This window comes from Pseudomonas rhizoryzae, from assembly GCF_005250615.1.
Taxonomy (GTDB): domain Bacteria; phylum Pseudomonadota; class Gammaproteobacteria; order Pseudomonadales; family Pseudomonadaceae; genus Chryseomonas; species Chryseomonas rhizoryzae.
The window spans coordinates 1-56831 of sequence record NZ_SULM01000003.1; the positions used below are offsets into that span (position 1 = coordinate 1).

Here is a 56831-nt window from a genome sequence, read left to right on the forward strand (position 1 = left end):
CTGTTGGAGCCGTTGGCGGACTGCACGGCCAGGTCGCGGATACGCTGCAGGATGTTGGTGGACTGCTGCATGGCGCCTTCAGCGGTCTGCGACAGGGAGATACCGTCGTTGGCGTTGCGGGTCGCCTGGTTCAAACCGTTGATCTGGTTGGTCAGACGGTTGGAAATCTGCAGGCCGGCGGCATCGTCCTTGGCGCTGTTGATACGGCTACCGGTGGACAGACGCTGCATGGAAGTGGCCAGGGAGCTGGACGCGTTCTGCAGGTTACGCTGGGTGTTCAGAGACGGGATGTTGGTATTGACGGTAAGGGCCATGGTGGCGTCCTCCAGTAGAACCTTGTGTGCCTGAGCATGCGAGCGGGGCCTGCTTGCTCAGGCACCCCTGTAATTCGCATTCAAGAGGTTTATCGGTGCTTATCGTCAAACCTTTAGAGTTTTTAGCGAATTTTCTTCGCTAGAAGCTTGACAGCAAGCAACATACCGATTCGTGCAAAAGGGTTATCGACAGACGTAGCGATTTATTTAGCCCTACCGAAAGGATTTAGCGGGCGACTGACGCAGCGCTCTACGGCGGTCATCGTTTAACGCCTTGGCAAAATAAAAAGCGCCCGCTAAGGGGCGCCTATGAGCTAGCTGGGCAGTAATAACGCCAGGGCGACGTACTGCCTAAAGTCAGTCAGGTAGCCAGGCGGCTCGCCACGCCAGCAGGTTCTCACCCTCCAGCATCCACTGGCCGAGCACCTGCTGACGCAGGAGATCGCCTTGCCGCGCCGTGGCGTCGAGATCCGCCAGCTGTCCTCCGATGGCGTCGCACCAATCCTTGAACCTGTTGCGTACCCGAATGACCGGCAGATCACCCTGGTAGGGTTCCAGGTCAGAACAGATCACCGGAAAGCCACAGGCACCGTACTCGAGCAATCGCAGATTGGTCTTGCAGCGGTTGAAGAGGTTGTCTTCCAGGGGGGCTATGGCCAAGTCCAAGTTAAGGCTAGCGAGCTTCGCCGGGTAGCGTTCGATGGGAACACCCGCATGGAACTCGTGAACGAAAGGCCTGAGCCGCTCCGGGCACATGCCGAAGAAAACCCATTCCACCTCGTCGGCTAGCGCCATTACGACGTCCGCCACCAGTTCTAGATCGCCGGTATGGCTGATGCCGCCGCCCCAACCGACCCTCGGCTTGCGGCCCTGGCGCCGCTGGCTCTGACGTCCGGCCCACCAACGCGGTGGAAGGAAGTTCGGCACCACGCGGATATCCTCGTTCATGCCCGCCAACGCCGCACCTAGGGCCGGTGTGGAGACCACCAGTCGATGGCAGAGGGATACAGACTGGCGCAGCGCCTTGAGGATGTCTTTTGGAATGGAGGCGCGATAGATACTCTTGAGCGGTAGGTTGGGAAGGTAATCGTCCAGCTCGGACACCATGAACGTGCGCGACAGCGTACGTAGACGCTGCAAACTTTCCCGTTGGTCATCGGTGAGCTGGCGTTGAAGCACGAGCGTTTCGACATCGAAGCGCTCCAGCTCCAGCGGATCGGGATGCTGGTTACACACCTGTCCTTCGACCAGACCGGCCTCGCGAAGAGCGACCAGCGGCTGACGAATCCGATAGTGACCACAGCCTGCCTCGTCGGCGGGACAGACGAAGATCTGCGGCAATGCCGGGTCCTGCACACGACGTCCGCCATATCCGAAGGTAAACCCCGTGCCCTCCAATGACAGATGACGGTTATAGCTGGGATCCTTGGCCAGCAGCGGCAGCCAGCGCCGCTGCATTTCATCGCGCTCCGCATCGAGTCTGGCCTGGCGATCGGCTTCTTCGAGCGCCAGAACGGCGAGTTCGACCCCTTCGCGCCTAATCAGGCTATGGGGCGTCCAGACGTTCAGCCAACCGGCTGCGCGCAATCTCAAACAAAGGTCGACCTCACCATGGAAGGAGGTGAGTTGTGCCTCATCCAGTCCACCTACCGCCAGGTAGGCCTCACGCCGCAGCAACAGGCAAGCCTTGCCCAAGGCACTGTAGTTCTGAGTGACCTGCAGGCGATTGAGATAGCCGGTACTGGGAGCGGGTTCACCGGCGAAGACCCGTCCCGCGACCTGATCGAGTCCCAGCACGAGACCTGCCTGTTCGACCGTCTCGTGCCGATCAAGAATCTTGCCGCCGACGGCGCCCACCTCGGGTCGTTGGGCCTGGTTGACCAATTCGTCGAGCCACTCCGGCTGGATGATTTCCGCATCCTGGGCGAGCAGCAGCAGATAGGGGCTTTCGATCGCCTGGGCCACGGCGTTGACCAGGGCCGAGTAATTGAACGGACCGGCAAAGCGCCAGACCTTAACCTCTTCGCTCTGCAGCTCCTCGATTCCCTGCAACCACTGTTGCGTTGCCGCATCCTGGCTTTCGCAATCCACCAGCAGGATCTCGTAGCAGGGGTAGCGGGTCTGGGCCAGTAGGCTATCCAACAGACGCTGAATGGCGTCCAGATGATCGCGCACCGCCACGACAATGGAGACCTTGGGGCGCTCCGGATGACCGTAGTCGATACGATAGCGGCCCGGCAGCGTCAACTGTACCTCGGCCTGGAAGCCTCGTGCCTGCAGGTGCCGCTCCAGCGCCACCTGTTCATGGGGATTGAACTGCAGCGACGGCGCCGCGGCCGTCAGCAGTACCTCGTCGAGATGTTCCAGGCCGACCAGGCCTTCCTGCTCCACCAAGCGCAGGATCAGATCCAGTTCAGCGGCCCCGACGAATACCGGATCGAAGCCACCTGCGGCGAGGAATATCTCGCGCTTGAAGAACCAGCGCTGACTCAGGCTCAGCGGAAAGCCGAGCAGCAGATCCAAATTGAAATCGGGTTTGAAACAGGCGCCCCGGACACCGCTCGCCGAGCGCTGGAACTCATCGGCGTAAAGGGCTCGACAGTCTGGCCGCGTCGCCAATGTCCGGGCCACCGCGAGCAGGCCGCCAGGGGTGAACTCGACGCCGGCATCCACCAATTGCAGCCAATCCGCCGAAGCGGCGGCAGCCCAGGTATTGATCGCGGACAGCTGCTCGGCTTCGGGTACGCACAGCCATTCCACGGTGGCATGCGCTGGCGCCGCCAGGGCACTCACCACCAGGGTCAGGCGGTACGGATAGAGATTGGCCTCGAGACTGGCCAGAGTCGCCTGTAACGCCGGCATCCCTGCCCCTCGATCCAGCACCAGGGTCGCCAGGCGCGGCGGCCGAGGTTGTTGACGATCGAGATCCTCGAGAATCCGCGCCAATACCCTACCCCGTGGCGTACCGGACTCCAGCCAGGTTTCCAACCGGTCACCCATCACCAGCCGCTGCGGCTCCGCGAGCGCCAGGCGCTGCATCAGCTGCGCCACCTGACTCGTCGAATCCACCGGCAAGCCCGCGACGAAGGCGGTGCCGCGCGCTAGCATGGTTTGTCGGTGGGCTTCATCGAACAGCAGGCGGCGAATGGCGTTGACCAGGTCGTTGGCGGCTACGGTATCCACCCCCTGAGCGGGAACCAAACCAGGACCGTAGAAGAAGCCGGTCTCGGTCATGAGATTGAGCACTGGCGTTCCTACCAGCAGAGCCTCCACCTGTAGACCCGACTCCACCGCCACCACGACGTCGGCAGCGAGCAGGAACGGCAACGGATCACCGTCGGCATACCTGAAGGCATCTTGTGCCAGGGCATAGTCGGCGGCCAGCGCTTGCACCTGTTCGATACCGAAGCGGCCCTGGGGACGGCGCCCCTTGATGATGACCTGAACCTCATGGCCCAACTCACGAATCGTTTGCAGATAGGCGCGCAGCACCTGCTCGTCCAGGCTCAACTCGGGCGGCAGCCAGTGCTCGGACACCAGGGTGGTGCCCAGGACCACGAGCGGACGATCCGGCTGCAAGCCCAATTCCAGGCAGAGGCTGGCCCGCATCCTGGCGCGCTCGCCGCGCTGTTCGAGCAGTTGGTCGAATTGAGGTAGGCCGAGCACATGCAGGCGCTCGGCGGCGAAGCCCGCATCACCGTAGAGCTGCCGGCTATCCTCCGACCAGACCACCATCTGCTCGGAGTTCTGCTGGTCATGCACCGTGTAGGGGTAGCACAAGGTCGGATTGTGCTCCAGGTGCAGCGAGGGAATGCCCCGGGCCTTGGCCCAGGCCACGCAGGTCTTGGAGGCGAACATCCAGTCTTCGTTGACGGCAACCAGCTCGATCTCGTAGCTGGCGGCCAGTCGATCCAGGGCTTCGACCAGCGCAAAGGCGGTCGGCAAGGTGGCGGCGGTGACATCCCAGAGAGGCTCGGCCAGCTGCTGCCAAGAACCGCCGGCAGCATCGAGCTCGCGCTGCATGCCCTGCTCCACTGCACTGGAAAATGCCGCGGGTATCCGCTTCTCGAATTCCTCTCTAGCCGCCGCGAGACCACCCTCGAGCAAGGAGTCGAGCACCAGCAGCTCGCTGCCGTGGCATTTCAGGAGGTCTTCCAGCTCGGGAACGACGAAGCCCCGGAAGGTAATCACTACCCGCGGACCAGCGGCGTTGAGATAGCGCTCCAGCAGCGGCAGGTTCTTGGGCCAGAATTGGGTGATCAAGGCGCGGGTTGGCTTAGACATGGGACTCATTCGGCCAGGAAAGCATTGAAGAGAGCGTTCAACAGCTGCGGAACGGCCTGGTAATCCACGATCGCGCCGAGGTCGACGCCCTTGTAGTGGCAGGCCGCTCTGACATCCGGTTGCCGCTGCCACGCCTGCAAGCACTGGAGAACGCTGAAATCCGCATGGTACTTGCGATGCCAGCGGGTAAAGTCAGACCAATAGGCCGCGCCGAGCAGAGGCGTCAGATCGGGTAGGCTGGCCAGTGACGTGGGCTGCGGTCCCTCCCGGAAGAACCAGAGGATGAACAGGAAAAAGCGATTGCGGGGTGCTTGCAGATGCGGGCGCAGCCCCGCGATCAGCTCCGCCTGAGTCAGCGCGGGCTGCCCCGGTAGCGTCTCGAGAAAGGCCAGGAAATCGGCGAATTCCGGATCGGTCTGGCGATAGCCAAGCCACCGCCGCCACAGTGAGGGCCAGTAACCGCAGGACTGGGTAGGCTCGAACGCCTCGAACCCAGGAGGCAGCAAAGGCCGCCAGACGGGCCTGGACTGCATGGAGGAAGGAAGAACGAAGCCGACCATAGACTACCTGCGTGACGACTGTCCGGCGCCCAAGGCGATGCCGTACAGAAAGTTGACGGATCCGGTCGCGGAGCAAGATTCACACCAGCAGCTTGAATCCCGCCTGCTGGGCCAATTGCTGAACCCTGTCGGGAAAGCGAAAGCCCTGCATGAAGAGATAGCCCGAGCGCCCGCGAATGAAATCGAGATAGGACCGCGCATGGCCGTTGTTGCGAGAGGCCATGAAGAAGACCCCGTACTTGTCATGGGTCTTGGGCACCGGCACGGTGGGCCAGCAGGCCTTGTGATCCAGGCGGGTATTGAAGATCACCAGGTCGCCCGCCTCGCTCGGTACCCGATAGCCTTGCTGGCTTTCGTCGTACCAGCGCATGTCGACCTGATGGGAGCCGGGGATGACTTCGACGCCGCCACCGTATTCAGGGGAGTTGGTCTGAAAGTACCAGGCGATCTGGACGATGTCGCAGTCCGGCTCCCAGTGGAAGCTGTGTCCGGCCTTCTGCTGGGAGTCGGTGTCCTTGTGCCAGGTGCCATAGCCACGCCGATGCATGGCCGATTCCGGCAACAGGATAAAATCCTCGCCCAGGAGGATCTGCAGGACGGCGACCATCTGCGACTCGAACAGCCTCTGCCAGACCACCGGATAGCGATTGAAGACATCGATCCGGATGTCCCCCAGGCGGGGATGCTCGTAGATATCCCCCTCGTAGCGCGGCTGATGATCGAACAGGGCGCCCATCTCGTTGCGCAGGCCGGAAATCTCCTCGCGCGGCAACAATTCCTTGATCAGGGCGAAACCGTTGCGCTGGTAACTCTGCCGCAGGGAGCAGGCGAAGTCTTCGTACTCAGACATGGCGAACGATCTCCTCGGGCATGGGCTTGCGCGCCATCACCCACATGTGGGACGACATTCCCGAGCGGGCCAGGAAGTCCTGGAAGGCCTCGCCCACCTCGGCTCTACGGGTGAACAACACCTCGTGCAGGAAGGGGTCCAGCTGCTTTTCCGCCGCCCTGGCGGCCAGTCCCTTGGCGACCAACTCCACATCCAGGCGACCGGGGGTGAAGCAGTCCAGCACCTGTAGTCCGCAACGCTGCAACAGCTGTGGCAGGGACCTCGTGTTGAAGTAGTTGAGGTGTTCGTGGTCGACGCAGGGACTGTCGCGCCCGAGCTGCTGGACGTCGAAACCCTCGCCATTGGGACAGGTCAGGATGAGCGCGCCGCCTGGCCGCAGGAGCTGGCACAGGCTGTCGATCACCCGTCGCGGGGCGAACAGGTGCTCTATCACTTCGAAGGCAACGATCAGATCGAAACGGCGCGCGGTGGTCGCCGCATAATCTTCGACGCGCTGCTCCACCACTTCGAATCCCTGCTGCCGGCAAATCTCCGCGAGGGCAGGCGTCGGCTCGATGCCGACCACCTTGTCCCAGAGGCCGCGCGTCACCATCTCTTGGCAGAAGGAGCCATAGCCCGCCCCTACCTCCAGGAGTTCGCCGAACGGCAGCGCCGTGCGCCGGCACAACTCCAGGGAGCGCTCCACCCGAGGCACTATGACCGAGGCATGACGCGCCTTGGCCGAGGCCGGATAGATATGCTCGGCCCAGTAGGCGTAGTTCTGGCTCTGCCGATAGAAGTCGCCGAGCAATTGCTCGCTCGGGCGCGGATTGACGTAGAAGGTAGCGCAGGCCCGGCAATCGACGTAGCGAAAGCCGTTCTTCTCGAACTTGAAGCGCTCGTCGCGGCTACCGCAGGCCGGACAGGCCGCCTCGACGAACTCGTCGGCGCGGGCCAACAAGAGCGCTATGTCGTGCAACAGGGCCTGGCGCTGCCCATCGAGCAGCGCGGCGGGACGGATGTCGTCTTCTTTCATGGCTACGCCCCTCAACGCCGGTATTTCTGCTGCTGGTCCAGCGGCAGGTGAACGGGGCCGTAGGCGCTGGGCTCACCCCAGAGATTGTCCTTCCACCACTGGCCATCTTCGATCCACCAGACCCGCGGCGAGCGGAAGGTATCGGCGGTCTGCCAGAACTCGTCTTCGCTGAGCCCTACGTAGTCCAGCCAGTGCTGTAGATCGCTGGAGACCACGTGGTCCATGCGGCGGACGATCTCCACGCCTTCCTCGCGGCTCAGATAACCCGCCCGGATGTCCTTGGAGGCATGGTCCGACGCCCGGCCGTAGCCGAACTTGATGAACTTGAGCAGATCGTGGACGCCGTTCTCGTAGCGGTCGTCCAGGTTGGACATCTGCCGGTAGGTGCGCTCGAACGGCTTGTCCGCCATCTTCCAGCCGTACTCCTGTTGTACCAGCCGGGTGTGCTGATTGGGGTCCCAGGGGAAGAAGTTGCCGATATAAATCCCGCGTACCCCGGTCTTGAGGATGTCGGCATCGCTGGGGTAGCGCGCCCAGAGCAGGTCCTTCTCGCGCAGCGGTTCCCGGGGATCGCCGAGCATGTCGTGCCATTCGAAGCCGCGCAGGGCGTGCTCGTGGCGGACCCGGGCGCTGAATTCCACGTAATCGTCCGGATCGAACATGCCGGAGATGTCCCAGGCCGTCTCGCCCCAGATGATCAAGGGGATGTCGAACTTCACCGCCACCTGGATCGGATAGGTCATGATCCCACAGTGGGCATGCCAGTTCATGTCGCCCATCTTGCGGAAGCACAGGCGATTCAGACGCTTGAGCACCTCGACGCTAGGGCCGAACACCTGGTGGTCGGCATCGAACACCTGGCGCATGCGGTCGCGGTTGTAGTCGCCCTCCGGCAGGTAGTTGTTGCCGTGGTAGGTGACCAGCAGCGGCTTGAGGCCGTATTGGCTGGCGATGACGTGGGCCTGGTAGTAGCTGTCCTTGCCGCCGCTGACCGGGATGATGCAGTCGTAGTTGTCGTTGCGCTTGCCTGCCCCGGTCTCCTCCAGCACCCGCTCGAAGCGCTTGCGGCGTTCATCCCAGAAGTTCGCCGGCAGTTGCGCGAATTGCTCCGCCACCTGGCAGGCCGAGCAGACCAGGTCGTCGTCAAGCGTCAGGTTGACACTGGCCTGGGGATAGACACAGCGGCTGCAGTACCTCATGGAAGCCTCCTAGCGGCTCAGTAACTGGGGGCTGCGCACGTTCAGCCCACGCTCGAACAGGTATTGCCGCGCCAAATAGACGCTCTGATCGAGATGATGAAAGATGTTCGCCGCCGCTACCGCGTCGACGTCGGTCTGCTCCAGCGCCTCGGCCAGATGCGCCCACTCGCCCACCCCGCCCAGGGCGATCACGGGAATGCGTGCGACCTGACAAACCCGGTTCAACAGTTCGAGATCGTAGCCCTGGCGCGCCCCGTCGCGTTCGACGACGTTGATCAGCAGCTCACCCGCGCCACGCGCCTGGACCTCCCCCACCCAGTCCACCACGTCGCGGCCGCTATCACGCCGGCCGCCCTCGGCCAGTACGCGATAGCGGCCATCCTGCAAGGTCACGTCCACCGACACCACCACGCACTGGGCGCCATGTTCGCGACTGGCGGCCTCGATCAGTCCGGGATCGTCCAGCGCGGCGGTGTTGAGACTGATCTTGTCGGCGCCGATGGCCAGGCGACGGGCGATGTCGTCGAGCGAACGAATCCGACCGCCGAGGGTGACGGGCATCTGCGCCTGACGGGCGATCTCGCCGACGATGGCTTCGAAGTCCTGTAGATTGCGATGGCCGAGGTCATCACGCCCCAAGTCGTAGTGGGCCTCGCGGCTGATATCGAGGTAGATCAGCTCGTCGGCGGCCCAGTCGCTCAGCCGTTGGACGGCGGTGGCCGGATTACCCAGCACCGGGTGGCGGGTGAAGCCCTTGCTCTGCACCAGCTGGCCGTTCTTGAGCAGCAGGACGGGAATCAGGCGTTTTTTCTTCATGCCAGCTCCAGGAAATTCCGCAGCAGCCGGCGTCCGGGCCCCTGGCTCTTTTCGGGATGGAACTGGACACCCAGGACATTGCCGCGCCCGATCATGGCGGCGAAGCGCTGGCCGTAGTCCACGCTCGCCAGCACGTCGGCCGGCTCGGTCGTCTGGAAACCATAGCTGTGCACGAAGTAGAAATCCGGGTGATCGTCCAGTCCCTGCAGCAGCGGATGCTCGCGCTCCGGACGGACGTCGTTCCAGCCGACATGGGGCAGCGGCAGATCGCCACTGGCGAGCCGTTCCACGGTTCCGGGGATCCAGCCGAGGCCGCGGTGGCGACCGAATTCCAGGCCCTCCTCGGCGAGCAGTTGCATGCCGACGCAGATGCCGAGGAAGGGCCTGCCCTCCTCCAGCACCAGGCGCCTGAGCAGCGGCAGGGGTAGCGTCGCTTCCACCTTGGCCATGGCCGCCCCGAAGGCCCCTACGCCTGGCAGCACCAGGTGGCTGGCAGCGGCGATCACGTCAGGGTCGTTGGAAAGCTGGGTCGGCGCCAGGCTGCTGAACAGGTTGACCACCGAGCGGACGTTGCCCGCGCCGTAATCCAGCACGCAGACGCGGGTCACTGCCCCGCCTCCTGGACATGGTGCCAGGCCAGCGCCTGTCCGCGCCGCAGCGGCTCACGCGCGGTACCGCGCAGGACCCGTTCGAGGTGCTTGGGCGCAAGCCCCAGGCCAGGCCGAATGGCGCGGACGTTGGCCTCGCTGAAGGCTTCGCCCGCGGCCATGTCCCGGACCACATAGAGCGAGCGTCGGAAGACCAGCGACTTGCGCTCCTCGGGCGTCGGTCCGTAATGCACCTGTCCCAGCGCCTGCCAAGCCCGCTCGGTCTCCAGGACGAGGGCCTTGAGTTCGTCGGGCTCCAGCGAAAAACTCGCATCCACCCCGCCTTCCGCCCGAGACAGGGTGAAGTGCTTCTCGACCACGCTCGCGCCCAGCGCGACCGCCGCCACTGCGGCCCCCACCCCCGGCGTGTGATCGCTGAGTCCGATTTCGCACCCGAACAACTCCCGCATGTGGGGGATGCTGCGCAGGTGGGTGTTGGCCGGACTGGCGGGATAGGTACTGGTGCACTTGAGCAGAACCAGATCGCGACACCCGGCCGAGCGTGCGGCGTCCACGCATTCCTCCAGCTCAGCGAGGCTGGCCATGCCGGTGGAGATGATCAGCGGTTTGCCGGTCGCGGCGACGCGCCGGATCAGCGGCAGATCGACGTTCTCGAAGCTGGCGATCTTGTAGGCCGGAACGCCGAGGGACTCGAGGAAGTCGACCGACGAGGCATCGAATGGCGTGGAGAAGACCTCCAGGCCTCGCTCACGGGCACGCTGGAAGATGGGCTCGTGCCATTCCCAGGGCGTATGGGCCTCGCCGTACAGCCGATAGAGCGAGGTGCCGGCCCAGAGGCTGGCGGGATCGCCGATATGAAACTCGCCCTCGTCCAGATCCAGGGTCATGGTATCGGGGGTATAGGTCTGCAGCTTGAGGGCATGGGCCCCGGCGTCAGCGGCGGCCTCGACCAGCGCCAGCGCCCGCTCCAGGGATTGGTTGTGGTTGCCGCTCATTTCGGCGATCACCAAGGGCGGAGCGTCGCGTCCCACCAGGCGGCGACCGATGTGGAAGGTACTCATGACGGATTTCTCGGCAGGGAAAGCTGAAGATGATGATCTCGCAGCAGGAAGCCGGCGCGTTGGAACAGGCGCAAGGACGCCCCGTTGCCTGGACGCACCCGCGCCTGCAGGCTGTGCAAGTCGCTCCAGTGACGCGATACCGCGCGTTCGCCGAGGCGCAGGAGGTGTTCACCCCAGCCCTGGCCAAGCCGTTCGGGTAGCAGATAGAGCGAAACGTCGGCGCTCGCGTCGGCCTGGCGATCAAAGCGCAGCACGCCCACCGGGCCATCCAGGGTCTCGGCGATCAGCAGCAACCTGCGCTCGGGTTGGGCCAGCACCTGCTGGAGCCAGCCTTGATGCTGCGTCCAGCCGATGGGATCGGTATTGACGGAGGCCTGCCGTACCCGTTCGGCATTGCGGCCACGCCAGAGCAACTGCGCATCGTCGAGGCTAGCCGGGCGCAGACGCAGCTCCGGTCCGAGCAGCGCCGCCACTACGCGTGCGGTGCCTCGACCATCCACCAGCGCTCTGCCGTGAGCCACGAGGCTACGCCTGAGGCCCAGGCTCGCCTGCAGCGTCTGCACGGCGGCGCGATAGTCCGCAACGCTCACCTGCGCCGCGTCCCCCAGATACAGGTGCGCGCCGGCCACGGCCAGGGCTTCGGCATTGGCGCGCTGGTTGGGCGCCAGGGCCACGCAAAGGCTGGGCACGCCCACACTCGCCCGCTCCCAGGCCGTGCCACCGCCGGCGCCTATGGCGAGGTCCGCCTCCCGCAGCAGGCCGGCGAAGTCATTTACCTGTCGCCGGAGCCGCCAGGTGGGTTGCTCGCGGCAGCGCGCCTCCAGCAAGGCCCAATGCGGATTGGCCTGGCCGGCGACGACATCCACCTGAAGGTCGGAAAACTCGCTCAAGGCGGTCAACACCTTGAACGTCTCTCCCGCGGCATCCACGCCGCCGAAGCTCACCAGCACACGCCGGATCGAATCCTGGAGCGCGGGACGAGGATCCGCGAAGGCTGGCCGCAACAGGGCGAATCGCGGACCCGCGAGCACGCTGGTCTCGTCCGGCAGTGGAAGCAGCCGCGCCGCGGCGGTCAGATTCTGGTCCAGCAACACCTCGACGGCATGCCGGCGGTTATCCAGGTCGTCGATGGCCAGGACGCGCTGCGCCCGCGGCCGTACCGCGACCTCCCATTCGTGACCGAGTCCGTAGTGGTCCACCAGGCACCAGGCGAAGGTCAAGCCCTCGGGTAGTGCCCTCCAGAGCGCCGCGATATCGTCCTGCCAGGGTAGCGCCGCTTCACAAGCCTCGCGCGTGTCCGCCAGTGGCAGGGCATGCACCTCATGACCACGATCGGCAATCAACGTCAGCAGATCACCCGGGCCGGAGCGGCAGGCGAAATGCACCTGGCAACCGGCCGCCACCAGGGCATCCGCCAGGGTCAGGCAGCGCATCACATGCCCCGAGCCGATCGTGGTCGAGGCATCGCACCTGATCAGGATACGCATGGGCGTCCCGTACCGGCCAGGAACGCCCCGTAGAGCGCTTCCGCGCGCTGCCAGTCCTCCGGTGTATCGATGTCCTGCACCCGATGGCGTGGCAGGCGTACTGGCAGCGAATGCGGCGCGTGCAGGGGAGCACCCTGCCCCCAGGCGGCGACACGCCCCCAATAGAACTGCCCGGCGTCGTGGAAGGCCGGTTCCAGATCCTGGGAGCGGGTTTCGTAGAATTGCGGATAGAGCGATTCGACCCCGCCATCCGGTCTCAGACGCAAGGCCCGCTGCACCGGCGCGGCATAGTCGGTGACGCTGAAGGCGTAGGCCTTGTCGGGCTGAGCCGCGAGCAGCTCCAGCCCGCGGGTCAGATCCGCCGCCGTGACGAAGGGCGCAGTGGCGTACAGGCAGCAGGCGTAGGCGAAGACCTCGCCCTGCTCGCGCAGGAAAGCCACCGCGTGCTGAATCACCTCGACGGTACCGGTATGGTCATCGGCCAGCGCAGCAGGCCGCAGGAAGGGCACTTCGGCGCCGTAGTCCCGGGCCACCGCGGCGATTTCGGCGTCGTCGGTGCTGACCACCACCCGAGCGAACAACCCGCTGTCCAGAGCGGCCTGGATGGAGTGGGCGAGCATGGGCCGACCGTGGAATGGCTTGATGTTCTTGCGCGGGATACGCTTGCTGCCGCCGCGGGCCGGAATGATGGCGACGGCGCTCACGGCTGTTTCTCCAACAGGAACCAGGTGAGGTCATCGGCTGGGAACAGAGGGTCGCGGTGATAGACGAAGCCGTAGTCGAGCAGGCGCAGATCGGCATGGCGATCGAGCAATTCACCGGCGAAATCGCGCTTGAACAGCCGCTCGGCATGACCGCGGTAGCTCACTTCCACCGGCGTTGGATTGTAGTATTCGGCCACCAGGATGAAGCGCCGGCTGGCCTGATGGAGCTTGTCGTAGGCAGCGGCCAGCGTCTCGGGCGGCAAATGGATGAGCACGCCCTTGGTGAAGGCCAGGTCGAAACACTGCGTCAGCGGATAGTCGAACAACGAGCCTTCCCAGACCTCGGCCACGCCCAGCTCACGCGCCAGGGCACAAGCCTTGGCGTTGAGCTCCACGCCCTGCAGCTGGGCAGCGGGCAACAGGGCTCGCAAGGCCTGCAGGTTGAGGCCGCGATTGGTACCCAGTTCGAGCACGCTGTCCAGGCCGCCCGCGCGGGCCAAGGCGCGACCGAAGAAGGCCAGGTTGCTGGCCACGGCCGCGGCGCCGGCATTTCGGTCGGCGTAGGCATCGCCGAACTCGCCTTGCCAGAAGCGCTCCTGTGCGGTCATTTCTCGCATCGGGGTTTCTCCTCTAGTCCAACAGGGCAGCCAGGGTCTGTACCACCCTAGCCTGCTGCTCGTCGCCCAAGTCGGCATACAGCGGCAGGCTCAGGGCCTGGGCGTAGTAGCGCTCGGCTTCGGGGAAGGCACCAGGCATGAAGCCCAGGTTGCGGTAGTAGGGCTGCAGATGCACCGGAATGTAGTGCAGATTGACGCCTATGCCCGCGGCGCGCATCCCGACGAAGACCTGATCACGCCGGCCCTCGTCCACCCGAATGGGAAACAGATGCCAGGCCGACTGGGCCTGAGCTTGATCACCGATGAAACCGACCGGCACGTCCGCTAGGAGATCGCGGTAGCGCTCGACCAGGCCTCGTCTGCGCTCGATGAAGACTTCCAGCCGCTCGAGCTGGGACACGCCAAGCGCGGCCTGGATGTCGGTCATGCGGTAATTGAAGCCCAGTTCCAGTTGCTCGTAGTACCAGGCGCCCTGCCCCGGCTCGTGCATCAACGCCGGATCCCGCGTGATGCCGTGGCTACGCAACCGCCGCAGGCGCTCCGCCAGCGCGGCGTCGTTGGTGGTGAGCAGACCGCCTTCGCCAGTCGTGACGATCTTGACCGGATGGAAGCTGAACACGGTGATGTCGGCCTGCTCGCCGCAACCGACCGGTCGGCCGGCATAGCGCGCGCCGATGGCATGGGAGGCGTCCTCGATCACCTTGAAGCCATAGCGACGCGCAAGGGCCTGGACAGCGCCCATGTCGCAGCTCTGGCCGGCGAAGGCCACCGGCACCAGGATCTTCGGCAGGCGCCCTGCCCGTTCGGCACGCTCGAGCTTGGCGGCCAGCGCTGTGACACTCAGGTTCAGGGTAAGCGGATCTATGTCGACGAAGTCGACGTCGGCGCCACAGTAACGTGCGCAGTTGGCACTGGCGACGAAGGTATTGGGCGAAGTCCAGAGGAGATCGCCCGGTCCCAGGTCGAGGGCGAGACAGGCGATATGCAGGGCGGCCGTGGCATTACACACGGCCACGCCATGGGCGGCCTCGCAACGCTGGGCCACCTCCTGCTCGAAACGTTCGATCATTGGCCCCTGGGTCAGCCAGTCGGAACGCAGCACGGCGGTGACTGCGGCAATGTCCTCTTCGCTGATGGATTGCCGGCCGTAGGGAATGAAACTCATGGGCAGCGCTCGACCAGCTGCCGCAGGGCCTCGACGTCCAGATAGTCCGGATTGCTGTCCGACAGGTACTCGAAGCCGGGCTCGACCGGCCTACCCTGCTCGCCCAGACCATCGCGGGAATAGTCATTCGGCTGACTGAAGCTCATCGCCGGCGTGATGACGTAGTGCCGCGCGAATTCCAGGGTATGGGGACTGTCATCGCGGGAGATCATCATCTCGTGCAGCTTCTCGCCCGGCCGGATACCCACCTGGCGCTGCGCCAACTCAGGTGCCAAGGCCGTCGCCAGGTCGACGATACGGGCAGAGGGAATCTTGGGCACGAACAGCTCGCCGCCCTGCATCCGCTCGAAGCTACGCATCACGAAATCCACACCCTCGTCGAGCGTGATCCAGAAGCGCGTCATACGCGCATCGGTGATGGGCAGGTCAGTAGTGCCGCCGGCGATCAGCTTGCGGAACAGCGGCAACACCGAGCCGCGCGACCCCACCACATTGCCATAGCGCACCACGGCAAAGGAGGTGTCACGACTGCCAGCGATGTTGTTGGCCGCGACGAACAGCTTGTCCGACAGCAGCTTGGTGGCGCCATAGAGGTTGATCGGGCTGGCCGCCTTGTCGGTGGACAGGGCGATGACTTTCTTAACGCCATTCTGCAGCGCCGCGGCAATGATGTTTTCCGCGCCGTTGACGTTGGTACGGATGCACTCGGTGGGATTGTATTCAGCCGCCGGCACCTGCTTGAGAGCAGCAGCGTGCACCACCAGATCGATCCCGCGCATGGCCTGCTGGAGTCGCTGCTCGTCACGTACGTCGCCGAGGAAATAGCGCATGCAGGGGGCATCGAACTCCTGGCTCATTTCGTACTGCTTGAGCTCATCGCGGGAGAACACCACTACCCGCTTGGGTCGGTAATCGCTCAAGAGGCGCTTGACGAACGCCCTGCCGAAGGAGCCGGTACCACCCGAAATGAAGATCGACATGCCATCAAACATTTTGCTATCCCTTCGCGATGAGTCGAGCGGTCAACCTGGCGAAAAACCGTCACGGCAAGCTTACCGGAAGAGTAGCAGCAAAAAATCGGCCAATTCAGCCTGGGCTTGAGCCCGTTACAGGTACTTGAACAGGCTCAGCTGGGCGATCTTCACGAAGCTCTGCTGCGACGCCTGCAGCACGGTGTTCTGCAAGGCGTAGCGCGACAGGGCTTCAGGATAGTCGAGATCCTCGAGGTCCGACTGGACCGACTTGTTCACCAGCGTGACGTTGGCGATGAAGTCGCTGGTGGAGTCGATGACGTTCAAGCGTGCCCCGACCTTGCCGCGGATGCTATCGACCTGGGTGTAGGCCGTGTCCAGGTTGCTCAAGGCCACGGCGGCGCTGTCGCGGATCTGGTAGCCCCCCTCGTTGCTGCTGTCGCCGTTCTCCAGGGCCTTGCGCAGGTCGGAGACCACGTTGAGCAGGCTGCGCTTTTCGTTGGCGGTGTCGCGGGTGATCTTGAATTCGTCCCCGGCAGCCGGGGCGCCATCCAATTGCACCTTGACCCCACCATAGGTCACGAACCGACTGGTTTCCTGAGTGCTGCTCAGGCTGTCGGCCTTGAGCTGGCCAGCGGGTGGGTTGGCCGGATCGTAGGCAGCCCATTGCGCGGCGGTTGGCGCGTTCTTGAGATCGTAAATGACGTACTTCTTGTCATCCAGAAAATGGATGCCTATCCCATCGGTACTGGCCGGCGGCGAACTGGCCGGGAAGGTGGAGTCGTAGGCGCCCTTGTCTTCCACCAGCCCCAGCGAAATCCGCCCGGTACCGGTGTTGGTCGCCGACTTGGCGGTGTCCACGCGGTTGGCGTTGAAGTTGTTCTCGAAGGCGTCCTTGCCGCTGTCGCTGATCGGCACGAAGGTGGAGCTGGCGATCTGCACACTGCGCTGCCCTTCGTCGCCGTTATAGCTGTAGGTGCCATCGGCATTGCGCACATAGGGCTGGGTATCGCCCATGGAGCCGGAGAACAGGTACTTGCCACTGGCATCCTTGCTGTTGAGCAGATTCATCAATTCGTCTTCGCGCTCGCCGACCTCCTTGGCCAGAGAGGCCCGATCGGTCGGATCGAGAGCACCGTTGCCGGCCTGGACAGCGATCTCGCGGATACGGGTCAGCACGGTTTCCACCGAGGTCAGCATGGCCTCCTCGGTGTTCAGGCTGTTCTTGGCCGCGGTCATGCCGGTGTTGTACTGATCGTTGAGCGAGTTTTCCTGGCTCAGTTGCAAGAGCTTCACCGAGGCGACGGGATCGTCCGCTGGGGTGAGGATCTTCTTGCCGGTGCTGATCTGCTCCTGGGTACGGCTGACATCGCCATAGTTGCTCTGCAGGCCGGTGATGCCGTTGTTGAAAGCCTGGACAGTGGAAATGCGCATGGGCGGGTTCCTTATCTGAAGGCGCCGATCAGGGTATCGAACAGCGACTGGGCGATCTTGATGACCTGCGCAGAGGCGCCATAGTACTGCTGGAACTGGACGAGCTTGGCCGCTTCTTCGTCCAGGTTCACCGCGGACAGGGAGTCACGATTGTCCTCCGACTGCTTGAGCACGGTCTCACTGGCGGCGGAGTCCACCCGCACCTGGGCGGTCAGGGTGCCGACCCGCTCCACCAAGCCGCCATAGGCATTGTTGTAGGTGGTACCGGTAGTGCCATAGCCGCCCATGGTGTTCTTGGTTTGCAGGGCGACCAGATTCAGGGCGTTGCGGTTATCGGACACGGCGCCGTTGTTGGTACCGAGGGTGAAGCTGTCACCGTCCTGCGGCACACCACTGATGTTGAATTCGTAGCTGTAGCTGTTGTTGGTGGTCGGGTCGGTGTATTGCAGCCTGAGCGTATTGGTCTGTCCGGAGGTCAGCCCAGTAGTGGACGGTGAGACGTAGCTCAGGGTGGCCCCCGTGGGCAGGGTCCCCGTCAGGGTGCCGGCGGTGGAATCGAAACTCAGCTTGATGCCGCTGCTGCCGAACAAGCGGCCCAGGTCGGCGGTGCTCACCGGCGAAGGGGCACTCTTGAGATCAGGCTGGGTGATGGCACCGGTGCCACGGTTGTTGGTGGTGCTGGCGGCCTTGGCGGTACCGGCGAAGCCCAGCTGACTGGACTGGGCGAGATCAACGCTCATCTGCGCCGCCCCACGGCGGGTCGGCTGTAGGCTGAAGACGTCACCCGCCTGGGCCTTGGCCAGTTCGGCAGCGGTGAATTGCACCTTGAAACCCTGGTCGGTGCCGCTGGCATCGGCGAAGGTCAGAGTAACCGGGTCGGTACCGCTGCGGGTGACCGTGATGTTGGTGCTGTCGCTGACGCGCAGCGCCTTGAAGTTGGTACCGTCGAAATCCAGGCGATAGTCGCTGGGATTGAGCTTGGAGGTATCGGTGATGTTCAGCGTGGCGGTAGCCGAACCGAAGTTGGTCGAGCGACCCATCACCCGCAGGCCGGTGCTTTGACCGCCATTGATGTCACTGAACAGCGGCGAACCGGCATTGCCCGCCAAGTCCAAGCCCTGCCCGAGCTGTTTATTCACGGTGTCGGTCAGCGTGAGCGCCAATTGCCCCAGGCTATTGTAGGCATGATCCAGGGCGGTATCCCGGTAGGACAAAAGGCCACCCATCTCACCGCCATTGAGCTGCGAGGTGACGATTTGCGAGGTACTACCAGCCGTCAGAGTCACCTGGTAGCGCGACGGATCATCGGTGCCCGGCTGCGCGCTCAGGGTCGAGACATTGCTACCCACCACCAGCGGTTGGCCGGTACCCACGAAGAGATTCAGGGAGCCGTCATCCTGGCTGACCACCTGCAGACCGACCATGCTGGACAGCTGCTTGATGGCCTGCTCGCGAGAATCGATGAGATCGTTGGGTGCCGCGCCCGCTGCCTTGGAACGGGCGATGGCGTCGTTCAGGCTGCCGACGGTCTTGGCCAGCGAATTGATCTGGCCACTGAGGGCCGACAGCTGGTCATTGATCTGGCCGTTCTGCTTGTCGATCTGGTCGTACAGCGTATTGAACGACTTGGCCAGGCCCTGCGCCTGGGCCAACACGGCCTCGCGCGCGGGCACCGAAGACGGATCCTGGGCGGCGGTCTGTAGCGTGGCGAAGAACTTCTGCATCGCCGGGGTGATCCCGGTGGTGCTGTCCGAGAGCAGGCCATCGAGCTGGGAAATCTGCGTCTTGAAGCTCTGCAACTCGCTGTTCTGGCTATTGGCGGTGCGTACCTGGCTGGTGAGGAAATCGCTGGCGAGACGGCGCACATCGACCGTCTGGGAGCCGGAGCCGATATAGCCCGAGCCACTGAACTGGGCGATATTGGTTTGTTGGACAGCTTCCTGGCGCGAATACCCCGGGGTATTGACGTTGGCGATGTTGTGACCGGTGACCGTCAGGGAATTCTGCGTCGAACGCAGGCCAGACAAACCGATGGAAAGTAGATCAGCCATGGGTCACTCCTCAGCCCCGCGACGACGGCCCGCCCAGGGAGGCGACCGTTTGGTAGGTATTCATGTTGCGAGCGATCTGGATCACCTTGCGGGCGTATTGCGGATCGGTGGCGTAACCGGCCTGTTGCAGCCCCTGCATGAAGCGCTCGGAGTTGCCGTTGGTGGAGAGCGCCTTGTCGTAGCGGTCGTTGCTCTGCAGGAAGTTCACGTAATCGTGGAAGCTGTCGGCGAAGGAATCGTAGGTGCGGAATTTCTCGCTTTCCTTCACCGCCTTGCCATTGACGAACTCCTGGGTCACGGCCGTGGCGCTACCGCCATCCCAGCCGTGGGACTTGATGCCGAACAGGTTGTTGCTGTTGCTGCCATCGGCCTGCTTGACCATGTGCTTACCCCACCCGGTTTCCAGCGCGGCCTGGGCCACCAGGTACTTGGGATCGACGCCCAGGCGCTTCGCCGCGGCTTCGGCCATCGGCATCATGGTGTCGACGAACTCCTGGCGGGTACGAAAGCGCGTCTTGCCGGTGGCGGCCGGGGTGCTATCGAGACCGGCCACGGCATCGTTCGCGGCAGCCGCCTTACCGGTTGACTGGGTAGCGTTCTGGCGCCAGGCGCTCTGCGCAGCGACCACGTCCTGGTAACTCTGCTTGAGAGCGGCGCCCTGCTCCGCCGCACCAGAAATGTTGGCAGCAGTGCGCTCGGCCAGGCGCCCGGGCAAAGCCAGACGGCGGGCGTTGAGCGCAGCGGATTCGTCACGCCCGGAAGCCGCGGTGGCAGCTGGCGTCAGACCGCGACTGCCGGCCTCGTTCAGCTTGGCGTTGCGGCCAGCGGCCAGCTGGCTTTCGGTCGGCGCGGCCTGACCCACCTGGGCGAAGGGATTGGGACGGGCCGAGGGTTGCGTGGTCTTGCTCAGCTGCCGCTCCAGGACATTGGCCAGGCCGATGCCGCCGCCGTCACGCGACAGCGACACGGCCAATTGCTGGTCGTACATGTCCTGGTATTGTTTGGTGGTCTCGCTGGAAAAGGGGCTGTCCTTGTCCGCCAGTGCCTGGTTGGCGCTGCGCATGGACTTGAGCATCTGGTTCAGGAACAGCGACTCGAATTCGCCCGCGACCTTCTTGACGTTTTCCGCGCTGTCGCGATCCTTACCCTTCATCTGGGCCAACCGATTCAGGTCGGTGAAGGCCCCCGAATCCTTGACGTTACCGTAGTTGCCACCCAGACGAGATTCCATCGCCCGCTCTCCTTAAATTACGATCAGATCAGCCTGCAAGGCGCCGGCCTGTTTCAACGCTTCGAGAATGGCGACCAGGTCGCTGGGCGCTGCGCCCACCTGATTCACCGCCCTCACGATCTCATCCAACGTGGTACCCGGCCCGAACTTGAACATCGGCTTCGCCTCCTGTTTGGCCTTGACGGTCGACTGCGGCGTTACCACGGTCTGACCACCCGACAAGGGGTTGGGCTGGCTCACCTGGGGGTCCTCGCTGATGGTCACGGTCAGGCTGCCCTGAGTCACCGCGGCCGGCGAGACCTTGACGTTCTGGCCGATGACGATGGTCCCGGTACGGGAGTTGACGATGACCTTGGCCACCGCCTGCCCCGGGTCCACTTCCATGTTCTCCAGGATCGACATGTAGTCGACGCGCTGGCTGGGATCCACCGGTGCCGTGACGCGAATCGACCCGGCATCGATAGCGGATGCAACGCCCGCGCCAAGTGTCTCGTTGATCTTGTCGACGACCCGCTTGGCCGTGGTGAAGTCACTGCGCTTGAGGTCTAGGACGATGCTATTGCCCTGATCGAAACCGCTCGGCACCGGCCGCTCGACGGTCGCGCCGTTTGGAATGCGCCCAGACGACGGAACGTTGACGGTGATCTTCGAGCCATCGCGGCCTTCGGCGTCAAAACCCCCTACCACCAGGTTGCCTTGAGCGACGGCATAGATCTGGCCGTCGATGCCCTTGAGCGGCGACAGCAGCAGACTGCCGCCGCGCAGGCTCTTGGCATTGCCGATGGAGGACACCGTGATGTCGATGGTCTGGCCCGGCTTGGCGAAGGCCGGCAGGTCGGCATGGATGGAGACCGCCGCCACGTTCTTGAGCTGCGCCGTGGTACCCGGCGGCACCTTGATGCCGAACTGGGCGAGCATGTTGTTGAAGGTCTGGACGGTGAACGGCGTCTGGGTGGTCTGGTCACCGGTACCCGGCAAGCCCACCACCAGGCCATAGCCGATCAGTTGGTTGGTCCGGACGCCCTGGATGTCGGCGATGTCCTTGAGACGATCCGCCTGGGCCAGGGGCATGACCAGGGCCAGGGCGGCAGCGACGATGAGAGTCTTGAACATGGCGCTCATCCTTAGAACGGCATCAACGGGCTGCCGAAGAACTGGCTCAACCAGCCGGGCTGGCTGGCGTCGGCGAAGGCACCGGTCCCCGAATAGGTGATCCGCGCATCGGCCACGCGGGTGGACGAGACGGTGTTGTCAGTGGCGATGTCGTCGGCGCGAACCATGCCCTGGATGCGCATCAGTTCGTTGCCGGTGTTGAGGGTCAGCCACTTCTCACCGCGGACCACTAGGATGCCGTTGGGCAGCACCTCGGCGATGGTCACGGTCAACGAACCGGACAGGCTGTTGCCCTGGGCCGCCGTGGACTTGCCGGTGTTGGAGCGGTTGCCGGAGAAACCGGCGTCCAGGCTAAGATCGCCGTCGCCCAGGGGATTGGGTACCGATGGCTTTGCACCGAACAGCGAGGTCAGCCCAAGGGTCGCCTTGCTGTTCTTGGCGACGTCGGAGCTGGCGTTCTTGCTGGCCTGGGTCTTCTCCTGCAGGGTCACGGTGATGATGTCACCCACGCGGAAGGCCTTGCGATCGGTATAGAGGTTCTGCTCGAACCCCGATTGGAAGATGGCACCGTTGTTCTGCGCCGCCGGCACCGGCGTGCGCGGCAGGACCGGCGCGTAGTAGGGATCGTCCGGCTTGGCGGCCGGGGCTACGCATCCTGCGAGTACGAGCGCTCCGAAAAGCGGGGCGACGGCGAACAGAGGTTTCATGGAGCGCTTCCTCACAGGGGATTAAAGCTGCTGGGTAACGAAGCCGAGCATCTGATCGGCAGTGGAAATGACCTTGGAATTCATCTCGTAGGCGCGCTGGGTGGTGATCATGTTCACCAACTCCTCGACGGTGCTCACGTTGGAGTTTTCCAAGGTGCTCTGCAGCACGGTGCCGAGGCCGTTCAGACCCGGCGTGCCGACCTGGGGCGCACCGCTGGAAGCGGTCTCGCTGAACAGGTTCTGGCCCACGGCCTGGAGACCGCCCGGGTTGACGAACTGGGCGATCTGCAGGTTGCCGATGACCTGCGGTGCGGCCTGGCCAGCGGTAGTGACCGACACGGTGCCGTCCTCGCCGACGGTAAAGGTCTTGGTGTCGGCCGGCAGCACTATGGCGGGCTGCAGCGCGAAGCCATTGGCGGTGACGAGCTGGCCATCGGCGTTCAGGTGGAAGGTACCGTCACGGGTGTAGTTGATGGTCCCGTCGGGCATGGTCACCTGGAAGAAACCATCGCCGTTGATGGCCATGTCCAGTGGCTGGTCGGTGGTCTGCAGCGAACCTTCGGTAAAGTTCTTCTGGGTGCCGACGATGCGCACACCGGTACCCAGCTGCAGGCCGGAGGGCAACTGATTGTCCTGGGTGGACTGGGCGCCCGGCTGGCGACGGATCTGGTACAGCAGGTCCTGGAACTCGGCACGATCGCGCTTGAAGCCGGTGGTGGAGACGTTGGCCAGGTTGTTGGAAATGGTGGTGAGGTTCATGTCCTGGGCGGACAGACCGGTCTTGGCGACCCACAGAGACGACATCATGATGGTATTCCTCGAAGTGCCGGTTTTACGTCGGCGCTAGCCGTTATCAGGAGAATTGCAAAACCTTTGCCATCGCCGCGTCGTTGTCTTCCGCGCTGCGCATCATCTTCACTTGCAGCTCGAACTGGCGAGACAGCGACAGGATCGAGGTCATCTCCTCAGCCGCATTGACGTTGCTCGACTCGACGAAGCCGGAGACCAAGGAGACGTTGGCATCCGCGGGCGGGGCGGCCTGCCCCTGCTTCATGTGCAGCAGGCCATCGAGCCCCTTCTCCATCTGCTTGGTATCGGGATTGACCAGCTTGATGCGGTCGACCTGCGCCAGCGCATTGGGCGCCTGGCCCATGCCGCGGATGGTGATGCTGCCGTCCTGGCCGATCTCCACCTTGGAGGCGGGCGGCACGGCAATCGGACCGCCATTGCCGAGCACCGGCAAACCGTTGCCGGTGCGCAACATGCCCAGGGGGTCGATCTGCAGGCTGGAGGTGCGCACATAGGCTTCCTTGCCGGAGGGATCCTGGACGGCAACGAAGCCCGGCCCCTGGATGGCAACGTCCAGGTCACGCCCGGTCTCCTGCAGCGCGCCGGGGGTGAAGTCCGTCGCCGGCCGCTCGCTCATGGAGTAGACGCGCGAGGGCATGGTCTCGCCGAACACCTGCATCGAGCGCGCCTGCTCGAGATCCTTGCGAAAGCCCGACGTCGAGACGTTGGCCAGGTTGTTGGCGTGGGCGCGCTGGGCCATCTCGTTCTGGCTGGCGCCGGTCATGGCGACGTACAGCAGCTTGTCCATCTGATCCTCCGACGGCGGCAGATTGCCGCCAAAACCTACGTTCGGAGGGTCTTTAGCAAGCGCCGTTCCAGAAAAATAAAATCTTTATAAAACAGTAATTTGAAAATTAAAAAGCCTCCCGAAGGAGGCTTTTTCTGGCAGCGGGTCGCACCGCCGTCAGAGAAACGACATCAACGCAGGTTAATGATCGTCTGGGTGATGGCGTTCTCGGTCTCGATGGTCTTGGCGTTTGCCTGATAGTTGCGCTGCGCCACGATCATGTTGACCAACTGGCTGGAGATATCGACGTTGGAAGACTCCAAGGCGCCTGCCTGCAAAGCACCCAGGGTGCCAGACCGTGGCGTTCCTACCACAGGCTGGCCCGACTCCGAGGACTCGACCCAGGAGGTCTTACCCACCGGTGTCAAACCCTGGACATTGGCGAAGTTGGCCAGAATGACTTGGCCCTGCACCTTGGATTGGCCATTGGTGTAGCGGGCGAAGATCTGCCCGGTATCATCGACCTCCAAGCCAGACAGCTGGCCAGTGGTATAACCATCCTGATTGACGCTGGTCACAGCAAAGGAGCTGCTGTATTGGGTGGACCCGCGCATATCGATCGTGATACCCGCAGCGTTAGCCGTGGCACCATTGGACGACCAGACTGCGGGCGTACCCCCATTGGAGATCGCCGGAACCCAGTCCTTCAGGTTGAGCACCCCTTCGAAGGCTCCCGAGGACGCATTGTTGACCTTGGTCAGATCGGTAGAATCGATATTGGCGCCATCCAAGGCTCCACTACTGGTGAAGGGCAGCTTCACCGTATAAGGCGTAGCAATCTTGGTGGTGGCATCCTCCTTGGTCGGATCCCCTGGATTACGCCCATCGATCAGTACGTTCATGGTCCAGCTGTTGTTGCTGTCCTTGACGAAATATTGCGAAAGCACGTGGGCATTACCCTGGCTGTCGTAAATACTCACCGAGGTGGAAGAGTTGTAGCTGGTCGGATCAGTCGGGTTGAATGGTGTCGTAGTAGGGGTCGTATTGGTCGAGTTCAGGTTCACCGTCTGCTTCATGGAGCTAGTGGGCTTGGGCGCTTGGCTCGCCGTCTCTACCCGCAGATCACTTCGTACACCCGGCTGCAGCAGACCCTCGGCATTAGTGGTGTAACCCTGCAGCCGATAGTTGTTGTTATCGACGATGTAACCGTCTTTGTCTGTACCGAAATAACCCGCCCGGGTGTATTGGACAGCCCCGTTATTGCTGGTCATGAAGAAGCCGTTGCCATTGACCCCCATGTCCAGCGCATTCTGGGTGTAATCGATGGTGCCCTGGTTGAACAGCTGGCCGACGTTGCCGAGCAGCACGCCACTGCCCTGGGCGTTCCTGCCGGTACCCAGTACCGAGGCGGCATAGAGATCCTGGAACTCGGCGCGCGACTGCTTGAAGCCCACAGTGCTGGCGTTGGCGATGTTGTTGCCGGTGATGTTGAGGTCACTGGACGCGGCTTTGATGCCACTCAAACCAATATTGAAAGACATGCTGGATTCCTCTCTTGCGCCGCGCCTTACTGGCCGACCGCCTGGACTTTGGAGATGCCGATGCTGCCAACGCCGGCAAGGTTGAGCGTCATTTCGCCGCCGTTCTGGCCCAGCGTCACGCTGTCGACGTTGGCCGGCAAACTGGTCTTCATGGCCTCGGTCTTGCCATCCACGCTGGCCTGGGCCTCGAAGCGATAGGTGCCGGCGGCCAGCTTGGTGCCATTGGCATCGGTACCGTCCCAGGTGAAATTCACCAGGCCGCTGGACTGTTGCCCCAGATTCAAGCGATTCACCTGGCTGCCGCTCTCGTTGTACACGTTGACCCAGACGTTGGGACTGGAGGCGGTCAGGTTCATCGCGCCCTTGAAGTCCGCGCTGGTATCTACCTTTACCTTGTCGGTATCGACGATCACCTTGCGCCCGACCAGGGTGGAAGCCTGCAACGCCTGGGACGACTGGCTGCCGGACAGGATCGAATTCACACTCGTATTGAGGTTGGTGATGCCCTCGACGGTACTGAACTGCGCCAGCTGGGCGATGAATTCGCCGTTGCCCTGGGGTTCCAGCGGATTCTGGTTGTTCATCTGCGCGACCATCAGCTTGAGGAACTCGTCCTTGCCGAGCTGGCTGGTCTTCTTGGTATCGCTGGTACCGGTACTGCTGTCGGACGTCGTACTCGTCTTGTTGAGCGAGTACTTATCCAGTACCGACTGAGCGGTGGAGTTGGTGGAGCTGATAGCCATGGCGCCGGTTCCTTACTGACCCAGGGTCAGTACCTTCTGCATCATCTGTTTGGCGGTATTCATCATTTCCGCATTGGTCTGGAAGGCGCGGCTGGCGGAGATCATGTCGGCCATCTCTTCCACCACGTTCACGTTCGGGTAGTAGACGTAGCCGTCCTTGTCCGCCATGGGGTGGTTGGGCTCATAGCGTTTCTGCACCTCGCTCGGATCCTCGACGATCCCTTTCACCTCCACCCCGACCCCGGCCTGTCCTTGGTCGTCGAACAGCGAGTCGCCGCCCTGGGCGGCATTGAGCTGGGTGGCGAACACCGGATGCCGTGCTTTGTAGGTCTTGTCGACACTGGAGGAGACGGAATCGGCGTTGGCCATGTTGCTGGCCACGGTATTGAGGCGAACGTTCTGGGCGCTCATCCCGCTACCGGCGATGTTGAACAGCGAACTCAAGGACATGGCTATTCTCCGCGCAGGGCCGACATCAGCCCCTTGAACTTGCTATTGAGCAGGGTGAAGCTGGCCTGGAAATTCATGGCGTTCTCGGCATAGTTGGCCTGCTCGACCTGGGCATCCACGGTGTTCTGGTCCACCGACGGCTGGGTGGGGATACGGTACTTGAGCGCCGCATCGCCCATGCCCATGTCGAAGCCCTCGGCATGAATGTGCCGGCTATTAGTGGTTTCCAACTCGTAGTGATGCGTGGCACCAGAGGTGCCCTTGGCCGCCTGCTCTGCCAGCACCGCACTGAAATCCAGATCCCGCGCCTTGTAGCCGGGGGTATCGGCGTTGGCGATGTTGTTGCCCAACACCTCGGCGCGCTGCGAACGGAAGTTCAGCGCCTGCTCGTGCAACCCGAGTGCCTTATCGAAACTGATGCTCATGTCGAGAGACCTTTGACGTGGCTTGCTAGCGATTTAGCAAGGCCCGTGCCAGTCTCCAGCATCCCTCTAAATCAAGGGTTTAGCCCAGCGCGGCCATTGTAACGACCGCAAGCGGCAAGGTTTTTCCGCCGCCCTTGCCGGCCCCGCCGCCGAGCGCGGCAAAAGTTTGGCGCAAAAGAAAGGGCAGACCTTGGTCTGCCCTCGATAGCCCTGCTTGGTTTACTTGGCTTTGTAGATGATGCCCGGATTGCACTGCACCATCTGATAGAGATCCGGCAAGCCATTGAGCGCCTCGGACGCGCCCAGAAAGAGATAACCGCCCGGTTTGAGGGTGGCATGGATACGGGTGAGGATGTCTTTCTTCACCTCGGCGGAAAAATAGATCAGCACGTTGCGGCAGAACACCATGTCGAACTTGCCGAGGCTGGCGTAGCTGTCCAACAGATTCAGCGCGCGGAACTCGATCCGGCTACGGATCGCCGGCTTGACCGCCCAGCGCCCTGGCTGGAGCACGTCGAAATAACGCTGCAGACGCTCTTGAGACAAACCCCGGCCTATCGCCAGCGAGTCGTACTCACCTGACTTCGCCGCGGTGAGAATGGCGCCGGACAGGTCGGTCGCCACGATCTGCATACCGCCCCGCCCCTGCCCTACCGCGCTACGCTCGAATTCGTCCATGGTCATGGACAGTGAATAGGGCTCCTGCCCTGAGGAACAGGCGGCCGACCATACCCGCAGCCGTTGGCCGAAGGTGTTCTTGGTCAACTCCGGCAGCAGGCGATTCTTGAGCACCTCGAAGGGGTAGGTATCACGAAACCAGAGGGTTTCGTTGGTCGTCATCGCATCGATCACCTTCTCCCGCAAACCGCCACGGGGCTGCATCTGGATGCGCTGTACCAACTCCGACAAGGTCTTGATCCCCTCGGTCTCCATGAGCTTGTTCAGCCGACTGGAGACGAGGTACTGCTTATTGTCACCGAGCAGAATCCCGCTGGACTTCTCGAGGAAATCGCGAAAAAGCACAAAATCCGCGTTGACTGCTGACACTGCCGCTCCGCCTTCTGGATACCGAGGTAAAGACGCCTTCACTAGTGACCGTCGACCGCATTGATGCGCTCGACCACTCGAGAGGCGAGATCATCGGGGCGGAACTTGGCCAGGAAGTCATCCGCGCCGACCTTCTTGACCATGGCTTGGTTGAACACGCCGGACAAGGAGGTATGCAGCAGTATATGCACTTTCTGCATCCGCGAATCATGACGGATTTCCGCCGTGAGGGTGTAGCCGTCCATTTCCGGCATCTCGATGTCGGAAATGATCATCAGCAATTCGTCTTCCGGGCGCTTGCCTTCCCCTACCATGGCCTGCAGATAGTTCAGTGCCTGTCGTCCATCGTTGAGTGCGATGACCTCCACCCCCACCGTCTCCAGGCAGCGACTCACCTGCTTGCGCGCCACCGACGAGTCGTCGACGATCAAGACGCGCTTGGTGACAGCCTTGGCTTGCACCACTTCACTGATCACCCCGGCCGATACGGTCTCGACGGAAGGGGCCACCTCGGAAAGGATCTTCTCGACGTCGATGATCTCGACCAGTTGGTTATCGACCCGGGTGACTGCCGTCAGATAATGGTCGCGGCCGGTACCCTTGGGCGGCGGGTTGATGCCTTCCCAGTTCATGTTGACGATGCGCTCCACCGACCGCACCAGGAAGCCCTGCACCTTGGTGTTGTACTCGGTGATGATCACGAAGCAGTTGTTGATGTCATCCAGGCCGCGACGGCCCGTGGCCATCGACAGGTCGATGATGGGAAAGGTGCCGCCACGAATGCTGGCCACGCCCCGTACCACCGGACTCGACTTCGGCATCACGGTGAGCTTGGGGCACTGGAGTACCTCCTTCACCTTGAACACGTTGATGCCATAGAGCTGCGAGCCGTCCAGACGGAACAGCAGCAGCTCCAGACGGTTCTGGCCCACCAGTTGGGTACGTTGGTTGACTGCGTCCAATACACCAGCCATTTGGTGACTCCTCTCGTTGCCACGAGCCGGTAAAGAAACTCGGCACACAGCTTGCTTAGGTATGAATCATGAAGACCGAAGCGACGTGTTTCCGACCTATGAAAACCTCTTGCCGGTGGGCTGCCAATCTCGTGTTGATCCTGACGTGCCTGGGCGGAAAGGCCTTTGCGGAAGGCGACTACACCTCATCTGACGAACTTATCGGCGCTGTCGAAAGTTTTCTTGAGGAACGTGTGCAGGAATATTTGCTGGAAGCGGGCTTCAATGCGCGTCACGAAAACCAGATCAACTCCCTGGATCCCCGTCTGCGCCTCGCCGCCTGCGACAAGCCTCTGACACTTTCGCAACAGGGCGCGCCTACACCGGTGGGCCGGATCAGCATCAAGGTGCGCTGCGAAGGCAGTAGTCCCTGGACGGTGTTCGTGCCGGTACAGGTAAAGCTATACCGTCCTGTGGTGGTCGCCGTCCAGCCGTTATTGCGAGGAACGGTGCTGGATACCCAGAACGTGGCGCTCATGGAACGGGATGTCGGAACTCTCACCCAGGGCTATCTGACCAGTCTGGAACAGGTGGTGGGCGCACAGCTCAAGCGCCAGGTCGTCAATGAACAGGTGCTGACCCCTGCCTCTCTCGAACAGGCGGAGTTGGTCCGCAAGGGTGAACAGGTGGTCATCAGTGCGCGCAGCGCTTCCTTCGATATCCGTATGCAGGGGCAAGCCTTGGCCGATGGCGCCAAGGACGAAGAGATCCGCGTACGCAACCTGAGCTCGAACCGGGTGATCCACGCCCGCGTGGTCGATCAGGGACAGGTGGAGGTGGCGCTTTAGTCGAAGAGTCAAAAGGAGTACCTTTAAGTCTCCGCAACCTGAAACCTCCGCGCGCCATCCTGTCGAAGGATGTGAACCGCCGCACAGGTCTATGGCTAAAGTTTTGGTCTATCAGGCCGATAAGCCGGGTATGCGAATGAGACTACACGAGGATTTTCACTCATGGCTCTAGATATCAATCGCCTGAATTCGTCCTCTACTTCAGGCATGGGCGGCACTAAGGCCGCCACGAACAAAGAGTCGGCACCGGCACAAACCAACGATGCCAAGACGACTGTCAGCAGCGTCTCAGGCGAATCGGTCAGCCTGAGCGCCGAGGCCAAGCAACTGAGTTCCCTCACTGCCGGGCTGAAGGATTTGCCGGTGGTCGACAGCGACAAGGTCAACCGCCTGAAACAGGCCATCGCCGATGGCTCTTACAAGGTCGACAGCCAGAAGGTGGCCGACAAACTGCTGGCGTTCGAGTCCTGACGCCCGGTTTCGGCATGGCCTTCCTGACGATCGCAGCTAACGTTCGAAGGAAAACCATGCCATGGCCAATGCCACCCTGCTCGAGATCACCCGTCACGACATCGACCTGAGCGAGCAACTGCTGGCCTTGATCGACCAAGAATTCCAGGCCTTGACCGAGCGTAAGCTCGAGACGCTGGAATCCTTGCTGGATAACAAGCAGATCCTGCTCAAGCAACTGGATCAGCATGCCCAACAGCGCAGCGCCCTGCTCCGCCATCACGGATTACCGACCGACCTGCAAGGCCTTCAGGCCTACGCGGCCACTCAGTCGAACGGCGCAGAACTGTTGGCCGCCTCTACACGCCTGGCGCAGCTCATGGAAGAGTGCAAGGTGCATAACACGCGTAACGGTCAAGTCATCCAGGCCAATCGTTTCGTGGTAGGTAAGCTGCTCAACGTGTTGCAGGGTACGGCTGCACCCACCCTTTACGACAGCCGCGGCAGCCAAACTCGTAGTGGTTACCAACGACCGCTCAGCTCAGCCTGACGACCACCCCTCCCCTAAAGATCGCGATAGAGCTGCATGGCTGGCTGTTAGCCATTATTCTTGCGCACCGCAATTTACAGGAGTAGCAAGGTGTCAGGATCTTTCGCCAGCGATAATGCGCCCCAGCCGCCCAAGGTGTACCGCTCCGTCGGCGAGATCGTGGGCGCTCTGCGTCCGGCACTGCAACATCACATTCCATTGCGGATCACCTTCGTTCGCCAGAATCAGCAGTTCCAGAGCTTTGTCGTGGCAATCGACGAGGCCAAGGGGTTGATCGCGCTGGACGAATTCATCCCTCGTGAAGCGGAGCGGCTACTGGAACAGGGCCAGCCCTTTCGGGTGGACAGCCTGCATGAAGGTATCCTGGTCAGTTGGCAGATCGACCGCCCGGTCCAGTTCAGCGAGCTCGATGGCCACCGCTGCTACTGGGTCGGTTTGCCCGCGGAACTCACCTACCACCAGAGACGCAATGCCTTCCGCGTCAAGCTTCTACTGAACCGGCCAGCTACGGCGGAGTTACTTCAGGCCACTCGGCAGATTCAGCTGCGCGGCCAATTGATCGACCTGTCGGCAACGGGCTGCAAGCTGCGCTTTCCCGGCAATGTCACCCACCTACTGCAACCCGGCCAGCTGGTGCAGAGCTTCACTGCCGAATTGCCCATGGGCGCCATCACCACGGCGGTGAACATTCGCCATGTGACCTGCCTGGATCGTCTCGAGCAAAGCGACGTCGGCGTGAGCTTCCACAATCTCAACGGCGCTGCCCAGCGGCAGATAGAGCGCTTCGTCTACCAGCTGCAGCGGGAAAACCGTCGCTTCGAATAACCAGCGCCGCGAGCCCACCTCGGGCTCACGGCCCTCCTGCTTTCGAAGATGCTTCGGCGGGCGCCTTTGCTACCTCAGCCGGCGCTTCCTCCGCGGCGACGACTGTCTCGGCCGGCGGCTCGCTGTGCATTTGCTCCTGGACGACCTGACTGTCGACCCGCGGATCGAGGGCCGCTGCCAGGGGCGAACTGGTAGACCCCTCGGGCATGGGCACATGATTGAGCGGCGCCTCGTCGACCAGATGTTTACCGGTTACCGCATCGGGCCGGATCCGCCAGATGAGGACGCCACCGCACAGGACGACAAAAGCGTAGAGCATATTGGGCCCGATCAGATTCATCAGGGCCCCCACCGCCAGCGGACCGATACAGGCCCCCAGACCAAAGGTGACCAGCAGCATGGCGCTCAGGGAAACGCGGTGCTCTCCTTCGATGTGATCGTTGGAGAGCGCGACCGCCAGAGGATAGAGCACGAACTGCAGCAGACTGACGATCAAGCCCAAGGGCAACAGCACCACCGGTGGAACATGTGGCAATACGGCCAGTGGCAGGGCCGCGATGGTGAGCGCTATGGCGATCGTCCGGATCAAGCCACTGCGATCATGCCGATCCGACAGCCAGCCGATCGGCCATTGGGCGATCAGACCGGCGAAGATGCAACAGGCCATGAACAGACCGATGCGCTCGGTTGGCAGGCCCTGGGCGCTGGCATAGAGCGGTGCCAGACCGTAGAAGGAGCCGATCACCAGGCCGGCGACCAGGGTAGTGGTCAGCGACTGCGGAACCCGCTGGATGAAGAAGGTGGGCTCCAAGGATGCCGGCTTGAGCGGCGCCGGGTGAATCTTGCCGGTCACTGCCACGGGCACCAGGCACAGGGCGTAGCAGATGGCGACCAGCATCAGCTTGTCGACATCCAGATCGGGCGAGGCTACCAGCACCGTCTGGCCCAGGGCGAGACCAAGGTAGGAAGCGGTCATGTAGCCGGAAAAGACCTTGCCCCGCTCGCCCGGACCGGCCTGCTCGTTGAGCCAGCTCTCCAGGACCATGTACTGGCACATCATGCTCATCCCGATGAGCAGTCGCAGGCCCAGCCACACCGGCAACCAAGGCAGTAGGCCGATGCCGAGCACGGCCGCGCCGGCGATGCCGGCACAGGTCACGTAGGCGCGAATATGACCCACCCTGGCGATCAGCCGATGCCCCAGCTTGCCGCCGATCACCAGCCCCAGGTAATAGGCGGCGGTCAGGGCACCGACCCAAATCCCTTGCACCTGTTCTGCTGCCAGGCGCAGCCCCAGATAGGTGCTCAGCAACCCGGTCCCGATCAACATCAACAGCGTCGCGAAATAAAGCCCGCGAAACGCCGACAGCACACGCCCCATTGCCTACTCCGTCCTCTCTTAGAAGCTGTTTACGATCTCGCGAGCTAGAGCCAAACAAGGCGAAAAGGCCTGAGAAAGCGCAGTTTACAAGTGGTAAATGAGCATTTCGAAGGCCTTTTCAACGGCGTTTGGCCGACGCGTAGCAGATCGTGAACAGCTTCTTACGCACCAGGCGAGCGCGACGGACTCAGCTTCGTCGTTGCGCCGCCAGTTGGGTATCCTCACCCAAGCGTGGATTGTAGTGCCCTGCACAGGCCTTCATCAGTACCTGTAGCACCGAAAGATTACCTCTTACGCTGCTGATCTTGGTGGGCACCTCGCCCTTCGGATAGCGTCTCACCGTGGGGAGTTCCACGCAGCGATAGCCCAATTTAGGCACGCGATAGGACAGATAGGCCAGCAATTCATAGGTACTGAACTCATCACGGAACGGCGCGACCCGCGGATCCAGCAACATGGCTCGGCTATAGGCGCGAAAACCCTGGGTGGTATCCGTCCAGTGGAAACCGGAGGCCAGGCTCAGCATGGGCGCATGGATGAAGCGAATGGCGAAGTCGCGGGACTTGGGCGTGTTCTCCGCCACGCCACCCGCGAGAAAGCGCGACGCCTGGACGAAGTCGTAGCCCTGCTCGATGGCTTCGATGAAGCGCGGGATGGCATCGGGATCGTCCTTGTCGTTGCCATCGATGGTGACGATGCCGGTGTAGCCTTCGTCGAGCACGAAGGCATAGGCGCAGCGCAACTGAGCACTGAGCTTGCCCGGTGCCGTCTTGACCAGCAGCCCGCGAACGCCCAGCTCTTGCAGCCGTTGCGACTCCAGCGAACCATCCGTGCTGCCACCGTCGACGATGATGACATCGGCGATATCGGCGATCTTCAACGCCGCCATGCGTCGCAGCAGACTGAGAATACGCTCGCCTTCGTTGATGACCGGAATCACCACGCAATGCGGACGGCTGCGGCCGTTCCAGAAGGTCGTCGTGTAGCTGGGTACCTGCCAGAGGGCACGCTCGGCGGTGGGAATTGCAGTGGTCATAGATCCTCCAGGGTCAACCGACACGGGCCGTGATGAGGGCGACACCGGCGATGATCAGGACGATGCCTGCCGCCGTGGTCCAGGGAAAGGCTTCGCGAAAGATCGCCACCGACAGCAGCGCGACGCTGGCGATGGCCCCGGCCGTCAGCACCGGATGCGCCACGTTCAACGGCAGCTTGGCCAGGGCGGCGGCATAGAGCAGGAACGCCAGACCGTACATGAAGAGACCCAGCCAGAACGGCCAGTTGGTCAGGGCGGCCATGGGATCGGCAGGACTGGGAAAACGCCGCGGTGGCAGCATCGCCATCTTCACCAGTACGCTCGCCGACGCATTGGAGGCGATACCCAGGATCAGAATCAGCCATTTCATGCGGCGGTCTCCGGCAGATCGCGATAGGCGCGGATGGCAACCTGTACCCCGCGCTCCAGCGCGGCCAGGTTGGAGCCCTGCTTGGCCGGTAGCATCTCGATGCTGACCACCTGCTCGGACAGCCGCCGGGTCAGGGCGAAGGCGATACCCTCGTGATTGGTCCCACCCTCCCCCAGGGTCACCAGGTCCGGCTCGCTGGCATGCACATGACCGATCAGCTCGGCGTGCTCTTCCAGCACCCGGGCGGCATCTTCCTCGTTGATGGTCAGGGCGCCGGTATCGAGCTGCATGCGGATCGCCGGATGAGCCACCGCCCGGACGACTGCGGCGGTGGAGTCGCTGTCGATCATGAAATTGGCGCCATAGCGCGGCGGATTGGGCTCCAGGCAGATCAGCACCCCATGGGCAGCGGCGACATCGCCCAGACGCAGGAAGAACTCGCGGGCCTGCGCCAGCGCCTGGTCATCGCTCAAGCTCGAGCGGTCGCGATTGCGCGGCGAGCCGAACACCAGCCGGGTGGCGCCCAGCCCTTGGGCGACCCGGCAGACACCTTCCAGTTGTGCGAGCAACGCCTGCTGGACGTCCCCGTCACCGAAGACATTGAGCCCAGTGGTACCGAACAGCAGCGCCTGCATGCCGGTGATCTCGATGCCCCGGGCCTGCCACTGCTGGCGTACCGTCTGGATCTCCTGAGTCGTTGCCGCCTTGGGATCGGCGAAATACTTGCCGGGGGCGATATCGATGGCATCCACCCGATACTGCTGCAGGATCTCGGCGACCATGGCGTCGTCGGGGACGTCCCAGGCGATATTGGAAATGGCGATGCGCATCACTGCCCCTCCGCCTTGATCACCGGAGGTTCCGACTGTGCATAGGCCCGCACCGCCAGCAAGGTGTCGCGGGCACTGTACTGGTAGCCATCGCGACCGCCGAAGACCTCCGCGTGGACACTACGGAAATCGTAGCGCGCGGGAGTGCCTTCCAGGGTGTTGCCGAACTCCCGGCCGAAGCCCTGGCTGGCGATGTCCGCCACACTGATGGGCTCGGCGGTCAGATGGACCAGGTCCAGGCCGGCCGCCTGGGCGGTCTGGATGTCGTAGCCGAGATTGACCATGGGATAGAACTGGAAGACGCCGCGGCTTTCCACCGCCTGCAGGTTGTTGTCGTTGAGCAGATCGTAGATCACGTTCTTGCGCAGCCCCGGGCCCACCAGCCCAGGCAGCCGGACGATCAGCGCCTTGGCGAAGTGCTCGCGCACGAACTGCTCCAGGCGATAGCGATTGGCGCCATAGGCATGCAGCCCCTCTTCGTTCACCGCGGTGGTTTCATCCACGCCGATCGGCTGCTTGAACACGTCCACGGTGCTGATCAGCACGAAGGAGTCACACTCGATACGAGAAAGATGGCTGATCAGGCCATCGATCTTCTGGCGATCGGCCGCGGGATCGCGGTTGGCGATCCACTTCTGTGCGGGCGCTCCGGCGCAGATCACCTGGCCATAGGGCCGATCGCCGATCTGCTCGATATTGGTGGAGCGGAACAGTGCACCGAAGGCCTTCTGCTTGAGCAGCGTCGACCCTACGAAGCCGCTGTACCCTATCAATGCGTCGGTCTTCATGTTGCTCACCCCTTGGTCTTGAATCTAAGGCAATAGTCCGTTTGGCACTCCTCGACGGGATAATGGGCGTCCAGGTAGGCCTTGAGTCGTGGAAACTTGTCGTGCATGGAGAGGTTGTTCAGGTTGAATGACCAGAACGTCGTCGAATACACCACCGCCGGTGGATCGGCATGCTGCAGATCGCTGAGCAGGTCCGCCTCGTAAGGCGGCGTGGCGTACACCGGATAGATGTACTTGGTGCAGGCCGGTAGATCGGTCACCCCATTGATGACCCCGTTATTGGCCAGATCGAAGACGCAGTGGGCGCCGCTTTCCAGCAGGCGTCGCGATGCCCATTGCACCCCGGGCGTCGCCAGGGCCGCGTCATCCGGCAAGGCGGTCAGCTCTGGTACCCAGGCGAGTCCCTGAGCCCACACCCGTTCCACCGGTGACTTGTAGAGGTTGAAGGCGGCGAGCAGCACCAGCAGCGCCGCCAGAGCCGGCACCAGCAACCGCCGACTGAAGGCCAGCAGTGCCCCCGCCAGCAGCACCGCGAAGAACGGCGAAGGATTAAGTCCGACCAGCCCCAGCAGCACGGCAGCGGCAATGGCCGCGGCGGCCGCGCGCGGGTGGGCCGAGATATCCCAGCCGCCGTTACGCGCGAGGCGCTGCCGCCGGGCCGCATAGAGCAGACTCAGCAGAGGCACCCAGAAGCCCATCTGGATGTGCTGGAAGTCCGCGCGATTGATCCCGATCTTGAAGAAGATCGCGAGCAGCGCCGCCAGAGCGCCGATTAATGGCAGATCCTCGCTCCAGCGCCACGGCCAGGGCAGACACCGGATCAGGGCGAAACCCGCCAGAGCCGTGGGCACCGCCAGCAGCAGGCTCAGCGCCAGCGGACGGGCACTGAGGCCGTAGCCCCACTGGGACGAAGTCTCCAGGAGGAAGGTCAGGTTCTTGACGTAATCGGTCAGGGCGAAGAAATCGGTACCAAAGCCAAGCCAGCCGACGGTCACCACGAAGCTCAGCAGCGACAGGACATGCCGCCGCTGCAGCAGCAGCGTGAGCAATACCGCCGAGCCGATGGCCAGCACCCCGGCGATGCCGCGATCATAGGACCAGAACACATTGAAGCCCGCCGCCAGGCCCAGCAGCACCTCACAGACCAGTCGCCGTGGTGTGGTCTCCACCTTGCGATGCAGGCAGAAGAGAAACAGGGACAGCAGCAGGAACAGATCGCGATAGCCCACCACCTGGGTGGCCACGGCTCCCACGGCGACCAGCAGGATCAGGCGCGCGCGGCCCTTGGGCACCGGGCACAGCAACACGGCCGTTCCCCAGAGCAGCAGTGCCGCACCGGTGTTGCACAGGCCATAGAGGATCTGGGTCACCAGAAAGGTGTGCTGGGCGCCGAACCAGGTCTGGGCCAGCCATACCGGGATGAAATCCAGTCCACCATGGATGGTGAAGGCATGGGCGCCCGGCTGACTGTGCAGCAGCGTCGGCAGCGTGGCGAAATACTCTCCCTGATGGAAGGGATCGAGGATGACGCCCTTGCCGAACAGGAAGAAGTTGATGACGGAAAAGACCAGAACGCTGATGAAGCCGGCGACGCCGGACACCCCCCTGGGTGTCGCTTCAGTGGAAGGGTTCGGCATCGAGGCGCTCCAGGGCATCGAAAATGTTGTCGATCTTGCCGCCCAGCATCGAATAGCAGCCGGGCAGTTCGGCATGCTGCTCGAAGAGAATGGGGCGGCCGTCGTCACCTTCGTTCTTCATCAGGATGGTCTTCACCTCGAACAGCGAATCCCGGTACTCCACCCGGGCCGCATCCGCCATGTAGCGCGCCACGTCGCGGACCATCCAATCGGCACGGGAAGCGCGATCGTAGTCGTCGAGGCGGGCGTAGGGATCCGTGCCGTTGGCGTCCTCCCAGTTCAGATGCGGGGTGTAGCGCACGTGCGACAGGGTATGCAGGCCCCGCGCCGGGAAGGGCATCATCGAGAAGAAGGGACCATCCATCACCGTGACCCCGAGGTTACGCAGCTCCGGCGGCATCTCGACCAGCGCCATCTCGGTGATTTCGTGCCGCAAGCGCGTGGTCGTACCCGGGAAGTCCCCGGTGTACTGGTTGAGGCCGCTATAGGTGCAATTGAACAGATAGCGGCACTGCATTTCTTGTTGCCCCGCGTCCCCTACGACCTCGACGCTCAAGCCATCCGAGGTACCGTGAATCGCGGTGACCCTGCTGTTGAACAGCAACTCGACTCCGACCGCATCGAGTTCGCGACTCACCTCGCCGGCGAGCACGGCGGAATTGAAGGCGTACTCTTCGGTGAGATAAACCGCCTCGATGAGACGATTGTCGAAGAGCCGGGAAAACTCTTCGGGGGCCGGCTGTAGAGAGGCCTCGATACCCTGGCAGAAGCGCTCGAACTGCTTGGCGGTTACCTTCGAGTTGTTGCGGGCGATGGCATACAACTTGGTGAAATCCCGCACCACGACATCAGGATAATCACGCAGGAATCTCGGCAAGTTCACGCGACTGCGAAAGGCGGTGACGAAACTACGCGGATAGTGATAACCGTTATGGACACGGGCCTGATTGTGATAGGAAGCACGTTTGAGCAAGCCGTCTTCCCGCTCTATCAAGGTGACCTTGGCGAAGCCCCTTACCCGCATCAGATAAAGGGCCGTCATGGCGCCATAGAAGCCACCCCCAATGACGATCGCATCTTTCATGATCGTCCTCAGGCCACGCCAGTTTGAGTTGCCGGCCTCGCACTGCCGCCCTGGACCACTTCGACATTGAGCTTGTCCCGGCGCGTCATGACCGCGCTGGTGAACTCTTGGGCCACGTGATACAGCGGGCCTTCATTGGCTCTATGGGTCAACTGCAGGACATATTCACCCAGTACCAGCAGTACCAGCGATATCAGAAAGAACATGCCGGACTGCTGTAATGAAATGGTCACCCAGCCAGGCGCCACATCATCTTTGAACAGTCCTACCGCAATGACGTAGAGGGAATAGAGCAGGTTCGACAAGGCGCCGACGATGGACAGGAAACTGACCATCCGCATCGGCTTGCGCGTGGACGACACCAGCAGGCGCGCCCCCTTGTCGAAGTTGCCGGACAGCCGCTTGGTCCTATTACTGCGCGGTTGCGCGCTGTATTCCAGGTTACTGCGGGAAAACCCTGCCGTGGCCGGTAGATGTCGATAGGTCAAGGCCGGCGCCGGATGGCGCAGGATGTAGTTGATGACCTTCTTGCTGAGCATCCGGTACTGGGGCGCATCCTTGGCGAGGTCCACCCCGTTGAAACGCTTGTAGAGAGAGTTGAAGCCCTTGGCGAACAGGCTGTACGAAAATGTCTGGCGAACTTTCTGCCGGTTGTTGGCGAACACGACGTCGGCGCCCTCGGCCGCGTGCCTCAGCATCTCCGGCAAGAAGGCGATGTCGTCTGTTTCGGGGTCGATAACTACCGCGAAGTCGCCCAGCGCATTTTCCAGGCCCACCCAGGCCGCAGTATCGGAATCCACTTCCTTAGTCAGAGCATATACTTGGAGATTGGGCAGTCCATTGATGCTGGTCAATTGCTTTAAGCAGGCTACGCTGTCATCAGCGGAGGCGTTGTCGACGATGATAAGTTCGTAGTCACTCACCACTGGACCGACTACCGCTGCGGCACGCTCCAAGGCGCCTTGCAGCTCGGTTGCTTGATTACGAACGACGAACACGACTGAAAGTAGGACGGGATAAAAGGCCATGACGCGAACCTCCAGAGGCGTGCCAGATTCATGCAATGCAGACGGTTAGCCATCGGAGAGTACAGATAAATTCGTCAGGTTTATTTCGGCTGCGCTACGCTGTGATCACAGCCACAAATCGCTATTGGAAGAGCGTGGAAGTCAAACAAGGTCGCTGTTTTTACCCTATCCTTCAGAACTGCTGTAACGGTTCGGCAAGAACTAAGGCACGACGAAGGACGCAGGAAGGAAATGCGGAAGACAGAATTGAATCTGGTGTCCCAGAGTGGGGTCGAACCACCAACCTTCCCCTTAGGAGGGGGATGCTCTATCCAATTGAGCTACTGGGACATGGAGGGGCGCCCATGGTAATGGGCAGCGAGAATTTTGTCATGTTCCGGTTGAAAGCGGCCCTGGGCTCTGTACGAAAAGTCGCCGAGCGAAGGTCAGGCGAAGCCTTTTTCAACGAGGCATCACCGAGCGCAGGCATTTTTCGTACAGAGCTTAACAGGCCGACACTGTGAAAAAGGCGGCATGATCGCGAGGCGGCTTTGCAATTTCGGCGGCACGTCGGTAAATTGACGTCAACAAAAAGTAAAGCTAAGGACGGTATCGTTGCAGCGTCCAAGGTGCCCGTGATCGCTAGCGGAACGAGACGAGGGCTTACGCCTTCACTGATTTTGACTCCAGATGAAGTACCTCAATGACCCAGGCCATTAGATCCTACTCAAGCCGTACCGCTGACAAGTTCGTCGTGCGTCTACCCGAAGGCATGCGAGAGCGCATCGCGGATGTGGCCCGCAACCATCACCGCAGCATGAACTCCGAAATCATTGCGCGCCTCGAACAGAGTCTGCAGCAAGAAGGCGCCCTGGGCGACGAACCCGGGCTACGCCTGGACAGCCCCGAGATCACCGCCAACGAGCGAGAATTGTTGCAGCGGTTTCGCCAGTTGTCTGGTCGGCAGCAGAACGCACTGATCTCTTTGATCGCCCACGACATCGACGCCGCTTCCTAGTGACATCCAGGCTGCCCTGGTCTTGGGCAGCCTTTCGCCGTAGCGCCACCTCAGCTACATGAGGAACAGGGTGGCGAGCCCCAGGAAGATGAAGAAGCCACCGCTGTCCGTCACCGCGGTGATCAGCACGCTCGAGCCCATTGCCGGATCGCGACCGAAGCGTTGCAATGTCATGGGAATGAGCACACCCATGAAAGCCGCGAGCAGCAGGTTCAGCGTCATGGCCCCCATCATGACCAGGCCGAGCGACCAGCTGTTGTACAGATAGAAGGCTACCAGGCCGATCACGCCCCCCCAGATGACCCCATTGCACAGGGCCACGCCCATCTCCTTGCGCAGCAATCTGGCGGTATTGGTGACGCTGATCTGACCCAGCGCCATGGCCCGTACGATCATGGTGATGGCCTGATTACCCGAGTTGCCGCCGATCCCGGCGACAATGGGCATGAGCGCGGCCAAGGCCACCAGCTTTTCGATCGAACCCTCGAACAGCCCGATCACTCGCGAAGCGATGAAGGCGGTGATGAGGTTGGTCGCCAGCCAGGTCCAACGGTTGCCCACCGATTTCCAGACCGAGGCGAAGACGTCTTCGTCCTCGCGCAGACCGGCCATGTTCAGGACTTCGCTTTCGCTCTCCTCACGGATCAGGTCGACCATCTCGTCGATGGTGAGACGGCCGATCAGCTTGCCGTTCTTGTCCACCACCGGTGCCGAGACCAGGTCGTAGCGTTCGAAGGCCTGGGCCGCGTCATAGGCGTCGCCATCGGGATGGAAGGCCACCGCTTCCTTGGCCATGACCTCGGCCACCAGCTTCTCCGGGTCGTTGACCAGCAGGCGCTTGATGGGTAGCACGCCCTTGAGAATGCTGTCGGTATCGACCACGAAGAGCTTGTCGGTGTGGTCGGGCAGCTCCTTGAGCCGACGCAGATAGCGCAACACCACTTCCAAGGCGACATCATCACGGATGGTGACCATCTCGAAGTCCATCAGGGCGCCGACCTGATCCTCTTCGTAGGACAGAGCGGAACGCACCCGCTCGCGCTGCTGGGCGTCGAGCGCTTCCATGAGCTCATGCACGACATCGCGCGGCAGATCAGGCGCCAGATCCGCGAGTTCGTCAGCATCAAGCTGACCGGCCACCGCCAGGATTTCCTGATCGTCCATGTCGGCGATCAGGGTTTCGCGGACAGCGTCCGAGACCTCGAGCAGGATCTCGCCATCGCGCTCCGTCTTGACCAGCCCCCAGACGGTCAGGCGATCCTCTTGCGGCAAGGCCTCGAGGATGAAGGCGACGTCTGCGGGGTGCAGCTCGTCCAGCCGAGCGCGCAGTTCTTCGAGGCCTTCTTCGGGAATATCGGAGGGAGAAACCGGGCCCAGGTCCTGGGCTTCACGCGCCTCGACGGCGAGGTCGTAGCGCTCCAGCAATTCCACGACCTGGGCGAGTCGCTCTTGCAGCGTCTCGTGGGGTTTTCTGACTTCTGCTTCGTTCACTACGTTCATAGCGCGCTCCGGCCTGCCGGCGGAGCGCACCGACGGACCCTATTTCAACAACGGGACGAAAACGACGATTAGGTGTTGACTGGGTAAGTCCATGAGGGGGTGACCACTGCCCCGGCGGGGCTGACGGCGGGGATGATACACCGGAGCGCTGGCGGGCGCGAAGGCAAAAGGTTTTCAAAACAGCTATTTGCAAGGCTTTTTCGGATTTTGGAAAAGCGCTCATCCGACCGTCGTCTGGCAACCAATACTTCGCTAAGCTTTAGGCAGATACGTCAGGGAGGACGTTCCATGAAGAAGTTGCTCGCGCTCGGCCTTTCGCTGGGCTGCCTCGCTGCCCAGGCCGCCACGGTCTATCGCTGCGAGGATGCCAGCGGCCATCTCACCTTTTCCGCCACCGGCTGCGCCCTCGATAGCGAAAGCAGCCTACAGGCTGCGGAAAACGCGCGTCCGGGTGGGGCCAAACCGACCGTGATGGCCAAGCCGAAGGCGGGTGCGCACCGAGCGACCCCGCGCGAACCGACGGTGGTCGGCAGCAAGGCGGATGGCTGTGGCGACCTGCTCACCGCCAGCGAAAGGCGTCAGGCGATCATTCGTGGCCAGGTCAAGGCCGGCATGAATCGAGCGGATGTGGAGAACGCCCTGGGCCAGCCGCGGCGGATTTCGCAGCTGGATACCGTCACCCGTTATCACTACGATGCGCGCAACCGGCAGGAGCGCGCCCGCCTGGTGACCTTCGACGAGAACGGCTGCGTGCGCAAGCGTTGACGCACGCAGCTCCCAATTAGAGCCTGTTCAAAGTCTCGCGAGCTAGAGACAAACAAGGCGAAAGTGGCTGAGGAAGCGGAGTTTACAAATAGTAAATGAGCATTCCGAAGCCATTTTCAACGCCGTTTGGCCGACGCGCAGCAGACTTTGGACAGGTTCTTAGAGCACGGCGCGCGGATAGGAACCTAACACCTTCAGCGCCACGGCGCTGCTGGACAGCCGCTCCAGGACATCGCGGATCAGCGGATCGGCCTGATGGCCGACGAAGTCGATGAAGAAGACGTAGGTCCACTTGCCGCTGCGCGAGGGTCGCGTCTCGATCCGGCTGAGGTCGATGTTGTTGGCATGGAACGGCAGCAGCAGTTCGTGCAGGGCACCCGGTTTGTTCTGCATGGAGACGATGATGGATGTCTTGTCGTCGCCACTGGGTGGCACGTCCTGGTTGCCGATGATGAGGAAGCGGGTGGAATTGTCCGGCCGGTCCTCGATCTTCTGCTGTACCGGGGTGAGCCCATAGAGCGAGGCGGCCATGTCGCCGGCGATGGCCGCGCTGTTCCACTCCCCTTTCACCCGCCGCGCCGCCTCGGCGTTGCTGGCCACCGCCACGCGCTCGACGCTGGGATAGTAGGAGTCCAGCCACTTGCGGCACTGGGCCAGGGATTGGGCATGGGAATAGATGCGGGTGATGCTGTCGGCCTTGGTGTTCTCGCCGATCAGCAGGTGGTGGTGGATACGCAGCTCCACCTCGCCACAGATCGACAGGTTGTGCTCGAGGAAGCTGTCCAGGGTGTGGTTGACCGCACCCTCGGTGGAGTTTTCCACCGGCACCACGCCGAAGTTGGAGGCGCCGGCGGCAACCTCGCGGAACACCTCGTCGATGGCCGCCATGGGCCGCGTCACCACGGCCTTGCCGAAGTGCTTGAGCGCGGCGGCCTGGGAGAAGGTGCCTTCCGGGCCTAGATAGGCCACGTGCAGCGGCTCTTCCAGAGCCAGGCAGCAGGACATGATCTCGCGGAACAGCCGCGCCATGTCTTCGTTGCCCACCGGACCACCATTGCGCTCCATCACGCGCTTGAGCACCTGGGCCTCGCGCTCGGGTCGATAGAACACGGGCTTCTCGCCCTCCGCCAGCGTCTTCATCTTGACCCGCGCCACGTCCTGGGCGCAGCGGGCGCGTTCGCTGATCAGCTCCTGGATGCGTTCGTCCAGGCTGTCGATGCGCAGGCGCAGGGCCTTGAGCTCGTGTTCCGACATGGTTAGCCGTGCTCCTTCTCGAATTCGGCCAGGTAGGTCACCAGGGCCTGGACGGCCTCCAGGGTGACGGCGTTGTAGATGGAGGCGCGCATGCCGCCCACCGAACGGTGCCCCTGAAGATACAGCAACCCACGCTCGTCGGCGCCCTTGAGGAAGGCCTTGTCCAAGCGCTCGTCGGCCAGGCGGAAGGGCACGTTCATCCAGGAGCGATCGTTCTTGGCGATGGGGTTGCTGTAGAAGTCGCTGTTGTCGATGAAGCCGTACAACAGGTCCTTCTTCTGGCGATTCAGCCGCTCCATGGCGGGCAGGCCGCCCTGCTCCTTGAGCCACTTGAACACTAGGCCCGAGAGGTACCAGGAGAAGGTCGCCGGGGTGTTGTACATGGAGCCGTTGTCGGCCTCGACCTTGTAGTCCAGCAGCGTCGGGCAGGCGGCGCGGGCGCGACCCAGGAGGTCTTCGCGGACGATCACCACCACCAGGCCGCTGGGCCCGATGTTCTTCTGGGCGCCGGCGTAGATCAGGCCGAAGCGCGAGACGTCCAGCGGACGCGAGAGGATGTCGGAAGAGGCATCCGCCACCAGGGGCACATCGCCGACTTCGGGAATCCAGTCGAACTCCAGGCCGCCGATGGTTTCGTTGGGCGTGTAGTGGACGTAGGCGGCGTCCTTGGACAGCTGCCACTCGTTCTGCCCGGGGATGGCGAAGTAATCGTACTGCTTGGCGCTCGCGGCGACGTTGACGGCGCCATAGTGCTGCGCCTGCTCGATGGCCTTGCGCGACCAGATGCCGGTGTCTATGTAGTCGGCCTTGCCGCCCTCGGGCATCAGGTTCATCGCCAGCTGGGCGAATTGCAGGCTGGCGCCGCCCTGCAGGAACAACACCTTGTAGTTGTTGGGGATGACCAGCAACTCGCGCAGATCGGCTTCGGCCTGGCTGGAGATGGCGGTGAAGTCTTCACCGCGGTGGCTCATCTCCATCACCGACAGGCCACGCCCCTGCCAATCCAGCAGATCGGCCTGGGCCTGGCGCAGCACCGCTTCGGGCAGGGCCGCCGGGCCGGCGCAGAAGTTGTAGGCACGCTTGCTCATCGCTCGTCATCCTCGTCGGGAAGGTCATCGCTCGGCACGTCGCTGGCGCCGGGTAGCACATCGTCCTGGTCCGGTTCGTGGCTGTCGACCGGCAATTCCTTGTCGAGCACCTCACCGTCCAGTTCGGCCTCGTGGTCCAGCAGCTCTTCGTCCACCGAAGGCTCCTGCACCCGCTCCAGGCCCACCAGCTTCTCGCCCTTGCCAAGCTTGATCAAGGTGACACCCTGGGTGTTACGACCGGTCCGGGAGATGCCTTCCACCGGGGTGCGCACCAGGGTGCCTTGGTCGGAGATCAGCATGATCTCTTCGCCGTCCAGCACCTGGATGGCGCCGATCAGGGGACCGTTACGCTCGTTGATGACCATGGCGATCACGCCCTGGCCACCGCGACCACGCTGCGGGTATTCGGCCATGGCGGTGCGCTTGCCGAAGCCGTTGAGGCTGGCGGTGAGTATCTCGGCGCCCGGCTCGGGGATCAGCATGGAGATCAGGCGCTGGCCTTCGGCCAGGCGCATGCCGCGCACGCCGCGGGCGGTACGGCCCATGGTGCGCACGTGACGTTCCTTGAAACGGATGACCTTGCCGCCGTCGGAGAACAGCATGACTTCGCGGGCGCCATCGGTGATGGCGGCGGCGATCAGGCTGTCGCCCTCTTCCAGCTTCAGCGCGATCAGGCCGTTGCTGCGCGGACGGCTGAATTGCACCAGCGGGGTCTTCTTCACGGTGCCGTTGCGGGTGGCCATGAAGATGTAGGCACCGGTGGGCTCGTCCTGGCCGGCATCGACGACCTCGCCCTCCTCGCCTTCGCTCTCGACGTCGTCTTCCACCAGCACGGCGTCTTCGATGTCCAGGTTGTCGTCCTGCTCGCCCAGGTCCTCGTCACCGAGGGGCGCCTGCTGGCGCACGGCTTCCAAATCGACCGGCAGCATGGCGGTGATGCGCTCGCCCTCGGCCAGCGGCAAGAGGTTCACCAGCGGACGGCCACGGGCGGCGCGGGAGGCCTCGGGGATCTCGTAGGTACGCTTCCAGTAGACCTTGCCTAGGCTGGAGAACAGCAGCAGGGTCGTATGGCTGTTGGCGACCAGCAGGTGTTCGATGTAGTCCTCATCCTTGACCGCCGAAGCCGAGCGGCCGCGACCGCCACGGCGCTGCGCCTGGTAGGCGTGCAGCGGCTGGGACTTGGCGTAGCCGCCATGGGAAATGGTGACGACGCGGTCTTCCTCGGTGATGAGGTCGGCGATGGTCAGGTCCACCTGGGAGGCGACGATCTCGGTACGACGCTTGTCGCCGAACTCGGCCTTGACCTTCTCCAGCTCTTCGCGGATGACTTCCATCAGCCGTTCGGGGTTGGTGAGGATGCGGATCAGCTCGCCGATCTGCTGCAGGATCTCCTGGTACTCGGCGATGAGCTTTTCGTGCTCCAGGCCGGTCAGGCGGTGCAGGCGCAGATCGAGGATGGCCTGGGCCTGTTCGGGCGAGAGGTGGTACTTGCCCTCGTGCAGGCCGTATTGCTCGGGCAGGTCGTCCGGACGGCAGGAGTCGGCCCCGGCGCGCTCGACCATCTCGCGTACCGCGCTGGACTCCCAAGGCGTGGCGATCAGGCGTTCCTTGGCTTCGGCCGGGGTCGGCGACGTCTTGATCAGCTCGATGACCGGATCGATGTTGGACAGGGCGACCGCCTGGCCTTCGAGGATGTGACCACGCTCGCGCGCCTTGCGCAGTTCATAGACGGTGCGCCGGGTAACGACTTCGCGACGATGGCGAATGAAGGCTTCCAGCAGCTCCTTGAGGTTCAGGGTGCGCGGCTGGCCGTCGAGCAGGGCCACCACGTTGATGCCGAACACCGTCTGCAGCTGGGTCTGGGCGTAGAGGTTGTTGAGCACCACCTCGGGGGTTTCGCCGCGGCGCAGCTCGATGACCACGCGCATGCCGTCCTTGTCGGACTCGTCGCGCAGCTCGGTGATGCCTTCGATCTTCTTCTCTTTCACCAGCTCGGCGATCTTCTCGATCAGCCGCGCCTTGTTGAGCTGGTAGGGCAGCTCGGTGATGACGATCTGCTGGCGATTGGCGCTCTTGTCGATGTCCTCGACCTCGGCGCGGGCCCGCACATAGATGCGGCCACGACCGGTGCGATAGGCCTCGATGATGCCGGCGCGACCGTTGATGATGCCCGCGGTCGGGAAGTCCGGACCGGGGATGTACTGCATCAGGTCGTCGACGGTCAGCTCGCTGTTCTCGATCAGCGCCAGGCAGCCATCGATCACCTCGCCCAGGTTGTGCGGCGGGATGTTGGTGGCCATGCCGACCGCGATACCGCTGGAGCCGTTGACCAGCAGGTTGGGGATACGCGTGGGCATCACCGCCGGGATCTGCTCGGTGCCGTCGTAGTTGGGCACCCAATCGACGGTCTCTTTATCCAGGTCGGCGAGCAGCTCGTGGGCGAGCTTGGACATCCGCACTTCGGTGTAACGCATGGCGGCGGCGTTGTCGCCGTCCACCGAACCGAAGTTGCCCTGGCCGTCCACCAGCATGTAGCGCAGCGAGAAAGGCTGCGCCATCCGGACGATGGTGTCGTAGACGGCGGTGTCGCCGTGGGGGTGGTATTTACCGATGACGTCACCCACCACACGGGCGGATTTCTTGTACGGCTTGTTCCAGTCGTTGCCCAGTTCGCTCATGGCGTAGAGCACGCGCCGGTGCACCGGCTTGAGACCGTCGCGTACATCCGGCAGGGCCCGGCCGACGATGACGCTCATCGCGTAGTCGAGATACGACTGTCGCAGTTCGTCTTCGATATTGACCGGGAGGATTTCTTTGGCCAGTTCACCCATGAGAAGCCTGGTTCCTTCTGATCTGAGAAGCGCTATGCAAAGAGCGAAATTCTAACACATTCAGGGACGTATCCGCCGCTTGCGGATCGCCTCAATGCAGGCGCCGACGATTCATCAACTCGGCCATCTTCTTGGCGTCCGGTCGTTCCACCACACCGCGCTCGGTGACGATGGCGTCGATGAGATCGGCCGGGGTCACGTCGAATACTGGATTGAAGGCTTCTACCTCGGCGGCGAAACGCTTACCGCCAACCTCCAGCAATTCATGGCCGGCGCGCTCCTCGATGGGAATGTCATCGCCCGAGGCGAGATTCATGTCGATGGTGGAACTGGGCGCCACCACCATGAAACGCACGCCATGGTGCATGGCGATGACCGCCAGGTTGTAGGTGCCGATCTTGTTGGCGACGTCACCATTGGCGGTGATGCGATCAGCGCCGACGATCACCCAGGCGACGTTACGCGTCTTCATCAGGTGCGCCGCAGCCGCGTCGGCATTGAGGCTGACGGGGATGCCCTCCCCGGCCAGCTCCCAGGCGGTGAGGCGCGAACCCTGCAGCCAGGGACGCGTCTCGTCGGCATGCACGCACTCCACCAGGCCGTCCAGATGAGCGGCGCGCAGCACGCCAAGGGCGGTGCCGAAGCCACCGGTGGCCAGGGCGCCGGTGTTGCAATGGGTCAGGAAGGTCTGCTTGCTGGTGTCGTGCTTGCGGATCAGCTCGACGCCCAGTTGCGCCATGGTCAGATTGGCTTCGCGGTCGCTCAAATGGATGGCCACGGCTTCCGCCTCCAGCGCCGCCAGGGCGCCCTCGCCGGAGGCACGCGCCAATCGCTCCCGCATGCGGTTGAGGGCCCAGAACAGATTGACCGCGGTGGGGCGCGAAGCGGCCAGTAAGTCGAAATCGGCGCTCAGGGTCTCTTCCCAGTCTTCACCCGCCGCCGCGCGCTGCCGTGCGCCCAGCACCACGCCGTAGGCCGCGCTGATGCCGATGGCCGGGGCTCCGCGCACCAGCATGTCACGAATGGCCTGGGCCACCTCGGCGGCACTCTGACAGGCGACCCAGAGTTCGCGCAGCGGCAACAGGCGCTGGTCGAGCAGGTGCAGTGCACCGTCTCGCCAGTCGATCGCCTTGACCTTTTCCGCCGCCAGCAGACGCTCTCGCATGATTTCTCCTCGACCTGAATCCGTAGCCCGCCAGTATACCGGCATCGGCGCGCGGATTTAGCGGTAGCGCCGCAAGGACCGCTATACTGCCGGCTCGCCCCTTTCGGAACCGCCGCAGATGCCCACCCCCGCGCCCCTGGACCTCTTGTTGCTCCCCAGCTGGATCGTGCCGGTGGAGCCGGCCGGGGTGGTCCTGCGCGACTACGCCCTGGGCGTGCGCGACGGCTGCATCGCCCTGCTCGCCCCACGCGGCGACGCCTTGCGCCATCCGGCCAAGGAGACCCTGGAGCTGCCGGGCAAAGTCTTGATCCCGGGCCTGATCAACGCCCATGGCCACGCCGCCATGACGCTGTTTCGTGGCCTGGCGGACGACCTGCCGCTGCAGACCTGGCTGCAAGACCACATCTGGCCCGCCGAGGGTCGCTGGGTCGACGAGGACTTCGTCCGCGATGGCACCACTCTGGCCATCGCCGAGCAGATTCGCGGCGGCATCACCTGCTTCTCGGACATGTACTTCTATCCCCAGGTGGCCTGCGAGGCGATCCATCGCACCGGCGTGCGCGCCCAGGTCTGCCTGCCAATCCTCGACTTCCCGATCCCCGGCGCGCGCACCGCGGACGACATGATCCGCCGCGGCCTGGAGCTGTTCGACGACATGAAGCTGCACGAGCGCATCAGCGTGGCCTTCGGCCCCCATGCGCCCTACACCGTGGCCGACGCCAAGCTCGAAGAGATCCTGGTGCTCGCCGAACAATTGCAGGCGCCGATCCAGATGCACGTGCACGAGACCGCCTTCGAGGTCGAGCAGGCGCTGCAGCAGACCGGTGAGCGGCCCCTAACCCGCCTGCGTCGCCTAGGCCTGCTCGGCCCACGCTTCCAGGCGGTGCACATGACCCAGGTGGATGGCGAGGATCTGGAAAACCTGGTCGAGACCAACAGCCACGTCATCCACAGCCCGGAATCCAACCTCAAGCTGGCCAGCGGCTTCTGCCCGGTGGAGCGCCTCTGGCAGGCCGGCGTCAACGTCGCCATCGGCACCGACGGCGCCGCCAGCAACAACGACCTCGACCTGCTCGGCGAGACCCGCACCGCAGCGCTGTTGGCCAAGGCCGTCGCCGGCTCGGCCACCGCCCTCGACGCTCACCGCGCCCTACGCATGGCGACCCTCAACGGCGCTCGCGCCCTGGGCCTGGAGAAGTGCCTGGGTTCGCTGGAAGTGGGCAAGGCGGCCGACCTGACCGCCGTCGACCTCAGCGGCCTCGCCCAACAGCCGCTCTACGATCCCGTTTCGCAACTCATCTACGCCACCGGTCGGGATCGCGTCAGCGACGTCTGGGTCGGCGGCGTGCCGCTGCTGCGCCAGAGCGAACTCGTGCGCCTGGACGAGGCCGAACTCATAGCCAATGCGCAGCAGTGGGCCACCCGTATCCAGCAGGGCGCTTGACGCGTCCCGCTCCCCTTACCTCTGGAGAATTCCATGTCCAACGTCGATAACGCCGAGATCGCCAAGTTCGAGGCCCTGGCCTACCGCTGGTGGGACCGCGAGAGCGAATTCAAGCCGCTGCACGACATCAATCCGCTGCGCGTCAACTGGATCGACCAGCACGCGGGCCTCGCCGGCAAGAAGGTGCTGGACGTCGGTTGCGGCGGCGGCATCCTCAGCGAAGCCATGGCCCAACGTGGTGCCCAGGTGACCGGCATCGACATGGCCGAGGCACCGCTGGCGGTGGCCCGCCTGCACCAGCTGGAATCCGGCGTGCCGGTGGAATACATCCAGGAGACCACCGAGGACCATGCGCGCAAGCATGCCGGCACCTACGACGTGGTGACCTGCCTGGAGATGCTCGAACACGTGCCGGACCCCTCCTCGGTGATCAAGGCCTGCCACGACCTGGTCAAGCCGGGCGGCCAGGTGTTCTTCTCCACCATCAACCGCAATCCCAAGGCCTACCTGTTCGCCATCGTCGGCGCCGAGTACGTGCTGCGCCTCTTGCCGCGCGGTACCCACGACTTCCGCAAGTTCATCCGCCCTTCGGAACTGGGCGCCTGGGCGCGCGCGGCTGGCCTCAACGTGCGCGACATCATCGGCCTCACCTACAACCCGCTGACCAAGAGATACAAGCTGGAAGGCGACGTGACGGTGAACTACATGGTGCGCACCCAGCGCGAGGATTGATCCATGCGTCTGCAAGCGGTCCTCTTCGACATGGACGGCACCTTGCTGGACACGGCGCCGGACTTCATCGCCATCGTCCAGGCCATGCGCCAGGACCAGGGTCTCCCACCTGCCGATGAAGCCCGCCTGCGCGGGGTCATCTCCGGGGGTGCCAAGGCCATGATCCTGGCCGGCTTCGACGTCGACCCGCTCGGCCACGAGCTGGAGCCCCTGCGCCTGGAATTCCTCGAGCGCTACCAGGAGCATTGCGCGGTCCACACCCGGCTGTTCGACGGCATGGACGAGATCCTGCGCGATCTCGACGCCGCCCGGCTGCGCTGGGGCGTGGTGACCAACAAGCCAGTGCGCTTCGCCGAGCCGATCATGCAGCGCCTGGGCCTGGCCGAGCGCTCGGCCTGCCTGGTCTGCCCCGATCACGTCTCCCGCAGCAAGCCCGACCCGGAAATGGTGCTGCTGGCCTGTCGGCAACTAGGTGTCGATCCCCAGGTCGCCCTGTTCATCGGCGACGACCTGCGCGACATCGAATCCGGCCGCGCCGCCGGCAGCAAGACGGTGGCGGCGCGTTATGGCTACATCCACCCCGATGATCGCCCCGACCACTGGGGCGCCGACGCCATCATCGACCACCCGCTGGAATTGCGCGCCCTGCTCGACCGCGCACTGTGCGGCTGCTAGGAAATCCCATGTTCGATTACCAGGCCCCCGCCGAGCTGCTCAAAGACCGCGTCATCCTCGTCACCGGTGCCAACCGCGGCATCGGCGCCGCCCTGGCCAAGGGCTGCGCGGCTCTCGGTGCTCAGATGATTTTGCAAGGTCGCGATGCCGCGGCTCTTGACCAGGTACGCGCCGAGATTCAGGCCAGCGGCGGCCAGGCAGCCGAGCCTCTGGCCCTGAATCTGGAAAACGCTGACGAAGCCGCCTATGCCGCCGCCGCAGAACGCCTACAGCAGGAATTCGGCCGTCTCGATGGGCTGGTGCACAACGCCGGTCTGCTCGGACCACGGGTACTGCTGGAATGGACTCCGGCCGAGGCGCTGGCCCAGGTCATGCAGGTCAACGTGCTGGCCGGCTTCGCCTTGACCCAGGCGCTGCTGCCCCTGCTCAAGGCCTCGGGCGATGCCTCGGTGGTCTTCACCTCCAGCAGCGTCGGGCGCAAGGGTCGCGCCGGCTGGGGCGCCTATTCGGTATCCAAGTTCGCCACCGAAGGGCTGATGCAAGTCTGGGCCGAGGAACTGGCGGAGGCGGCCATCCGGGTCAACAGCGTCAACCCGGGCGGCACTCGCACCGCCATGCGCGCCGCGGCCTATCCCGAAGAAGACCCGGCACGGGTTCCCGTGCCGGAGGCCATCCTGCCGGTCTATCTCTACCTGCTCGGCCCCGAAAGCCGGGGCACCACGGGTCAGGCACTCAACGCCCAGTGATGCCCCGCCGCTAGACGCGGAAGCGGCGGACCAATTTGGTGAGTTCTTCACCCAGGTCGACCAATTCCCGACTGGCCGAAGCCGTCTTCGCCATGACTTGGCTGGTCTGATCGGCCCCGTCGCGGATGCGCGTCACATTGACCGCGACCTCCTCGGCCACCGCGCTCTGTTGCACGGCCGCCGCGGCGATCTGCTGGTTCTTTTGCTGGATGCTGGCGACCGCCGTGGCGATTTCGTCGAAGGCCAGGCGGGTATCCCCCGCGTTGGTCACGGTACCGGACAGCAACTGCTCACTCTGCTGCATCCGCCCGACCGCCTCACCACTGCCACGCTGGAGTACGGCGATGAGCTGCTCGATCTCGACGCTGGACTGCTGGGTACGACGCGCCAGGGCGCGGACCTCGTCCGCCACCACGGCAAAGCCGCGCCCCTGATCGCCCGCGCGAGCGGCCTCGATGGCGGCGTTGAGCGCCAGCAAGTTGGTCTGCTCGGCGACCGCCTTGATCACGTCGAGCACGGCGCTGATCGCCTGGCTATCGCGCGAGACCCCCTGCAAACTCTCCGCCGCGGCGCGTACGTCCAGGCCCAGGGTGTCGATCCCCGCCAGACTCCGGCCGATCACCGCCTGACCATCGCTCACCTGGCGCTCGGCCTGATCCACCGCTCCAGCAGCGGCCTCGGCGTCCTCGGCCACCCCATGGGCGGTCGCCGCCAATTCCGCCATGGCGGCGGCGACCTGGTCGGTTTCCTCTCGCTGACGCGCCACTCCTACCTGGGCTTCCCGTGCCTGCTCGGCCAAGGCCTCCGCGGCCTGGCCAAGACGACCGATACCACTCTGCAATTGCAGCACCATGCTGCGCAGCGCCGCCACCATACTGGCACTGGATCGCTGCAGCTGGCCGATCTCGTCGCCACGGTCCACCTTGAGTTCGACGTCCAGCTCGCCCTCGGCGATGCGTTCGGCGGCGGCGATCACCTTGCGCAGCGGGCGAACGATGGCCAGGGTAATGAACAGCGCAGCCAAAGCCCCGACGACCAAGGCGAGCAGTGCAATGCTGCCGATGGCGAAGATGCGCTTGGTGATCATCGCCTGCATTTCGGCTTCCTGCTGCCCATAGAGCGCATCGACCCGTTGCACGGCGGCTTCGGCGAGGGTCGTCATGCGCTTACCCGCGGCCTGTTGATTGGCCAGCGCAGCGGCGTAGTCACTCAGCCGTTTGGTGAACTCCTTGATATTGGTCGAAACGTCCTGGATGACGGACGCATAGGCTGGGTCGCTCAATTGCGGCTCCACCTTGGCCAGCAGCGCAAGGGCAGCGACGGCCGACGGCAGCGGCTGATTGTCCAGAGTGTTCTTGCTGGCGCGTGCCTGGACTTCGTCGAGACTCTTGAGCATCAGCCGATAGAGTTCACCCATCTGTTGGGACAGTGTCAGCAGTTCCGAGCCCTGCTTGCCACCCGACTCGCGTAGCGCATAGGCACCATCATCCAACAGGCCGGATTGTAGGATATCGAGGCTATTGGCAGCGCCTCCCACCAGGAAGGTCGCACCGTCCATGGCCAACTGCCGCGAGGTGTTGAGGCGCTCGTATTCGGTGAAGGCGGCGCCATAGGCCTTGATGGCCTCCATGGCGTCCTTGACCGCGGCGACGTTGGCGCTACCGAGTTGCTCGGTGAGCTGGTTCAGGCCCTCGAGCACCTTGGGCAGCGCCTGTCTTAGGTGCTCCGCCTGAGCGGCATCACCGGTGAGGCGGAATCCCTGTTCCAACGCACGGATCTGCATGACTTGCCGATTGACGGCAGCCACTTCCTTAAGCGAGCCGAAGCGATGCTCGACGTCCTTCAGCGCCAGTCCACCTTGGATGGCGACACCCAGGGTAAGCAATAGAACCAAACCAAAACCGACGGCCAATTTGGTCGCGGTCAGCCAATTAGCCAGGCGAAATTTCGCGATCCCGTTCATAAGGCCCTCAAAAGATCCGGTTCCGTGGAAAGCTGTCGTCCACGGAACCGGATTCTTAATGGTCTTATGACCGAAGTGCTATCACCCGTCGCAGACGGTTATATAGGGGTCGCTTTGGATGTCGGCGCAGGCAGGTTGACCTAGCGTCCGGCACGGGATTCACGGATATAGAAGCGCGCCTTCTCGGCGTTCTTCACGCAACCGCTGTAAGCCTCGACCTGCTGCTGCGTCTTGGCCGTCGAGAGCAGCGCCAGGGCCTTGGAATAACTCACGGTACCGGAAAAGCCCTCGGCCTTGGCGAGGTCCAGCTCCTGCCAGGCGGAACGGGTCTGGTCGGCGCAGTTGTCACGATTGACCACCTTACCCGAACAACCGGCGAGCACGACCAGGGCCAGCGTGACCGCTACGACGGGGACCAGTTTCGACTTCATCTTCTTCTCCTTATGACCGGCGAAAAGGCCGGATAACCGCAGCGTAGACCACCAGCTTGCGGAGCTGTTCAGCGAGGCTGGCGAAGATAATCGACGACGGCGGCCTGGTCGCCGCTGAAGATCACCCGCGCTGCCTTGCTCTCACGCTGATAGGCGTACATGGGGTCGTAGTACTCGGCGAGCAGACCTTCGATCCAGCCACGATGCGCCGCGACATCACCCGAGCGCTCCTGCTCCTGCAGGGCGGCATCGAGAACGGCCGACAGCCGCTGGAACCGCTCGCCACCGAGTCGCTTGGCGATGCCGGCGAGACTCTTGCGCAACTGCTCGGCGAACAGCGCGAAGCCCTGCTCCTGGCCATGGAGGGCGACGAATTCCGCCGCCAGGTCGATGACGTAGTCGCGCAGGATGCGCTCGATGCGGTTTTCCCGGCTGTCTTCCAGCCAGACCAGGGGGAACTGCTGCATGCCCTGGTGCAGCTCCAAGGGCAAGGAGCAGCGACCGACCAGCCGCGATTCGTCCTCCAGAACGAACTGCGCCTGCCCGGCGTGACGACGGCGCAGCAGATCGATGGCCAGGCGATTCTCGAAATCGATCTGCCCCGGTTGCGGCGTGGCGCGCTTGCCGAAGCTGGAGCCCCGGTGATTGGCATGGCCTTCGAGATCCACGGCGTTGTCGAGTTGCGCCACCACCTCGGTCTTGCCGGTACCGGTCATGCCGCCGACGATGACGAAGCGACACTCGGCGAGGGCCTGTTGCAGCGTCTCGATGAGAAAGGTCCGCATGGCCTTGTAGCCGCCCACTACGCGGGGATAGGCAACGCCCGCTTCGCTGCGTAGCCACTCCTGGCTGATCTGGGAGCGCAGACCGCCACGGAAGCAATAAAGATAGCCCTCCGGGTGCGCCTGGGCGAAATCGGCCCAGGCCTGGATCCGCTCGTGCTTGATGGTGCCCGATACCAGCTGATGGCCCAGTTGCACGGCGGCCTGCTGGCCCTGCTGCTTGTAGCGGGTGCCCACCCGCTGCCGCTCCAGATCGTTCATCAAGGGCAGGTTGGTCGCCTGGGGAAAGGCCCCCTTGGCGAACTCCACGGGCGCCCGGACATCGATCAGGGGAATATCGCTCAGGAACAGCGCCCGCAGGTCGCGGGCATCCTCACGCTGGGTCATCAGGCCACCTCGACCGCATGGGCGCGCCGCGCTACCAGTCGGCCAATGGCTTGCAGGGCCAGGCCCTGCTCCGCCGCCACCGCGAGGAACTCCGCCTCCCCTTCCGGCGCCACCGCAACGAGCAGACCGCCACTGGTCTGGGGATCGCACAGCAGTTGGCGACGCCGCTCGTCCAGCGCGGCGATGCGGTGGCCATAACTGTCGAAGTTGCGCTCCGTGCCACCCGGCACGCAGCCCTGCTCGAGGTAGAAATCCACCCCTTCGAGGGTGGGAATGGCGGCGAAGTCCAGTTCGGCGGTCAGACCACTGCCGTCGGCCATTT

The 56831-nt window shown here is 63.3% G+C and carries 54 protein-coding genes, 1 tRNA gene and 1 pseudogene (1 of these 56 running past the window's edge); 10 read left to right on the top strand and 46 right to left on the bottom strand.

What is annotated here, in order from left to right; translation table 11 throughout:
• The 27 genes from FAZ11_RS04565 to FAZ11_RS04695 form a co-directional block, all read right to left on the bottom strand.
• Window positions 1-314 (bottom strand): flagellin N-terminal helical domain-containing protein (locus FAZ11_RS04565; protein WP_479681258.1); only part of this gene is annotated, 314 nt, incomplete at its 3' end.
• Between the two features lie 357 nt (window positions 315-671).
• On the bottom strand, window positions 672-4598 hold the full coding sequence (locus tag FAZ11_RS04570; protein WP_058772709.1) for a glycosyltransferase: 3927 nt from the start codon (window positions 4596-4598) through the stop codon (window positions 672-674).
• Between the two features lie 5 nt (window positions 4599-4603).
• A complete protein-coding gene (locus tag FAZ11_RS04575; protein ID WP_137279171.1) occupies window positions 4604-5158 on the bottom strand; it encodes a hypothetical protein in 555 nt (184 codons plus the stop codon).
• A 79-nt stretch (window positions 5159-5237) separates the two neighbouring features.
• Window positions 5238-6008, bottom strand: coding sequence for a phytanoyl-CoA dioxygenase family protein (locus FAZ11_RS04580; RefSeq protein ID WP_058772711.1), 771 nt, complete (start codon window positions 6006-6008; stop codon window positions 5238-5240).
• A complete protein-coding gene (locus tag FAZ11_RS04585; protein WP_058772712.1) occupies window positions 6001-7023 on the bottom strand; it encodes a class I SAM-dependent methyltransferase in 1023 nt (340 codons plus the stop codon). Before FAZ11_RS04585 ends, FAZ11_RS04580 begins: the two co-directional genes overlap by 8 nt.
• An 11-nt stretch (window positions 7024-7034) precedes the next feature.
• Complete coding sequence (locus FAZ11_RS04590; RefSeq protein ID WP_058772713.1) at window positions 7035-8222, bottom strand: N-acetyl sugar amidotransferase; 1188 nt, start codon at window positions 8220-8222, stop codon at window positions 7035-7037.
• Window positions 8223-8231: 9 nt separating this feature from the next.
• Window positions 8232-9038: an imidazole glycerol phosphate synthase subunit HisF gene (hisF, locus tag FAZ11_RS04595; protein ID WP_058772714.1), complete on the bottom strand. Its 807-nt coding sequence runs from the start codon at window positions 9036-9038 to the stop codon at window positions 8232-8234.
• Window positions 9035-9646, bottom strand: a complete 612-nt coding sequence (hisH, locus tag FAZ11_RS04600) for an imidazole glycerol phosphate synthase subunit HisH (protein WP_058772715.1) — start codon at window positions 9644-9646, stop codon at window positions 9035-9037. Before hisH ends, hisF begins: the two co-directional genes overlap by 4 nt.
• On the bottom strand, window positions 9643-10707 hold the full coding sequence (gene pseI / locus FAZ11_RS04605; protein ID WP_058772716.1) for a pseudaminic acid synthase: 1065 nt from the start codon (window positions 10705-10707) through the stop codon (window positions 9643-9645). Before pseI ends, hisH begins: the two co-directional genes overlap by 4 nt.
• Window positions 10704-12194 carry a UDP-2,4-diacetamido-2,4,6-trideoxy-beta-L-altropyranose hydrolase gene (gene pseG / locus FAZ11_RS04610; RefSeq protein ID WP_058772717.1) on the bottom strand — a complete coding sequence of 497 codons (1491 nt, stop codon included), beginning with the start codon at window positions 12192-12194 and terminating at the stop codon, window positions 10704-10706. The genes pseI and pseG overlap by 4 nt, the downstream gene beginning before the upstream one ends.
• Window positions 12182-12898 (bottom strand): pseudaminic acid cytidylyltransferase, encoded by a 717-nt coding sequence (gene pseF, locus FAZ11_RS04615; protein ID WP_058772718.1) that lies wholly within the window; start codon window positions 12896-12898, stop codon window positions 12182-12184. Before pseF ends, pseG begins: the two co-directional genes overlap by 13 nt.
• Complete coding sequence (locus FAZ11_RS04620; RefSeq protein ID WP_058772719.1) at window positions 12895-13515, bottom strand: pseudaminic acid biosynthesis-associated methylase; 621 nt, start codon at window positions 13513-13515, stop codon at window positions 12895-12897. Before FAZ11_RS04620 ends, pseF begins: the two co-directional genes overlap by 4 nt.
• 13 nt (window positions 13516-13528) lie before the next feature.
• The gene (gene pseC / locus FAZ11_RS04625; RefSeq protein WP_058772720.1) at window positions 13529-14680 is read right to left on the bottom strand and encodes a UDP-4-amino-4,6-dideoxy-N-acetyl-beta-L-altrosamine transaminase; all 1152 of its coding nucleotides are present in this window, start codon (window positions 14678-14680) and stop codon (window positions 13529-13531) included.
• Complete coding sequence (gene pseB / locus FAZ11_RS04630) at window positions 14677-15672, bottom strand: UDP-N-acetylglucosamine 4,6-dehydratase (inverting) (protein WP_058772721.1); 996 nt, start codon at window positions 15670-15672, stop codon at window positions 14677-14679. The genes pseC and pseB overlap by 4 nt, the downstream gene beginning before the upstream one ends.
• 114 nt (window positions 15673-15786) lie before the next feature.
• Window positions 15787-17085 carry a flagellar hook-associated protein FlgL gene (gene flgL / locus FAZ11_RS04635; protein WP_058772722.1) on the bottom strand — a complete coding sequence of 433 codons (1299 nt, stop codon included), beginning with the start codon at window positions 17083-17085 and terminating at the stop codon, window positions 15787-15789.
• A gap of 11 nt (window positions 17086-17096) precedes the next feature.
• On the bottom strand, window positions 17097-19136 hold the full coding sequence (flgK, locus tag FAZ11_RS04640; protein ID WP_058772723.1) for a flagellar hook-associated protein FlgK: 2040 nt from the start codon (window positions 19134-19136) through the stop codon (window positions 17097-17099).
• A gap of 10 nt (window positions 19137-19146) precedes the next feature.
• The gene (gene flgJ / locus FAZ11_RS04645; RefSeq protein ID WP_058783106.1) at window positions 19147-20367 is read right to left on the bottom strand and encodes a flagellar assembly peptidoglycan hydrolase FlgJ; all 1221 of its coding nucleotides are present in this window, start codon (window positions 20365-20367) and stop codon (window positions 19147-19149) included.
• Between the two features lie 12 nt (window positions 20368-20379).
• Window positions 20380-21480, bottom strand: coding sequence for a flagellar basal body P-ring protein FlgI (locus tag FAZ11_RS04650; RefSeq protein WP_058772725.1), 1101 nt, complete (start codon window positions 21478-21480; stop codon window positions 20380-20382).
• Window positions 21481-21491: 11 nt separating this feature from the next.
• A complete protein-coding gene (gene flgH / locus FAZ11_RS04655; protein WP_058772726.1) occupies window positions 21492-22187 on the bottom strand; it encodes a flagellar basal body L-ring protein FlgH in 696 nt (231 codons plus the stop codon).
• Between the two features lie 21 nt (window positions 22188-22208).
• Complete coding sequence (flgG, locus tag FAZ11_RS04660) at window positions 22209-22994, bottom strand: flagellar basal-body rod protein FlgG (RefSeq protein WP_058765925.1); 786 nt, start codon at window positions 22992-22994, stop codon at window positions 22209-22211.
• Between the two features lie 46 nt (window positions 22995-23040).
• The gene (locus FAZ11_RS04665) at window positions 23041-23784 is read right to left on the bottom strand and encodes a flagellar basal body rod protein FlgF (protein ID WP_058761586.1); all 744 of its coding nucleotides are present in this window, start codon (window positions 23782-23784) and stop codon (window positions 23041-23043) included.
• A gap of 170 nt (window positions 23785-23954) precedes the next feature.
• The gene (flgE, locus tag FAZ11_RS04670; RefSeq protein WP_058772727.1) at window positions 23955-25304 is read right to left on the bottom strand and encodes a flagellar hook protein FlgE; all 1350 of its coding nucleotides are present in this window, start codon (window positions 25302-25304) and stop codon (window positions 23955-23957) included.
• A 26-nt stretch (window positions 25305-25330) separates the two neighbouring features.
• The gene (gene flgD, locus FAZ11_RS04675; protein WP_058765923.1) at window positions 25331-26047 is read right to left on the bottom strand and encodes a flagellar hook assembly protein FlgD; all 717 of its coding nucleotides are present in this window, start codon (window positions 26045-26047) and stop codon (window positions 25331-25333) included.
• A 12-nt stretch (window positions 26048-26059) separates the two neighbouring features.
• Window positions 26060-26497, bottom strand: coding sequence for a flagellar basal body rod protein FlgC (gene flgC, locus FAZ11_RS04680; protein WP_058761583.1), 438 nt, complete (start codon window positions 26495-26497; stop codon window positions 26060-26062).
• A 2-nt stretch (window positions 26498-26499) separates the two neighbouring features.
• Complete coding sequence (gene flgB, locus FAZ11_RS04685) at window positions 26500-26922, bottom strand: flagellar basal body rod protein FlgB (RefSeq protein ID WP_058765922.1); 423 nt, start codon at window positions 26920-26922, stop codon at window positions 26500-26502.
• Between the two features lie 219 nt (window positions 26923-27141).
• On the bottom strand, window positions 27142-27969 hold the full coding sequence (gene cheR, locus FAZ11_RS04690; protein ID WP_058761581.1) for a protein-glutamate O-methyltransferase CheR: 828 nt from the start codon (window positions 27967-27969) through the stop codon (window positions 27142-27144).
• A 41-nt stretch (window positions 27970-28010) separates the two neighbouring features.
• Window positions 28011-28943, bottom strand: a complete 933-nt coding sequence (locus FAZ11_RS04695) for a chemotaxis protein CheV (protein ID WP_058761580.1) — start codon at window positions 28941-28943, stop codon at window positions 28011-28013.
• Between the two features lie 98 nt (window positions 28944-29041).
• On the opposite strand from FAZ11_RS04695, the gene flgA reads away from it, so the two are divergent.
• From flgA to FAZ11_RS04715, 4 genes are all read left to right on the top strand, one after another.
• Entirely contained in the window at window positions 29042-29770 is a 729-nt protein-coding gene (gene flgA / locus FAZ11_RS04700; RefSeq protein ID WP_058761579.1) for a flagellar basal body P-ring formation chaperone FlgA, read from the top strand.
• 162 nt (window positions 29771-29932) lie between these two features.
• The gene (gene flgM, locus FAZ11_RS04705; protein ID WP_058761578.1) at window positions 29933-30241 is read left to right on the top strand and encodes a flagellar biosynthesis anti-sigma factor FlgM; all 309 of its coding nucleotides are present in this window, start codon (window positions 29933-29935) and stop codon (window positions 30239-30241) included.
• Window positions 30242-30302: 61 nt separating this feature from the next.
• Entirely contained in the window at window positions 30303-30770 is a 468-nt protein-coding gene (locus FAZ11_RS04710; RefSeq protein WP_058772728.1) for a flagella synthesis protein FlgN, read from the top strand.
• 90 nt (window positions 30771-30860) lie between these two features.
• On the top strand, window positions 30861-31595 hold the full coding sequence (locus tag FAZ11_RS04715) for a flagellar brake protein (protein ID WP_058772729.1): 735 nt from the start codon (window positions 30861-30863) through the stop codon (window positions 31593-31595).
• A gap of 25 nt (window positions 31596-31620) precedes the next feature.
• On the opposite strand, the gene FAZ11_RS04720 is transcribed toward FAZ11_RS04715, so the two are convergent.
• The 9 genes from FAZ11_RS04720 to FAZ11_RS04760 form a co-directional block, all read right to left on the bottom strand.
• A complete protein-coding gene (locus FAZ11_RS04720) occupies window positions 31621-32976 on the bottom strand; it encodes an MFS transporter (RefSeq protein ID WP_058761575.1) in 1356 nt (451 codons plus the stop codon).
• A gap of 187 nt (window positions 32977-33163) precedes the next feature.
• Window positions 33164-34012, bottom strand: a complete 849-nt coding sequence (locus FAZ11_RS04725) for a glycosyltransferase family 2 protein (RefSeq protein WP_058772730.1) — start codon at window positions 34010-34012, stop codon at window positions 33164-33166.
• Window positions 34013-34025: 13 nt separating this feature from the next.
• Window positions 34026-34382 (bottom strand): SMR family transporter, encoded by a 357-nt coding sequence (locus FAZ11_RS04730; protein ID WP_058761573.1) that lies wholly within the window; start codon window positions 34380-34382, stop codon window positions 34026-34028.
• Entirely contained in the window at window positions 34379-35212 is an 834-nt protein-coding gene (locus FAZ11_RS04735; protein ID WP_058772731.1) for a sugar phosphate isomerase/epimerase family protein, read from the bottom strand. Before FAZ11_RS04735 ends, FAZ11_RS04730 begins: the two co-directional genes overlap by 4 nt.
• Window positions 35212-36000 carry an NAD-dependent epimerase/dehydratase family protein gene (locus FAZ11_RS04740; protein WP_058772732.1) on the bottom strand — a complete coding sequence of 263 codons (789 nt, stop codon included), beginning with the start codon at window positions 35998-36000 and terminating at the stop codon, window positions 35212-35214. The genes FAZ11_RS04735 and FAZ11_RS04740 overlap by 1 nt, the downstream gene beginning before the upstream one ends.
• A 5-nt stretch (window positions 36001-36005) precedes the next feature.
• Entirely contained in the window at window positions 36006-37637 is a 1632-nt protein-coding gene (locus tag FAZ11_RS04745) for a hypothetical protein (protein ID WP_240043563.1), read from the bottom strand.
• Window positions 37618-38721 carry an FAD-dependent oxidoreductase gene (locus FAZ11_RS04750; protein WP_081319992.1) on the bottom strand — a complete coding sequence of 368 codons (1104 nt, stop codon included), beginning with the start codon at window positions 38719-38721 and terminating at the stop codon, window positions 37618-37620. The genes FAZ11_RS04745 and FAZ11_RS04750 overlap by 20 nt, the downstream gene beginning before the upstream one ends.
• An 8-nt stretch (window positions 38722-38729) precedes the next feature.
• A complete protein-coding gene (locus tag FAZ11_RS04755; RefSeq protein WP_058772734.1) occupies window positions 38730-39749 on the bottom strand; it encodes a glycosyltransferase in 1020 nt (339 codons plus the stop codon).
• Window positions 39750-40002: 253 nt separating this feature from the next.
• A tRNA-Arg gene (locus tag FAZ11_RS04760) sits at window positions 40003-40079 on the bottom strand.
• 352 nt (window positions 40080-40431) lie between these two features.
• Between FAZ11_RS04760 and FAZ11_RS04765 the strand changes: the two genes are divergently transcribed.
• Window positions 40432-40746 carry an Arc family DNA-binding protein gene (locus tag FAZ11_RS04765; RefSeq protein WP_058761568.1) on the top strand — a complete coding sequence of 105 codons (315 nt, stop codon included), beginning with the start codon at window positions 40432-40434 and terminating at the stop codon, window positions 40744-40746.
• A 54-nt stretch (window positions 40747-40800) separates the two neighbouring features.
• Here the strand turns inward: FAZ11_RS04765 and mgtE are convergent, their stop codons facing one another.
• Complete coding sequence (mgtE, locus tag FAZ11_RS04770; RefSeq protein WP_420849633.1) at window positions 40801-42246, bottom strand: magnesium transporter; 1446 nt, start codon at window positions 42244-42246, stop codon at window positions 40801-40803.
• A gap of 288 nt (window positions 42247-42534) precedes the next feature.
• Here mgtE and FAZ11_RS04775 point away from each other — a divergent pair, with 288 nt between their 5' ends.
• Window positions 42535-43011 (top strand): DUF4124 domain-containing protein, encoded by a 477-nt coding sequence (locus FAZ11_RS04775; RefSeq protein WP_058772735.1) that lies wholly within the window; start codon window positions 42535-42537, stop codon window positions 43009-43011.
• Window positions 43012-43170: 159 nt separating this feature from the next.
• Here FAZ11_RS04775 and pheA read toward each other — a convergent pair whose 3' ends face one another.
• The 4 genes from pheA to mtnA form a co-directional block, all read right to left on the bottom strand.
• On the bottom strand, window positions 43171-44265 hold the full coding sequence (gene pheA / locus FAZ11_RS04780) for a prephenate dehydratase (RefSeq protein ID WP_058761566.1): 1095 nt from the start codon (window positions 44263-44265) through the stop codon (window positions 43171-43173).
• Window positions 44266-44267: 2 nt separating this feature from the next.
• Window positions 44268-45353 (bottom strand): 3-phosphoserine/phosphohydroxythreonine transaminase, encoded by a 1086-nt coding sequence (serC, locus tag FAZ11_RS04785; RefSeq protein WP_058761565.1) that lies wholly within the window; start codon window positions 45351-45353, stop codon window positions 44268-44270.
• Entirely contained in the window at window positions 45350-48184 is a 2835-nt protein-coding gene (gyrA, locus tag FAZ11_RS04790; protein WP_058765915.1) for a DNA gyrase subunit A, read from the bottom strand. The genes serC and gyrA overlap by 4 nt, the downstream gene beginning before the upstream one ends.
• A 91-nt stretch (window positions 48185-48275) precedes the next feature.
• Window positions 48276-49349: an S-methyl-5-thioribose-1-phosphate isomerase gene (mtnA, locus tag FAZ11_RS04795; RefSeq protein ID WP_058772736.1), complete on the bottom strand. Its 1074-nt coding sequence runs from the start codon at window positions 49347-49349 to the stop codon at window positions 48276-48278.
• A 118-nt stretch (window positions 49350-49467) separates the two neighbouring features.
• On the opposite strand from mtnA, the gene FAZ11_RS04800 reads away from it, so the two are divergent.
• Genes FAZ11_RS04800 through FAZ11_RS04815 form a run of 4 tightly spaced genes read left to right on the top strand, consistent with a single transcriptional unit; the run spans window position 49468 to window position 52946 of the window.
• Window positions 49468-50793: a TRZ/ATZ family hydrolase gene (locus tag FAZ11_RS04800; RefSeq protein WP_058772737.1), complete on the top strand. Its 1326-nt coding sequence runs from the start codon at window positions 49468-49470 to the stop codon at window positions 50791-50793.
• A 33-nt stretch (window positions 50794-50826) separates the two neighbouring features.
• The gene (ubiG, locus tag FAZ11_RS04805; protein WP_058772738.1) at window positions 50827-51525 is read left to right on the top strand and encodes a bifunctional 2-polyprenyl-6-hydroxyphenol methylase/3-demethylubiquinol 3-O-methyltransferase UbiG; all 699 of its coding nucleotides are present in this window, start codon (window positions 50827-50829) and stop codon (window positions 51523-51525) included.
• A gap of 3 nt (window positions 51526-51528) precedes the next feature.
• Window positions 51529-52200, top strand: a complete 672-nt coding sequence (mupP, locus tag FAZ11_RS04810) for an N-acetylmuramic acid 6-phosphate phosphatase MupP (RefSeq protein ID WP_058772739.1) — start codon at window positions 51529-51531, stop codon at window positions 52198-52200.
• Between the two features lie 8 nt (window positions 52201-52208).
• On the top strand, window positions 52209-52946 hold the full coding sequence (locus tag FAZ11_RS04815; RefSeq protein WP_058772740.1) for a YciK family oxidoreductase: 738 nt from the start codon (window positions 52209-52211) through the stop codon (window positions 52944-52946).
• A gap of 10 nt (window positions 52947-52956) precedes the next feature.
• Here the strand turns inward: FAZ11_RS04815 and FAZ11_RS25325 are convergent, their stop codons facing one another.
• The 5 genes and pseudogenes from FAZ11_RS25325 to selD all read right to left on the bottom strand — a co-directional run.
• Window positions 52957-53820 carry a methyl-accepting chemotaxis protein gene (locus tag FAZ11_RS25325; RefSeq protein WP_421958167.1) on the bottom strand — a complete coding sequence of 288 codons (864 nt, stop codon included), beginning with the start codon at window positions 53818-53820 and terminating at the stop codon, window positions 52957-52959.
• 21 nt (window positions 53821-53841) lie between these two features.
• Window positions 53842-54909 (bottom strand): annotated as a pseudogene (locus tag FAZ11_RS25330) (HAMP domain-containing protein); the annotation flags it as partial.
• Window positions 54910-55049: 140 nt separating this feature from the next.
• A complete protein-coding gene (locus tag FAZ11_RS04825) occupies window positions 55050-55340 on the bottom strand; it encodes a hypothetical protein (protein WP_058761557.1) in 291 nt (96 codons plus the stop codon).
• A 68-nt stretch (window positions 55341-55408) separates the two neighbouring features.
• On the bottom strand, window positions 55409-56509 hold the full coding sequence (gene mnmH, locus FAZ11_RS04830; RefSeq protein ID WP_058772742.1) for a tRNA 2-selenouridine(34) synthase MnmH: 1101 nt from the start codon (window positions 56507-56509) through the stop codon (window positions 55409-55411).
• On the bottom strand, window positions 56509-56831 hold the final stretch of the coding sequence (gene selD, locus FAZ11_RS04835; RefSeq protein ID WP_058761555.1) for a selenide, water dikinase SelD. Its footprint extends 712 nt past the window's final position; 323 of the gene's 1035 nt are visible here — the last part of the coding sequence; the start codon falls outside the window, past its right edge — the gene reads right to left on this strand; its stop codon occupies window positions 56509-56511. The genes mnmH and selD overlap by 1 nt, the downstream gene beginning before the upstream one ends.

Bases quoted from the DNA above. Each gene is read 5' to 3' on its own strand.
- FAZ11_RS04570 (WP_058772709.1), bottom strand. From the start codon at position 4,598: ATGTCTAAGCCAACCCGCGCCTTGATCACCCAATTCTGGCCCAAGAAC.
- FAZ11_RS04575 (WP_137279171.1), bottom strand. From the start codon at position 5,158: ATGGTCGGCTTCGTTCTTCCTTCCTCCATGCAGTCCAGGCCCGTCTGG.
- FAZ11_RS04580 (WP_058772711.1), bottom strand. From the start codon at position 6,008: ATGTCTGAGTACGAAGACTTCGCCTGCTCCCTGCGGCAGAGTTACCAG.
- FAZ11_RS04585 (WP_058772712.1), bottom strand. From the start codon at position 7,023: ATGAAAGAAGACGACATCCGTCCCGCCGCGCTGCTCGATGGGCAGCGC.
- FAZ11_RS04590 (WP_058772713.1), bottom strand. From the start codon at position 8,222: ATGAGGTACTGCAGCCGCTGTGTCTATCCCCAGGCCAGTGTCAACCTG.
- hisF (WP_058772714.1), bottom strand. From the start codon at position 9,038: ATGAAGAAAAAACGCCTGATTCCCGTCCTGCTGCTCAAGAACGGCCAG.
- pseI (WP_058772716.1), bottom strand. From the start codon at position 10,707: ATGAGTACCTTCCACATCGGTCGCCGCCTGGTGGGACGCGACGCTCCG.
- pseG (WP_058772717.1), bottom strand. From the start codon at position 12,194: ATGCGTATCCTGATCAGGTGCGATGCCTCGACCACGATCGGCTCGGGG.
- FAZ11_RS04620 (WP_058772719.1), bottom strand. From the start codon at position 13,515: ATGCGAGAAATGACCGCACAGGAGCGCTTCTGGCAAGGCGAGTTCGGC.
- pseC (WP_058772720.1), bottom strand. From the start codon at position 14,680: ATGAGTTTCATTCCCTACGGCCGGCAATCCATCAGCGAAGAGGACATT.
- pseB (WP_058772721.1), bottom strand. From the start codon at position 15,672: ATGTTTGATGGCATGTCGATCTTCATTTCGGGTGGTACCGGCTCCTTC.
- flgL (WP_058772722.1), bottom strand. From the start codon at position 17,085: ATGCGCATTTCCACTGTCCAGGCTTTCAACAACGGCATCACCGGCCTG.
- flgK (WP_058772723.1), bottom strand. From the start codon at position 19,136: ATGGCTGATCTACTTTCCATCGGTTTGTCTGGCCTGCGTTCGACGCAG.
- flgJ (WP_058783106.1), bottom strand. From the start codon at position 20,367: ATGGAATCTCGTCTGGGTGGCAACTACGGTAACGTCAAGGATTCGGGG.
- FAZ11_RS04650 (WP_058772725.1), bottom strand. From the start codon at position 21,480: ATGTTCAAGACTCTCATCGTCGCTGCCGCCCTGGCCCTGGTCATGCCC.
- flgH (WP_058772726.1), bottom strand. From the start codon at position 22,187: ATGAAACCTCTGTTCGCCGTCGCCCCGCTTTTCGGAGCGCTCGTACTC.
- flgG (WP_058765925.1), bottom strand. From the start codon at position 22,994: ATGATGTCGTCTCTGTGGGTCGCCAAGACCGGTCTGTCCGCCCAGGAC.
- FAZ11_RS04665 (WP_058761586.1), bottom strand. From the start codon at position 23,784: ATGGACAAGCTGCTGTACGTCGCCATGACCGGCGCCAGCCAGAACGAG.
- flgE (WP_058772727.1), bottom strand. From the start codon at position 25,304: ATGTCTTTCAATATTGGTTTGAGTGGCATCAAAGCCGCGTCCAGTGAC.
- flgD (WP_058765923.1), bottom strand. From the start codon at position 26,047: ATGGCTATCAGCTCCACCAACTCCACCGCTCAGTCGGTACTGGATAAG.
- flgC (WP_058761583.1), bottom strand. From the start codon at position 26,497: ATGTCCTTGAGTTCGCTGTTCAACATCGCCGGTAGCGGGATGAGCGCC.
- flgB (WP_058765922.1), bottom strand. From the start codon at position 26,922: ATGAGCATCAGTTTCGATAAGGCACTCGGGTTGCACGAGCAGGCGCTG.
- FAZ11_RS04695 (WP_058761580.1), bottom strand. From the start codon at position 28,943: ATGGCTGGTGTATTGGACGCAGTCAACCAACGTACCCAACTGGTGGGC.
- flgA (WP_058761579.1), top strand. From the start codon at position 29,042: ATGAAAACCTCTTGCCGGTGGGCTGCCAATCTCGTGTTGATCCTGACG.
- flgM (WP_058761578.1), top strand. From the start codon at position 29,933: ATGGCTCTAGATATCAATCGCCTGAATTCGTCCTCTACTTCAGGCATG.
- FAZ11_RS04710 (WP_058772728.1), top strand. From the start codon at position 30,303: ATGGCCAATGCCACCCTGCTCGAGATCACCCGTCACGACATCGACCTG.
- FAZ11_RS04720 (WP_058761575.1), bottom strand. From the start codon at position 32,976: ATGGGGCGTGTGCTGTCGGCGTTTCGCGGGCTTTATTTCGCGACGCTG.
- FAZ11_RS04725 (WP_058772730.1), bottom strand. From the start codon at position 34,012: ATGACCACTGCAATTCCCACCGCCGAGCGTGCCCTCTGGCAGGTACCC.
- FAZ11_RS04730 (WP_058761573.1), bottom strand. From the start codon at position 34,382: ATGAAATGGCTGATTCTGATCCTGGGTATCGCCTCCAATGCGTCGGCG.
- FAZ11_RS04735 (WP_058772731.1), bottom strand. From the start codon at position 35,212: ATGCGCATCGCCATTTCCAATATCGCCTGGGACGTCCCCGACGACGCC.
- FAZ11_RS04740 (WP_058772732.1), bottom strand. From the start codon at position 36,000: ATGAAGACCGACGCATTGATAGGGTACAGCGGCTTCGTAGGGTCGACG.
- FAZ11_RS04745 (WP_240043563.1), bottom strand. From the start codon at position 37,637: ATGCCGAACCCTTCCACTGAAGCGACACCCAGGGGGGTGTCCGGCGTC.
- FAZ11_RS04750 (WP_081319992.1), bottom strand. From the start codon at position 38,721: ATGAAAGATGCGATCGTCATTGGGGGTGGCTTCTATGGCGCCATGACG.
- FAZ11_RS04755 (WP_058772734.1), bottom strand. From the start codon at position 39,749: ATGGCCTTTTATCCCGTCCTACTTTCAGTCGTGTTCGTCGTTCGTAAT.
- FAZ11_RS04765 (WP_058761568.1), top strand. From the start codon at position 40,432: ATGACCCAGGCCATTAGATCCTACTCAAGCCGTACCGCTGACAAGTTC.
- mgtE (WP_420849633.1), bottom strand. From the start codon at position 42,246: ATGAACGTAGTGAACGAAGCAGAAGTCAGAAAACCCCACGAGACGCTG.
- FAZ11_RS04775 (WP_058772735.1), top strand. From the start codon at position 42,535: ATGAAGAAGTTGCTCGCGCTCGGCCTTTCGCTGGGCTGCCTCGCTGCC.
- pheA (WP_058761566.1), bottom strand. From the start codon at position 44,265: ATGTCGGAACACGAGCTCAAGGCCCTGCGCCTGCGCATCGACAGCCTG.
- serC (WP_058761565.1), bottom strand. From the start codon at position 45,353: ATGAGCAAGCGTGCCTACAACTTCTGCGCCGGCCCGGCGGCCCTGCCC.
- gyrA (WP_058765915.1), bottom strand. From the start codon at position 48,184: ATGGGTGAACTGGCCAAAGAAATCCTCCCGGTCAATATCGAAGACGAA.
- mtnA (WP_058772736.1), bottom strand. From the start codon at position 49,349: ATGCGAGAGCGTCTGCTGGCGGCGGAAAAGGTCAAGGCGATCGACTGG.
- FAZ11_RS04800 (WP_058772737.1), top strand. From the start codon at position 49,468: ATGCCCACCCCCGCGCCCCTGGACCTCTTGTTGCTCCCCAGCTGGATC.
- ubiG (WP_058772738.1), top strand. From the start codon at position 50,827: ATGTCCAACGTCGATAACGCCGAGATCGCCAAGTTCGAGGCCCTGGCC.
- mupP (WP_058772739.1), top strand. From the start codon at position 51,529: ATGCGTCTGCAAGCGGTCCTCTTCGACATGGACGGCACCTTGCTGGAC.
- FAZ11_RS04815 (WP_058772740.1), top strand. From the start codon at position 52,209: ATGTTCGATTACCAGGCCCCCGCCGAGCTGCTCAAAGACCGCGTCATC.
- FAZ11_RS25325 (WP_421958167.1), bottom strand. From the start codon at position 53,820: ATGGTGGCGGCGCTGCGCAGCATGGTGCTGCAATTGCAGAGTGGTATC.
- FAZ11_RS04825 (WP_058761557.1), bottom strand. From the start codon at position 55,340: ATGAAGTCGAAACTGGTCCCCGTCGTAGCGGTCACGCTGGCCCTGGTC.
- mnmH (WP_058772742.1), bottom strand. From the start codon at position 56,509: ATGACCCAGCGTGAGGATGCCCGCGACCTGCGGGCGCTGTTCCTGAGC.